Source organism: Pseudomonas sp. BN505, assembly GCF_029873175.1.
Lineage (GTDB): Bacteria > Pseudomonadota > Gammaproteobacteria > Pseudomonadales > Pseudomonadaceae > Aquipseudomonas > Aquipseudomonas putida.
The window spans coordinates 1-57,671 of record NZ_SSOI01000030.1 but is presented as its reverse complement, the minus strand read 5'-3'; the positions used below and the strand labels follow the sequence as shown (position 1 = coordinate 57,671).

35 protein-coding genes and 1 pseudogene (1 of these 36 running past the window's edge) are annotated in these 57,671 nt (G+C 65.0%); 14 read left to right on the top strand and 22 right to left on the bottom strand.

Translation table 11 applies throughout. The features are described 5' to 3' along the window. Both E8E78_RS07840 and E8E78_RS07835 read right to left on the bottom strand, forming a co-directional pair. A protein-coding gene (locus E8E78_RS07840; protein WP_016500406.1) for a DUF2784 domain-containing protein crosses the window boundary here: on the bottom strand, positions 1-58 show its 5' portion. Its footprint begins 314 nt before the window's first position; only the first 58 of its 372 coding nucleotides appear in the window; the start codon lies at positions 56-58; its stop codon lies beyond the left edge, outside the window. A 140-nt stretch (positions 59-198) separates the two neighbouring features. Next, positions 199-1,068, bottom strand: coding sequence for a LysR substrate-binding domain-containing protein (locus E8E78_RS07835; protein WP_016500405.1), 870 nt, complete (start codon positions 1,066-1,068; stop codon positions 199-201). A 244-nt stretch (positions 1,069-1,312) separates the two neighbouring features. Here E8E78_RS07835 and E8E78_RS07830 point away from each other — a divergent pair, with 244 nt between their 5' ends. The 5 genes from E8E78_RS07830 to E8E78_RS07810 all read left to right on the top strand — a co-directional run bounded on the left by E8E78_RS07830 (position 1,313) and on the right by E8E78_RS07810 (position 7,539). Beyond that, a complete protein-coding gene (locus E8E78_RS07830) occupies positions 1,313-2,629 on the top strand; it encodes an MFS transporter (RefSeq protein ID WP_016500404.1) in 1,317 nt (438 codons plus the stop codon). Between the two features lie 15 nt (positions 2,630-2,644). Continuing rightward, on the top strand, positions 2,645-4,036 hold the full coding sequence (locus tag E8E78_RS07825) for an FAD-dependent oxidoreductase (protein WP_280314005.1): 1,392 nt from the start codon (positions 2,645-2,647) through the stop codon (positions 4,034-4,036). Positions 4,037-4,133: 97 nt separating this feature from the next. Next, positions 4,134-4,844, top strand: a complete 711-nt coding sequence (locus tag E8E78_RS07820; protein WP_016500402.1) for a YebC/PmpR family DNA-binding transcriptional regulator — start codon at positions 4,134-4,136, stop codon at positions 4,842-4,844. A gap of 136 nt (positions 4,845-4,980) precedes the next feature. Continuing rightward, complete coding sequence (locus tag E8E78_RS07815) at positions 4,981-5,925, top strand: LysR family transcriptional regulator (protein WP_016500401.1); 945 nt, start codon at positions 4,981-4,983, stop codon at positions 5,923-5,925. A gap of 201 nt (positions 5,926-6,126) precedes the next feature. Then, entirely contained in the window at positions 6,127-7,539 is a 1,413-nt protein-coding gene (locus E8E78_RS07810; protein ID WP_016500400.1) for a DOPA decarboxylase, read from the top strand. 137 nt (positions 7,540-7,676) lie between these two features. Here E8E78_RS07810 and E8E78_RS07805 read toward each other — a convergent pair whose 3' ends face one another. Beyond that, positions 7,677-9,050 carry an MFS transporter gene (locus E8E78_RS07805; RefSeq protein ID WP_016500399.1) on the bottom strand — a complete coding sequence of 458 codons (1,374 nt, stop codon included), beginning with the start codon at positions 9,048-9,050 and terminating at the stop codon, positions 7,677-7,679. A 288-nt stretch (positions 9,051-9,338) separates the two neighbouring features. Between E8E78_RS07805 and quiC the strand changes: the two genes are divergently transcribed. Beyond that, positions 9,339-11,246: a 3-dehydroshikimate dehydratase QuiC gene (gene quiC / locus E8E78_RS07800; protein ID WP_280314000.1), complete on the top strand. Its 1,908-nt coding sequence runs from the start codon at positions 9,339-9,341 to the stop codon at positions 11,244-11,246. A 59-nt stretch (positions 11,247-11,305) separates the two neighbouring features. On the opposite strand, the gene E8E78_RS07795 is transcribed toward quiC, so the two are convergent. From E8E78_RS07795 to E8E78_RS07775, 5 genes are all read right to left on the bottom strand, one after another. Continuing rightward, a complete protein-coding gene (locus E8E78_RS07795; RefSeq protein ID WP_049275498.1) occupies positions 11,306-11,974 on the bottom strand; it encodes a class I SAM-dependent methyltransferase in 669 nt (222 codons plus the stop codon). A gap of 35 nt (positions 11,975-12,009) precedes the next feature. Continuing rightward, a complete protein-coding gene (locus E8E78_RS07790) occupies positions 12,010-12,873 on the bottom strand; it encodes a sensor domain-containing diguanylate cyclase (protein ID WP_049275497.1) in 864 nt (287 codons plus the stop codon). 133 nt (positions 12,874-13,006) lie between these two features. Continuing rightward, a complete protein-coding gene (locus tag E8E78_RS07785) occupies positions 13,007-14,335 on the bottom strand; it encodes a TolC family outer membrane protein (RefSeq protein WP_049275496.1) in 1,329 nt (442 codons plus the stop codon). 1 nt (position 14,336) lies between these two features. Further along, positions 14,337-15,677: an HlyD family type I secretion periplasmic adaptor subunit gene (locus tag E8E78_RS07780; protein ID WP_049275495.1), complete on the bottom strand. Its 1,341-nt coding sequence runs from the start codon at positions 15,675-15,677 to the stop codon at positions 14,337-14,339. Between the two features lie 6 nt (positions 15,678-15,683). Beyond that, positions 15,684-17,420: a type I secretion system permease/ATPase gene (locus tag E8E78_RS07775; protein ID WP_059395082.1), complete on the bottom strand. Its 1,737-nt coding sequence runs from the start codon at positions 17,418-17,420 to the stop codon at positions 15,684-15,686. A gap of 545 nt (positions 17,421-17,965) precedes the next feature. Between E8E78_RS07775 and E8E78_RS07770 the strand changes: the two genes are divergently transcribed. After that, a complete protein-coding gene (locus E8E78_RS07770; RefSeq protein WP_049275493.1) occupies positions 17,966-28,792 on the top strand; it encodes a peroxidase family protein in 10,827 nt (3,608 codons plus the stop codon). A 57-nt stretch (positions 28,793-28,849) separates the two neighbouring features. Here the strand turns inward: E8E78_RS07770 and E8E78_RS07765 are convergent. From E8E78_RS07765 to E8E78_RS07710, 12 genes and pseudogenes are all read right to left on the bottom strand, one after another. After that, positions 28,850-29,065 (bottom strand): annotated as a pseudogene (locus E8E78_RS07765) (chorismate mutase); the annotation flags it as partial. 8 nt (positions 29,066-29,073) lie between these two features. Next, the gene (locus E8E78_RS07760; protein ID WP_016500393.1) at positions 29,074-29,859 is read right to left on the bottom strand and encodes an ABC transporter ATP-binding protein; all 786 of its coding nucleotides are present in this window, start codon (positions 29,857-29,859) and stop codon (positions 29,074-29,076) included. 11 nt (positions 29,860-29,870) lie between these two features. Continuing rightward, entirely contained in the window at positions 29,871-30,626 is a 756-nt protein-coding gene (locus E8E78_RS07755; RefSeq protein ID WP_049275491.1) for an ABC transporter permease, read from the bottom strand. Between the two features lie 10 nt (positions 30,627-30,636). Further along, positions 30,637-31,389 carry an ABC transporter permease gene (locus tag E8E78_RS07750; RefSeq protein ID WP_156859561.1) on the bottom strand — a complete coding sequence of 251 codons (753 nt, stop codon included), beginning with the start codon at positions 31,387-31,389 and terminating at the stop codon, positions 30,637-30,639. Positions 31,390-31,647: 258 nt separating this feature from the next. Continuing rightward, on the bottom strand, positions 31,648-34,095 hold the full coding sequence (locus tag E8E78_RS07745; RefSeq protein ID WP_049275489.1) for a TonB-dependent receptor: 2,448 nt from the start codon (positions 34,093-34,095) through the stop codon (positions 31,648-31,650). 147 nt (positions 34,096-34,242) lie between these two features. Then, positions 34,243-36,486 carry a TonB-dependent receptor gene (locus E8E78_RS07740; RefSeq protein ID WP_028613525.1) on the bottom strand — a complete coding sequence of 748 codons (2,244 nt, stop codon included), beginning with the start codon at positions 36,484-36,486 and terminating at the stop codon, positions 34,243-34,245. Between the two features lie 298 nt (positions 36,487-36,784). Next, the gene (locus E8E78_RS07735) at positions 36,785-37,843 is read right to left on the bottom strand and encodes an ABC transporter substrate-binding protein (RefSeq protein ID WP_016486035.1); all 1,059 of its coding nucleotides are present in this window, start codon (positions 37,841-37,843) and stop codon (positions 36,785-36,787) included. After that, positions 37,840-38,904 carry an ABC transporter substrate-binding protein gene (locus tag E8E78_RS07730; protein WP_049275488.1) on the bottom strand — a complete coding sequence of 355 codons (1,065 nt, stop codon included), beginning with the start codon at positions 38,902-38,904 and terminating at the stop codon, positions 37,840-37,842. The genes E8E78_RS07735 and E8E78_RS07730 overlap by 4 nt, the downstream gene beginning before the upstream one ends. A gap of 18 nt (positions 38,905-38,922) precedes the next feature. Continuing rightward, positions 38,923-40,074, bottom strand: coding sequence for an LLM class flavin-dependent oxidoreductase (locus E8E78_RS07725; protein WP_049275486.1), 1,152 nt, complete (start codon positions 40,072-40,074; stop codon positions 38,923-38,925). Between the two features lie 271 nt (positions 40,075-40,345). Beyond that, a complete protein-coding gene (locus tag E8E78_RS07720; protein ID WP_049275485.1) occupies positions 40,346-42,196 on the bottom strand; it encodes an ABC transporter ATP-binding protein in 1,851 nt (616 codons plus the stop codon). Continuing rightward, the gene (locus E8E78_RS07715; protein ID WP_049275484.1) at positions 42,189-43,964 is read right to left on the bottom strand and encodes an ABC transporter ATP-binding protein; all 1,776 of its coding nucleotides are present in this window, start codon (positions 43,962-43,964) and stop codon (positions 42,189-42,191) included. The genes E8E78_RS07720 and E8E78_RS07715 overlap by 8 nt, the downstream gene beginning before the upstream one ends. A 91-nt stretch (positions 43,965-44,055) precedes the next feature. After that, positions 44,056-45,288 (bottom strand): acyl-CoA dehydrogenase family protein, encoded by a 1,233-nt coding sequence (locus E8E78_RS07710; protein WP_049275483.1) that lies wholly within the window; start codon positions 45,286-45,288, stop codon positions 44,056-44,058. A gap of 314 nt (positions 45,289-45,602) precedes the next feature. Between E8E78_RS07710 and E8E78_RS07705 the strand changes: the two genes are divergently transcribed. From E8E78_RS07705 to E8E78_RS07675, 7 genes are all read left to right on the top strand, one after another. After that, positions 45,603-46,664, top strand: a complete 1,062-nt coding sequence (locus E8E78_RS07705) for an ABC transporter substrate-binding protein (RefSeq protein WP_049275482.1) — start codon at positions 45,603-45,605, stop codon at positions 46,662-46,664. Between the two features lie 18 nt (positions 46,665-46,682). Then, on the top strand, positions 46,683-47,414 hold the full coding sequence (locus E8E78_RS07700) for a class II aldolase/adducin family protein (RefSeq protein ID WP_049275481.1): 732 nt from the start codon (positions 46,683-46,685) through the stop codon (positions 47,412-47,414). Positions 47,415-47,582: 168 nt separating this feature from the next. Next, on the top strand, positions 47,583-48,770 hold the full coding sequence (locus E8E78_RS07695) for an LLM class flavin-dependent oxidoreductase (RefSeq protein ID WP_049275480.1): 1,188 nt from the start codon (positions 47,583-47,585) through the stop codon (positions 48,768-48,770). Positions 48,771-48,780: 10 nt separating this feature from the next. Then, positions 48,781-50,355, top strand: a complete 1,575-nt coding sequence (locus tag E8E78_RS07690; protein ID WP_049275479.1) for an ABC transporter substrate-binding protein — start codon at positions 48,781-48,783, stop codon at positions 50,353-50,355. Further along, positions 50,348-51,424, top strand: a complete 1,077-nt coding sequence (locus tag E8E78_RS07685; RefSeq protein ID WP_049275478.1) for an ABC transporter permease — start codon at positions 50,348-50,350, stop codon at positions 51,422-51,424. Before E8E78_RS07690 ends, E8E78_RS07685 begins: the two co-directional genes overlap by 8 nt. Continuing rightward, positions 51,417-52,244 (top strand): ABC transporter permease, encoded by an 828-nt coding sequence (locus E8E78_RS07680; protein ID WP_049275477.1) that lies wholly within the window; start codon positions 51,417-51,419, stop codon positions 52,242-52,244. The genes E8E78_RS07685 and E8E78_RS07680 overlap by 8 nt, the downstream gene beginning before the upstream one ends. After that, a complete protein-coding gene (locus E8E78_RS07675) occupies positions 52,241-54,025 on the top strand; it encodes an ABC transporter ATP-binding protein (protein ID WP_049275476.1) in 1,785 nt (594 codons plus the stop codon). Before E8E78_RS07680 ends, E8E78_RS07675 begins: the two co-directional genes overlap by 4 nt. Before the next feature lie 131 nt (positions 54,026-54,156). On the opposite strand, the gene E8E78_RS07670 is transcribed toward E8E78_RS07675, so the two are convergent. Continuing rightward, on the bottom strand, positions 54,157-55,245 hold the full coding sequence (locus E8E78_RS07670) for an LLM class flavin-dependent oxidoreductase (RefSeq protein ID WP_016500375.1): 1,089 nt from the start codon (positions 55,243-55,245) through the stop codon (positions 54,157-54,159). Between the two features lie 27 nt (positions 55,246-55,272). Continuing rightward, on the bottom strand, positions 55,273-57,671 hold a 2,399-nt coding region (locus tag E8E78_RS07665; protein WP_280337100.1), incomplete at its 5' end, for a TonB-dependent receptor plug domain-containing protein.

Below are 57,671 nucleotides of genomic sequence, written 5' to 3'. Positions count from 1 at the left end.
GCAGGATGAAGGCCAGGTGCAGCAGGACCAGGGTGTCGGCGGCAAAGCGGTAGAGCATGGTTAGTGTGCCGGAGGTTGAAGTTAACCCAGCATAGTCGGGTGGCCTGCACTGGCCTCTTCGCAGCACAAGGCTGCTCCTACAGGTTATCGCATGCCTCTGTAGGAGCAGCCTTGTGCTGCGAAGAGGCCGGTACAGGCTTACAACCCTTCCTCGACCACCTGCAAAAAGGTTGCCACGACACGCCGCGTACGCTGCTCGCTCAGGCACACCAGCGTCTCGGTCAAATGCCGCTGACAATCCACGATCGGCAGCGCACATACCCGCGCATCGGCGCCAAACTCCGCCGCTGACACCACGCCCACTCCAATCCCCACCACCACCGCTTCCCGCGCCGCTTCGCGGCCTTCCACCTGGATCGCCGGGCGAATCCGCAAACCCGCCCGTTGCATCTCTTCTTCCAGCGTCTGTCGCGTCACCGAGCCGGGCTCGCGCAGCACCAGTGGCATGTCATCAAGGTCTGCCAGGCTGATCGAGCCACGGCTGGCCCAGGGATGATGGTGGGACACAAACGCCACCATCGGGTCGCGGCGCAGCGGCAGGCAATGCAGGCGTTCATCGTCGACATCCCGCCCGAGCAGGGCCAGGTCGGCCTGATAGCTGAACAGCCGCGCAAGCGATTCGTCGGTATTGCCCGTTTCGATCTTCACCTGAATGCCCGGGTAGCGCTGGCAGAAGCGGGCGACCTGCGGCAGCACGTGCACCGGGGCATCCACTGCCAGCACCAGGCTGCCGGTGTGCAGCGCGCGCGAATCGTGCAGCAGCTCCTGGGCCTCGGCTTCGCAGGCGAACAGGCGCTGGCTGATGCCCAGCAGGCGCTCGCCAAGGTCGGTGAGTTGCACCGAACGCTTGTTGCGGTGGAACAGCAATACGCCGAAGCGCTCCTCCAGTTTGCGCACCTGGTCCGACACTGCTGGCTGGGTCAGGAACAGCTTTTGCGCAGCGCGGGTAAAGCTGCCGTGCACGGCCACCGCATGGAAGGCTTTGAGTTGAGCGTGGGAAACCGACATGGCTGACCTCGGTAACAAGCTTGGCTTATGTGTGTAATACGATAAATCGATTTTATTTATCTTAGCGCAACTGTTTCCATAGATGTCAGCCCGGTGCCGGCATCACGAATGCCGCCAGGGCCCTGGTGCCCACACGGCGCCACCTGACCCGATGACGGCCTCGTCATCGCTGTGCGTAACACAAGAACAAGACAGGCGTTTCTTCACATTCTGCCGGCACACTTGAGCAAGAGGTCAGACACACATGAATCAATCCCTAGCCGCGTTCAAACGCTGGCGCATCCAGATTTTCGCCATCACCTGGCTGGCCTACGCCGCCTTCTACTTCACCCGCAAAGCCTTCTCGGTCGCCAAGCTGGGCATCGCTGAAGACCCAAGCTTCATGCTCGACAAGGCCGCCATGGCCAACCTCGACGCCATCTACCTGGCCGCCTACGCCGTGGGCCAGTTTACCTGGGGCATGCTCGCCGACCGCTTCGGCCCGCGGGTGGTGGTGCTTGGCGGGTTGCTGATTTCTGCTGTGGCAGCGGTGGTGATGGGCAGCTACGCCACCTTCCCGATCTTTGCCACCTGCATGCTGGTGCAGGGCCTGGCGCAGTCCACCGGCTGGGCCGGTTTGTGCAAGAACATCGGCAGCTTCTTCCCGGCCTCGCAGCGTGGGCGGGTACTGGGCCTGTGGAGTTCCTGCTATGCCTTCGGCGGCCTGGTGGCCTCACCGTTCGCGGGGTGGTGGGCCTATACCCTCGTGGGTACCTGGCACGCAGCGTTCTTCTCCAGTGCCGCCGTGGTGGCTTTGGTGGCCGTGCTGTTTTTCTTCCTGCAGCGCAACAAGCCTGAGGATGTCGGCCTGCCGGCGGTGGAACCCGAGCCGCAGAGCATGGCCCCGGCCGACAACCTGTGCAGCGTGTGGGCGCCGCTGAGGGAGATCCTGCGCAACCGCACGGTGCTGACTTTAGGGCTTGCGTACTTCCTGTTGAAGCCGGCGCGCTACGCCATCCTGCTGTGGGGGCCGGTGATCGTGTTCGAGCAGATGCCCTCAGTAGGCAAGGTCGGCGCGGCAATCATCCCGACCGCCTTCGAGCTGGCGGGGTTGCTTGGTCCGATCATGATCGGCCTGGCCTCCGACAAACTGTTTGGCGCCCGGCGCATGCCGGCCTGCGTGATCAGCCTGGTGCTGCTGACCATGACCCTGGCGGCGTTCATGGCGGCCATGCACACCGGTAGCGTGATGCTGGTGGTGGCCTTGCTGTTCGTCATGGGCCTGACCCTGTACGGGCCTGACTCAATGATCAGCGGCGCCGCTGCCATCGACTTCGGTACCGCCAAGGCCGGTGCCACTGCCGCCGGATTCGTCAATGGTTGCGGCTCGGTGGGGGCGGTGCTGGGTGGGCTGCTACCCGGGTATTTCGACGGCGTCACGGTGTTCATCGTGTTCGCTGGCTGCGCGCTGTTCTCGGCGCTGGTGCTGCTGCCGCACTGGAACAGCCGCCCGGCCAGCAGTGTGCAAAGCAACGACGTGGCACCGAATACCAGCATGGCAATCAAGCCACTGCGTACCTGAAAGGAAAGCGAGCGAATGAGACCCTTCTGGCTGCAACAGGCCCTGGATTCCACGCAGGAGGCGGTGTGCCCGCCGTTGCAAGGCGATGCCCGCTGCGATGTGTGCATTGTCGGCGGCGGCTACACCGGCCTGTGGACCGCATTGATGCTCAAGGAGGCGGTGCCGGCACTGGATGTGTTGCTGATCGAAGCCGACATCTGCGGCGCCGGTGCCAGTGGCCGCAATGGTGGCTGCGCGTTGTCCTGGTCAGCCAAGTACTTCACCCTGGAGCGCCTGTTCGGCATGGCCGAGGCGGTGCGCCTGGTGCGCGAGTCGGAGCGCAGCATCGGGGACATCGGGGCGTTTTGCGCGGCCAACTGCATTGACTGTGACTACCGCCTGGACGGCACGCTGTACACCGCCACCAACGGGGCACAGATCGGCGCCACGGACGGGGTGATCGCTGCGCTGGAGCAGAAGGGTATCAATTCGTTCCGCCGCCTGCCCTTGGAACAGGTGCAGCGTCTGGCGGGTTCGGCGCGGCATCTGGAGGGCTGGTTCTCCCCCGCGGCAGCCACGGTGCAGCCGGGCAAGCTGGTGCGCGGCCTGCGCCGGGTGGCCTTGCAGCGCGGTGTGCGCATTCATGAGGGTACCGCCATGACAGGCCTGGAGCACGGCGCCCCGGTGCAGGTGCGCACCGCTCATGGAACCGTACGTGCCGATCGCGTGGTGCTGGGCCTCAATGCCTGGATGGCGCGGGCTTTTCCGCAGTTCGAGCGCAGCGTGGCGATCGTTTCCAGCGACATGGTCATTACCGAACCGTGCCCCGAACTGCTAAGCCAGATCGGTCTGGACAGCGGCATCAGCGTGCTCGACTCGCGTATTTTCGTGCATTACTACCACAACACCTCTGATGGCCGGCTGATGCTCGGCAAGGGCGGCAACACGTTTGCCTATGGCGGGCGCATGCTGCCGGTATTCGACCAGCCGTCGCCGTACCGGCCATTACTGGGCGAAACCGTTGGCGAGTTTTTCCCGGCCTTGGCCGAGGTGCCCCTGGCGGCCAGCTGGAACGGGCCGTCGGACCGCTCGGTGACCGGCTTGCCGTTCTTTGGTCGCCTGGACGGGCAGGGCAACGTGTTCTATGGCTTTGGGTACTCCGGCAGCGGCGTTGGCCCGTGTCATATGGGTGGGCAGATTCTTTCGTCGCTGGCGCTGGGGCTGGATAACCCGTGGACCCGTTCGCCGCTGGTCAAGGGGCCGCTGGGGCTGTTCCCGCCCGAACCGATCCGCTACCTGGGCTCGCTGATGGTGCGCAATGCCATCCGCCGCAAGGAGCGTGCAGAGGACCACGGTTTGCGACCGCGTCGGCTGGACGTGCGCCTGGCACGGTTTGCGGCGGCGGCGGGCAAAGCCGATAAAGGCTGATGAGATTTCTTGTCGATCCCATGCCTGAGGGCGTATAAAATGCACCCACTTTTGGCCGGTCGCTTCCTGAACCGGCCGTTGAAACAAGAGAGTCGACATGGGCGCACAGTGGAAAGCCAAACATAGAGAAACAGCGGCCAATGCCAAAGGCAAGGTCATGGGCAAGCTGTCCAAGGAAATCCAGATCGCTGCCAAATCGGGCGCCGATCCCGACATGAACCCGCGCCTGCGCCTGGCGATCGTGCAGGCCAAGAAGGCTTCGATGACCCGTGAAACGTTGGAACGGGCGATTCGCAAGGGCGCTGGTCTGGACGGTGATACCGTGCAGTACTCGGCAGTCAGCTACGAAGGTTTCGCGCCGCATCAGGTACCGTTGATCGTCGAGTGCCTGACCGACAACGTCAACCGCACCGTCGCGCAAATCCGCGTGCTGTTCCGCAAGGGCCAGCTGGGCGCCAGCGGCTCGGTGGCCTGGGACTTCAACCACGTCGGCCTGATCGAAGCTACCCCGGAAGGTGACGCCGACCCGGAAATGGCCGCCATCGAAGCCGGCGCCCAGGACTTTGAAGAAGGTGAAGAAGAGGGCTCGACCCTGTTCATCACCGACACCACTGACCTGGATGCCGTGCAAAAGGCGTTGCCGGAGCATGGCTTTACCGTGACCTCGGCGAAGATCGGTTACACCCCGAAGAACCCGGTGAGCGCAGCCAGCCTGAGTGCTGAAGCACTGGCTGAGGTTGAAGCGTTCCTCGAAGCGATCGACGAGAACGATGACGTGCAGAACGTCTACGTCGGTCTGACCGCCTAAAAAAGCCGGGGCCGCGTTGCGGCCCATTCGCGACGCAAGGCCGCTCCCACAGGGGTTATGCACTCCTCTGTAGGAGCGGCCTTGTGCCGCGAAACGAGGGCAAAGCCCTCGCCTGCGGTCTGGAGCCGAACCCTTGATGAACCCCACCTTCGCCTCCCTCAGCCTCGCCCACCTGCGCACCCTCGACCACCTGCTGCAGCTGAAAAACCTCAGCCACGCCGCCGAGCGCCTGGGCGTCAGCCAGTCGGCCTTGAGCCGCCAGCTGGCACACCTGCGCGAAGCTTTCGACGACCCGTTGCTGGTTCGCCAGGGCCGCGGCTACGTACTCAGCGAATATGCCGAAGCGCTGGTCGAACCGCTACGCCAGGTTCTCGAAGAACTGCACGCCCTGCGCCAGCCCGCCGTATTCGACCCAGCCCGCTGTGAGCGCCGTTTCTGCCTGGCCGCTTCGGACTACGTGGCCGAGCACATGCTGCCGCTGCTGGTGGCCGCGCTGGAACATGAAGCCCCGGGCGTATCGCTGGAGTACCGTACCTGGCAGGCCGGCCAGTACGCGTTGCTGGCCAGCGGCGAAATCGACCTGGCAACCACCTTGTTCGACGAGTCGCCCCCCAACCTGCACGGGCGCTTGCTGGGTGAGGACCGTGCGGTGTGCCTGATGCGCCACGACCACCCGCTGGCCACCCACTCCGCGCTCAGCCAAGCCGATTACCTGGCGCACAAGCATGTGCGCATTTCCGGTGGTGGCGACAAGGACAGTTTCATCGACCGCCACCTGCGCGCTCAGGGCCTGCAGCGGCGGGTCAGCCTGGAAGTGCCGTTTTTTTCCGCCACCGTCAAGGTCATTGCCAACAGCCAGGCCGTGGCCACCGTACCCGAGCACATCGCCCGGCAATTGTGCCGCTTGCATGACCTGGCCTGGCGGCCGTTGGGCTTTATCGACCACAGCCAGCGCTACTGGGTGGTGTGGCACCAGCGGCTGCAGGCTTCAGCGGAGCACCGCTGGCTGCGCAACCGTGTGTTCGAGCTGTGGCGTCAGTCGCAGTTCGGCGTGCAGGGTGGGCATGCGGGTTCGCCATAGCAGGTATGCGCAAGGCGGGGTTATTCGCCGGGGGATAGGTGCCTAGACTGGGGGCATTGTGTTGTCTGTTCCGGCCTCTTCGCGGGTAAACCAGCTCCCACAGGTAATGCACCGTTCACGAACTTGGTGCAGTACTTGTGGGAGCTGGCTTGCCGGCGATAGGGCCGGAACAGGCAGTGGATTACCCACAGGAGAGCCCACGTGACCCCCGAACAATTCCGCCAGTACGGCCACCAACTGATCGACCTGATTGCCGACTACCGCCAGACCGTCGGCGAGCGCCCGGTCATGGCCCAGGTCGAGCCTGGCTACCTCAAGGCTGCCTTGCCCGACACCGCTCCCCAGCAAGGTGAGCCCTTCGAAGCCATCCTCGACGACGTCAACCAGCTGGTCATGCCCGGCCTGTCCCATTGGCAGCACCCGGACTTCTACGGTTACTTCCCCTCCAACGGTACGCTGTCCTCGGTACTTGGCGACTTCCTCAGCACCGGCCTGGGCGTGCTGGGCCTGTCGTGGCAGTCCAGCCCGGCCCTGAGCGAGCTGGAAGAAACCACCCTCGACTGGCTGCGCCAGTTGCTCGGCCTGTCGGGCCAATGGAGCGGGGTGATCCAGGACACGGCCTCTACCAGCACCCTGGTGGCACTGATCAGCGCCCGCGAGCGCGCCAGCGACTACGCACTGGTGCGCGGTGGCTTGCAAGCCCAGGCCAAACCCCTGATCGTCTATGTCAGCGCCCACGCCCACAGCTCGGTGGACAAGGCCGCGCTGCTGGCCGGCTTTGGCCGCGACAACATCCGCCTGATCCCGACCGACGAGCGCTACGCCCTGCGTCCGGAGGCGCTGCAGGCAGCCATCGAGCAGGACCTGGCAGCCGGCAACCAGCCATGCGCCGTGGTGGCCACCACCGGCACCACGACCACCACTGCGCTGGACCCGCTGCGCCCGATCGGCGAGATCGCCCAGGCCCATGGCCTGTGGCTGCATGTGGACTCAGCCATGGCCGGTTCGGCGATGATCCTGCCCGAGTGCCGCTGGATGTGGGACGGCATCGAGCTGGCCGATTCGGTAGTGGTCAATGCGCACAAGTGGCTGGGTGTGGCCTTCGACTGCTCGATCTACTACGTGCGGGATCCGCAGCACCTCATCCGGGTAATGAGCACCAACCCCAGCTACCTGCAATCGGCGGTGGATAGCGAGGTAAAGAACCTGCGTGACTGGGGCATACCGCTGGGCCGTCGGTTCCGCGCGTTGAAGCTGTGGTTCATGTTGCGCAGCGAGGGTGTAGAAGCGTTGCAGGCGCGGCTGCGGCGTGACCTGGACAATGCCCGGTGGCTGGCGGAGCAGGTAGGGGCGGCTGCGCAGTGGGAAGTGCTGGCACCGGTGCAATTGCAGACCTTGTGCATTCGCCATCGGCCGGCGGGGCTGGAAGGGGAGGCGCTGGATGCCCATACCAAGGGGTGGGCCGAGCGGCTGAATGCGTCCGGGGATGCGTATGTGACGCCAGCGACGCTGGACGGGCGATGGATGGTGCGGGTGTCGGTGGGTGCGCTGCCGACTGAGCGGGAGCATGTCGAGAAGCTTTGGGAGAGGTTGCAGGAAGTGGTTGCAGGCTGAGACTGCCGGGGCCGCGTTGCGGCCCATTCGCGGCACAAGGCCGCTCCAGGGAAACGCGCAAGCCTGGGCTCATGCGATCCACCTGTAGGAGCGGCCTTGTGCCGCGAAAGGGCTGCAAAGCAGCCCCCTGCAATCTATCAGTGGCTCACTGCCTGAAAGCTACCTTTACGGCTAGCTTCATACGCTGCCTTTTCCATCGGCTTGGCGTTCGGGTTACCCAGGTCTTCCATCGTCAGGCGATGGGTTTCCGGGGCGATGTAGGCGGCCAGGGCGCACACGCAGGTAATGAAGAACGCCAGGCTACCGACTACCAGCGGGATGTTGTCCGAGCCAGGTGGTGCAATCAGGGCGAACAGCGCCGGCAGCATGGCGGTCAGCATGGTGCCGATGTTCTGTGCGATGGCCATGGCCGAAACGCGGTAGCGGGTGTGGAACAGCTCTGGGTAGAAGCTTGGGAAAACCGCGTTGTAACCCTGGTAGACCATGCCCCACATCACGATCGAGGCGGCGAACGCCATTGGCACGTTCTGGATGCTGATTGCATACAGGTAGACGAAGGCCAGCAGGCCAGAGCCCAGGCAACCGGCGATCATGGTCGGTCGACGGCCAATCTTGTCCGACAGGTTGCCGACAAACGGGATCACCAGCACTGCGACGATGTTGCCGACCACCGGAATCCACAGGTACACGCTCTTGTCGAAGCCGATGCCATAGGCCGGCTGCACCGCGTAGGCCGCACCGAAGATGGTGGCTACCACCGGGATCACGTTCATCAGGGCCATGAACATCACCAGCACCATGTGCTTCCAGCTGTGACGGAAGGCTTCGCTGATGGGCGACTTGGCAACCTTGTCCTGCTTCTCTTCCTTCACGAATGCCGGGGTTTCATGCACTTCCTTGCGGATGATGAAGCCTGCGATCAGCACGATGGCGCTCATCAGGAACGGAATGCGCCAGCCCCATTCGGTGAAGGCTTCGCTAGGCATGAAGTAGGCCAGTGGCAGGAACACTGCCGCCGCCAGTACCTGGCCGGCCTGCACGCCTTGCAGGGTGAAACTGGCGTAGTAGCCTCTTCGACCGAACGGCGCGTGCTCCATGATCATGGAGCTGGCCCCGGAGATTTCCCCCGCCACGGCAAAGCCCTGGATCAGGCGCAGTACCACCAGCAAGGCCGGCGCGAGGTAGCCGATGTCGTGGTAGGTGGGCAGCAGGCCTACCGCCATGGTCGACAGGCCCATCAGGAACATGCACAGCAGCAGTACGTTCTTGCGACCGCGGGTGTCACCCCAGTGGCCCAGCACGAAAGCACCGACCGGACGCGCCAGGTAGCCCACGCCGTAGGTGGCCAATGAGGCGATGATGGCCATTTTCGGGTCGGTATTGGGGAAGAAGATCTGCGGGAAAATCAGGGCAGCGGCCTGGGCGTAGATGAAGAAGTCGTAGTACTCGAGTGCCGAGCCTATCCATCCACTGGCGGTCGCTTTTTTGGCTTGCGAGCTGGAGTGAGCCATCGTTGTCTCCGTTGTTATTGTTGTTTGCGCAGGTTCCGCCGTTGGTTCGCCAAGGCAGGAGGCAGTGGTCGGTGTGCCTGCGTCTGTGGTTCATGTTGACCACGGGCCAGCGGTCTAGCAATTCGTTAAAACGGGTTTTGTGCGATAATCGAACGCAAAACTAACCATTCCGTACAAAGAGATTGAAGCGACGACTTTACCTGCGAATAATCGATCGTGCCATAAACTGTGACAGTGGTTTTTTACCTGACTGGCACCGTCATTTTCTAACAACAAGGAACTCCCGTCATGCAGCGTTCGATCGCTACCGTGTCCTTGAGCGGCACCCTGCCGGAAAAGCTCGAAGCCATCGCCGCCGCCGGTTTTGACGGCGTCGAGATCTTTGAAAACGATCTGCTGTACTACGCCGGCAGCCCGCGCCAGGTGCGCCAGATGTGCGCCGACTTAGGGATAGCCATTACCCTGTTTCAGCCGTTCCGCGACTTCGAAGGCTGCCGCCGCGACCGCCTGCAGAAAAACCTCGACCGCGCCGAGCGCAAGTTCGACCTGATGCAAGAGCTGGGCACCGACCTGGTGCTGGTATGCAGCAACGTTCAGGCCGATGCCCTGGGCGATGAACAGCTGCTGGTCGACGACCTGCGCCTGTTGGGCGAGCATGCCGGCAAACGTGGCCTGCGCATTGGCTATGAAGCCCTGGCCTGGGGCCGTCACGTCAACACCTACCAGCAAGTCTGGAACCTGGTGCGCCAAGCCGACCACCCGGCCCTCGGGGTGATTCTCGATAGCTTCCACACCTTGTCGCTGAAGGGCAACCCAAGCGCGATCCGCGACATCCCCGGCGACAAGATCTTCTTCGTGCAGATGGCTGACGCGCCGATCCTGGCCATGGATGTGCTGGAGTGGAGCCGCCACTTCCGCTGCTTCCCGGGGCAGGGCGAAATGGACATGGCGGGTTTCCTGGCGCCGATTCTTGCCACTGGCTACCGTGGCCCGCTGTCGCTGGAAATCTTCAACGACGGCTTCCGCGCCGCGCCCACCCGGCAGAATGCCGCCGACGGCCTGCGTTCGCTGCTGTATCTCGAAGAACAGACCCGCTTGCGCCTGGAGCAGGAAAACACGCCGATCGAACCTGGCGTGCTGTTCACCCCGCCCGCGGCCAGCGCCTATGACGGCGTGGAGTTCCTTGAATTTGCGGTCGACGAAGCCGTCGGCGCGCGCCTGGGCAGCTGGCTGAAGCGCCTGGGCTTTGCCGAAGCTGGCAAGCACCGCAGCAAGGACGTACAACTGCTGCGCCAGGGCGATATCAACATTGTCCTGAACGCCGAACCGTACTCCTTCGGCCACAACTTCTTCGAGGCCCACGGCCCGTCGCTGTGCGCCACCGCACTGCGGGTCAAGGACCCGCAAGCCGCCCTGAAGCGTGCCACCGCCTTCCGTGGCCAGCCGTTCCGCGGCCTGGTCGGCCCTAACGAGTGCGAAGTACCGGCGGTACGCGCACCGGACGGCAGCTTGCTGTACCTGGTGGAGCAGGGCACCGCTGGCCACACGCTGTACGACACCGATTTCAGCCTGGACAAGAGCGCCACCGCCACTGGCGGCCTGCGTCGCATCGACCACATGGCCCTGGCCCTGCCAGCCGAGTCGCTGGACAGCTGGGTGCTGTTCTACAAGAGCCTGTTCGACTTCGCTGCCGACGACGAAGTGGTGCTGCCCGACCCGTATGGCCTGGTCAAGAGCCGCGCCCTGCGCAGCCAATGCGGCACTTTGCGCCTGCCGCTGAACATCTCGGAAAACCGCAACACCGCCATTGCCCATGCACTCTCCAGCTACCGCGGTTCGGGGGTGCATCACATTGCCTTCGATTGTGATGACATCTTCCGTGAAGTGGCGCGTGCCAAGCTGGCTGGAGTACCGCTGCTGGAAATTCCGCTGAACTATTACGACGACCTGGCGGCGCGCTTCGATTTCGACGACGAATTCCTCAGCGAACTGGCGTACTACAACGTGCTGTACGACCGCGACGCCCAGGGCGGCGAGCTGTTCCACGTGTACACCGAACCGTTTGAAGAGCGCTTCTTCTTCGAAATCATCCAGCGCAAGGGGGGCTATACCGGTTACGGCGCGGCCAACGTCGCGGTGCGCCTGGCAGCCATGGCCAAGGCCCGCAGCGGCGCGGCGCGCAAGCCCGTCCTCTGACCCCGACGCGGTCGGTGTAGGAGCGGCGCAAGGCCGCTCCTACACCGAGGGTGTATGACTCAGGGGCGCTCAGCCACCATCAACAGCGACTGCGGCACCGCACTTTGCGGGTGCTGTGGTTCCTGCAAACTGAGCAGGCGCAACCCGGCCATGTCCAGTGCATTCAGCCAGCTGGCCAACGTACGGAAGTACCACGGCATCGGTTGCCAGTCCCCGGCAAACCCGGCAAAAGACTCCTCTCGCCAGTCATCCTGATAGTCCCCGCCCGCCACGCTCCATGGGTGCAGGGTCTGGATCACCAGCGCCCCACCTGGCACCAGCAATTTATTCATCGCCGCCAACAGTGGAATGATGTCCTGGTGCAACAGCGCAAAGTTGGCACAGACCAGGTCATACCCTGTGCCCACATAAACCTGCGCATCGGCCAACTGCGCATAGCTGGCCTGGTGCACCTCGGCCGAGCCCGCCGCGCGCGCAGCCTCTACCAGCGTCCGGTCACCATCCACGCCCACGGCCTCGATACCGCGGTCCTCCAGTGCACGCAGCAACCAGCCCTCACCACAGCCCAGGTCCAGCACTCGCCCGGGCTGGCGGCCGAGGATGGCGAGCAGGATGGCCTGGTCAGTGACCTGGCGACGGCTCTCGATGGCGCCGCTGCGCACGGCGTCGATCCAGGCGTGGGCGTTGTGCTGCCAACTGTCGAGCAAAGTGCTTTCAGGGTCAGGCATGGTGGTATCCCGGTGGTTGAACGTGTGCTGTATCGTTACCCGGTCGCCGTGTGTTTTCGCTTGACCCGGTACATATCCCCATCGGCATGACGCAGCAGCATGTCGGCATCGTTGCCATCCTCAGGGAAGCGCGCCACGCCGATGCTGCAGGACGGCGTGTCGATGCCGGACAACTCCATACCGAGTGGCTCGGCCATGACCGCCAAAATGCGGGCTACCTGCTCGGCAATGGCCACTGGCGAGGGGCAATCGTTCAACAGCACGGTGAACTCGTCACCGCCCATGCGCGCCACCGTGTCGGTTGCGCGTACGCAGCCTTCCAGCCGCCGCGCAAGCGTGCACAGCACCCGGTCACCCACAGCATGCCCGTGCACATCGTTGATTTCCTTGAAGTCATTGATATCCAGAAACAGCAACCCCAGCGTGCCATCGTGCTGCCGCGCTGTGGCAAGGGCACTGTCCAGCCGTTCATTGAACATGGCCCGGTTGGCCAGCCGGGTCAGCGGGTCGTGATGGGCAAGGAAGCGCAGTTCCTCTTCAGCCTGGCGCAGGGCCGTCACATCCCGCGCCACACCGATACGCGCTTGAGCCTCTTCGGACCAGCTGGCTGCCCACAGGATGTGCACGATACCGCCATCCTTGCGCACATAGCGGTTACGGAAATCGTAATGGGGGTGGCCGTTCATCACCCGCACAATCGACGCGCGCGTGGCCGCCAGGTCGTCGGGGTGCATGTAGTCGGTGATCGGCGTGCCGATCATTTCGCAGGGCTTGTAACCCAGCAGGGCCTCGCAGGCATCGCTGACGAAGGCGATCTGGTTGTCCCTGTCTACCACGAACACGGTGTCCAGCATCAGGTGGATCAACCTGGGGTACAAGGCTTGAAGGTCTACGGGCATGGGCAGGACGTCCGTGGCAAGGTGACCGATCATAGCGCGAAGAAATGCGTCGCATCTATCGTAGACTTGTGGTCCTGACACTGATGATCGCGCCCACCTCGGTACTCTGCAGGAGCATGCATTCAGGTATTCATCAGTTGCTCACCATCAGCTCCGGCCCCAGGTAATCGTTGACCTGCTGGATATCATCATCCCCCAGGCTACCCACTGACGAGGCCAGGCGCAGCCGCGACATCAGGTAGTTCAGCTTCGCCTCGAACAGGTCGTGGCGGGCGTCGTACAGCAGTTCCTCGGCATTGAGCACGTCCGAGTTGGTGCTGGTGCCGCCTTCCTTGAAGCCTTTGCGGGTCGAGATCAGCGAACGCTCGTTGGAGGCCACGGCCTTTTCCAGCGCTTGAATGCGCAAGGCGCCGCTCTGCACGCCGCGGTACTCGCGGGTGGTGCCGGAAATTACCTCCTGACGGGTAGCATCCAGCTCATCCAGGGCCTTGGAACTGTTGGCGCTGGCCTGGCGGGTCAGGGCGCTTGTGCTGCCACCGCTGTACAGCGGAATGTTCAGCTCCAGGCCGATCGAGCTGTAGTGGTTGCGCTGGTTGAGCTCGGAAATCGACTGGCTGCTGCCGGCGTTATAGCCCGCCACGAAATCCAGGGTGGGGTAGTGCCCGGCGCGGGCACGTTTCACTTCTTCTTCGGCCAGCTCGTAGCTGTGCCGGCGCGCGTGAATCAGCGGGCTGTCGGCCTGGGCTTTGACCAGCCAGTCCTGCAGGTTGCCCGGCATCAGCGGTGGCGTACTGAAGCCCGGCTGCAAGGTGGTCAGCGACTCTGGGGTTTCACCGATGTATTCCTCCAGCTTGCGGCGGGCGTTGACCAGGTTGTCCTGGGCCTCGATCAGGTCGGCCTCGGCCAGGTCGCGCCGGGCCACCGACTCATCGACGTCGGTGATGGTACCGGCGCCCAGCTCCTTGCGCCGTTTCGCCGAAGCCTGCTGCTCTTCGAAGGCGTTCAGCTTGGCCTTGGCCAAGGTGATGGTTTCGCTGGCCAGCAGCACGTCGAAGTAGGCGTCAGCCAGGCGTACCGCAGCGTCCTGGCTCTTGGCGTCGAATACCGCCACGCTGTAGTCGGCCCGCTGCTGACCCTGGCGGTACTCGGCCATCTTCTGTTTGTTGAACAGCGGTTGGCGCAGGCGCACATTGGCGCCCTTGGAGTCATAGTCCAGATCGTTGTCCAGGCCGTTCTGCCGCTGGCTGCCATTGACCCTGTTGAAGTAGGCCGACGCGTTGATCTGCGGCAGTAGGCCGGCCTCGCCGATGGCGCGGTTTTCGCTGCCGGCTTCTTTTTCGTGCACCGCTGCGCGGTAGATCGGGCCTTGGTATTGCAGCAAGTCCCAGGCTTGCTTCAGGTCCATGGCACTTGCCTGTACGGCCACCCCCAGCAGGCACAACATCAGGCACGAGCGTTTCATGTCATTGCTCCTTGAACGCGGCGTCGACGCGTTCGAGCATGGGCTTGAGCAGGTAGCTGAGCAGGTTGCGCTCGCCGGTCTTGATGGTGACGGTGGCGGGCATGCCGGGGCGGATGTGGTTGCTGCCCAGCAGGCCCATGCCGGCCGGCGTCACTTCCACCTGGGCCAGGTAGAAAGGCTGTTTGCTTTCTTCGTCGAGCAGGCGGTCGGCGGAAATGGTTTTCACCCGCCCCGGAATGTTTGGCGTCTGGGCGTGGTTGAAGGCCGGGAAGGCGATGTCCACGGCCAGGTCCGGGACCATCTTGTCGATGGCCTGCACCGGGATCATCGCGTCCACCTGCAGCGGTTGGTCGAGCGGCACCACCTCCATGATCTTGGCGCCCGGCTGGATGATGCCGCCGACCGTGGCGATGCTCAGGCCCTGGACCATGCCGTCGATCGGCGAGCGGATCACCGTGTGGGTCACTTCGTAGTCCAGCGCACGCAAACGGTCGGCCAGGGTGGTGTTTTCCTTGGCGGTGTCGGTCAGTTGAGATTCCACTTCCTTCAGGTAGTCGTGCTGGCGCTGCAGCATGCGCAGCTTGATTTCGGTAGCCTGGCTGCGTGCCCGGGCAATGTTGTTGAGGTTTTCGGCCTGGCCGGCGGACAGGTCGGCATTGCTGCGCTCCAGTTCCAGCAAGCGGTTGCGCGGTACATAGCCCTCTGCGGCCAGCACCCGGGTGCCTTGCAGCTCCTGGCTGAGGAAGCCGATCTGCGAGGCGCGGGCGCCGTACACCTGCTGCAGGCCCTTGAGCTGCACTGCCGAGGCCGCGAGGTTTTCTTCAAGGATGCTCAATTCACCGGCAAGGCCGGCGCGGCGGGTGTCGAGCAGGCGCTGTTGCAGGTCCATGGCCGCCAGCAGCCGTGGGTCATTGTCGTAGTGCTTGAGCAGGGCAGGGTCGAAGGTGACCGTATCGCGGCCATCGCGTTCGGCTTCCAGGCGGTTTTCCACGGTCTTGCTGACGATGTACTGGGCACTGAGTGCACCTTGCTCGGCCGCGGCGCGCAATGCGTCCAGGCGTACCACCTCCTGGCCTTTTTTAACCACATCGCCTTCGCGCACCAGGATCGCCTCGACCGTGCCGCCGCTCAGATGCTGCACCGCCTTGCGGTTGCTGGTGACCTTGACCGTGCCGGTGGCAACCACACCCGCGTCCAGTGGCGCCAGGCAAGACCACAGCAGGAAACCACCAAAACCGGCGATCACCATCCATACACCCCAGCGTGCCGGCCGGCCGGCGTCCAGGTCGATCAGGTCTTTGGCTTCGGCGGCAATCAGTTCGGAGTTTTGAGCCATTTGCATGATGGGTTACTCCCGTACTTTTACCGAAGCCAGCGGGGCCGTATTGGCCGCTGGAATCACGCTGGCCTTGCGCAGCGCCGCGAACACTTCGTCACGGCTGCCGAGCATGTGCACGGTGCCGTCGCGCAGCATCAGTATCTTGTCTACGGCGCACAGCACATTGGGCCGGTGGGAAATCAGGATCACCGTGGCACCGCGCGTTTTCAACTCGGCCAGCGCATCGACCAAAGCCTTCTCGCCGACGTCATCGAGGTTGGCGTTGGGCTCGTCCAGCACCACCAGGTTGGGCTCGCCGTACAGCGCGCGGGCCAGGGCGATGCGTTGCTTCTGGCCGCCGGACAGCGGGGTGCCGTCGGCTGCCAGCCGGGTGTCGTAGCCCTGCGGGAAGTGCAGGATCATGTCGTGCACGCCGCTGCTGCGGGCGGCGCGGATCACTGCATCGCTGTCCACTTCGGCAAAGCGCGCGATGTTTTCGGCGATGGTGCCCTCGAACAGCTCCACGTCCTGCGGCAGGTAGCCCAGCCACGGGCCCAGTTCGGCCTTGTTCCAGGTGAAGATGTCGGCCCCGTCCAGGCGCACCTTGCCGGCCTGGGCCGGCCACACACCCACCAGCAGGCGGGCGAGGGTGGACTTGCCCGAGGCCGAAGGGCCGATGATGCCCAGGCTCTCACCCGGGACCAGGCTGAAGCTCACCCCGCGCACGATGCTGGTATTGGTGCCGGGTGCGCCGGCAATCACGTTTTCCACCGCCAGCATGCCCATCGGCCGTTGCAGCGACATGCTCGGTGGCCGTTGCGGGTAGTCCTGCAGCAGGTCGTTGAGCCGGCCCCAGGCCAGACGGCAGCCCAGCAGCTGTTTCCATGAGGCGATCACCTGTTCCACCGGGCCCAGGGCCCGGCCGGTCAGGATCGAGCAGGCGATCATCATGCCAGGGGTGATCTTGCCTTCGATTGCCAGCAGTGCGCCGGTCCCCAGGATCACCGACTGCAAGGTGATGCGCACGAAGCGCCCGGTGCTGCTGATCAGCGCCGCGCGGTCGGAGGCCAGGGTCTGCATCTGCAGAATACGCAAGTGGCCCTGGTACCAGCGCTTGCCGATTGACGGCAGCATGCCCATGGCCTCGATCACTTCGGCGTTGCGCAGGTTGTTGTTGGCGTAGCTGGCCGACGACATCGACGCCTGGTTGGCTTCGGCCAGTGGCTTTTGCGTGGCCTTTTCAGTGAGGTAGGCCAGGCCCACCAGGGTCAACGAGCCGATTGTCGTGACCAGCCCGAGCCAGGGGTGGATCAGGTAGCAGACCACCAGATAGATGGGTGTCCAGGGGGCATCGAAGAAGGCGAACAGGCCGTTGCCGGTCAGAAACTGCCGCACCTGCGCCAGGTCTTGCAGGGCCTGGGCCGGGTTACCGCCGGCGCGGCTCAGGTTGCGCTCGAAGGCGGCGCTGAAGATGCGTCGGTTGAGCGCCATGTCCAGGCAGTTGCCGACCCGGATCAGCACGCGGGTACGGGTCATTTCCAGCGCCGACATCAGCAGGAACAACCCGACCACCAGCAAGGTGAGCATTCCCAACGTCGTGACGTTGCGGCTGACCAGGGCGCGGTCGTACACCTGCAACATATAGATGGCTGGCGTCAACATCATGACGTTTATCACGCAGCTGAAGGCGGCTAGGGCGTAGAAGCTGCGGTGCAAGCGAAATAGCACGTCGGCCAGCTCGGAGCGGGTGCGTGGTGGCTTAGCCATCGGGGCCTCCCTTCATTCACAAAGCGGGAAGCCCTTGCGGCGCCCCGTAAAACGGTAGTTGTGGCTTCTTGGTCGGCTCGCAGGCGGGTCGCTCTGATGGCGATATTGGCCAAAACGCTGCGTTGCTCCCATATGCAGCAGCGTAGGTTGCAACGAAACATTCGGTAATATCATTTTGCTCTATAAATACTTTGAACTTTTTATAAGTCACATGAAAACAGTGAGTTGCATCGCATTATCATCGGAGGAGATTTTTTTGACGAAATATTGACAAGCTTTTGGCCTACGACTTTAGTCTGAAGTATTCGGGCCCTGTGCGAGCTGGGATCGATGCAAGTGCGTTACACCTGTTGCGCACGGTTTACAGGGCCCCTCCCGCAACGGGGGTGCCAGCTTGCCAAGAAGAGGCCAGAGGTTTCAGCACACGACTGCTGGGCTACTGAGCCCGGTACACCCAACCAGTTTCTGCGCACGTCAACACTGACTGGGCGCGGGAAGGACCCTGTTGCCCTGTGTCATCTCCGGACAGATCGAGGGCAACTGCAATGGCCAATTTCAGCAAGTCGGACCTGGAATTCATTCTCAAACAAATCTTCATCGCCGAAGCCCATGCTGACGGCGCCAGCCTGAGTGACCTGCTGCCCAACAGCCAGGTCCCGTTCGGCCTGCGCACCGTCGATGGCAGCTTCAACAACCTGGTGGCCGGGCAAAGCGAGTTCGGCGCTGCCGACAATTCGTTCCTGCGCCTGCTCGATGCCTCCTACCGTGCCAACTACGTGGGCACCGGCAACGTCGTCGATTCGCAACCGCGCACCATCAGCAACCTGATCGTCGACCAGACCGCCAACAACCCGGCGGCGGTCGAAGCCAATGGTGGCGCAGCCCCGGTGATAAGCCCCGGTATCGACGGGGTGTTCGGCACCGCCGACGACAAGCCGGTGTTCTTGATCCCCAACGTCTCGCCGGACGCTGGCCTGACGGCGGGCTTCAACGCCTGGATGACCTTCTTCGGACAGTTCTTCGACCACGGGCTGGACCTGGTCAGCAAGAGCAGTACCGACATCGTGTTCATACCGCTGCGCCCGGATGACCCGCTGTACGTGGCCGGCAGCCCGACCAACTTCATGGTGCTGTCACGCGCCGTACGCACCGCCGGCGCCGATGGCGTGGTGGGCACCGCCGACGATAGTCAGCCCAACACCACCTCGCCGTTCGTTGACCAGAGCCAGACCTACAGCTCGCACCCCTCGCACCAGGTATTTTTGCGCGAGTACATGCTCGATGGCGCCGGTGACCCGGTGGCCACAGGCCGGCTGATCACCAACCGCGACCTTGGCGCGGATGGCAAATTCGGCACCGCCGACGATGGCGACAGCGGAAACGGCGGCATGGCCACCTGGGCGGTGGTCAAGGCCCAGGCCCGTGACCTGCTGGGTATCAACCTGACCGATGCCGACGTGCACAGCGTGCCGTTGCTGGCCACCGATGCCTACGGCAACTTCCTGCGCGGACCCAACGGCATGCCGCAGGTGGTCATGCGCGTGAACAACGGCGCCGATGGCATCGCTGGCACCGCCGATGACGTCACCCAGCTGGTCGAGGGCGACCGCAATGCGCCGATCAGCCTGGCCAATGCCGTGAGCACCGGGCATGGCTTCCTTGACGACATCGCCCACAATGCCGCGCCCGTGGTGGTTGGGGGTGTGCTGCAGGCTGACGCCGACACCCTGGTGGGCAACGCACAGCCGGTCGGGCAGGGTGGCAACAACCTGACCTACGACAACGAATTGCTCGATGCGCACTACATCGCCGGTGACGGCCGGGTGAACGAGAACATCGGCCTGACTGCCGTGCACCATGTGTTCCACTCCGAGCACAACCGCCTGGTGCAGCAGACCAAGGACACCCTGCTGGCCGCGGGCGACCTGGCGTTCCTCAATGAGTGGTTGATCGACGACGTCACTGCCATCCCCACCACGCCTGCCGGCATCGCCGCGCTGGTGTGGGATGGCGAGCGGCTGTTCCAGGCTGCCAAGTTCGGCACCGAGATGCAGTACCAGCACCTGGTGTTCGAAGAGTTCGCTCGCACCATCCAGCCGCAGATCGACGAGTTCCTCGCCCCTAATGGCTACGACACCTCGATCAACCCGGCCATCCTCGCCGAGTTCGCCCATGTGGTGTACCGCTTCGGCCACTCGATGCTGACCGAAACCGTCGACCGCTTCGACCCGTCGTTCAACCCGGTGTCTGCCGACCCCGACAACCCTGACCAGCAACTGGGCCTGATTGCCGCCTTCCTCAACCCGCTGGCGTTCGCTGGCAGCGGTGCCACCGCCGACGAAGCGGCCGGTGCGATCATCCGCGGTGTTACCCGCCAGCTGGGCAACGAAATCGACGAGTTCGTCACCGAAGCTCTGCGCAACAACCTGCTCGGCCTGCCGCTGGACCTGCCCGCGCTGAACATAGCCCGTGGTCGTGATACCGGCATCCCCAGCCTGAACGAGGCGCGTCGCGAGTTCTATGCGGCAACAGGCGACAGCCAGCTCAAGCCCTACATCAGCTGGGCCGACTTTGCCGACCACCTCAAGCACCCGGCATCGCTGATCAACTTCATCGCTGCCTACGGCACTCACGCCACCATCACCGGGGCCACCACCGAAGCGGACAAGCGCGCCGCCGCAGTGGCGCTGGTGCTTGGCGGTAGCGGCTCACCACTCGACCGCCTGGACTTCCTCAACGGCACCGGCGCCTATGCCAACGTGACGCTGGCGGGCAAAGACGGCATCGCCGGCACGGCCGACGACATTACCGGCGTGACCGTAACCGGGGTGGATGCCATCGACTTCTGGGTCGGTGGCCTGGCCGAGAAGAAAATGCCCTTCGGCGGCATGCTCGGGTCCAGCTTCAACTTCGTCTTCGAGACCCAGCTGGAAGCGCTGCAGAACGGCGACCGTTTCTACTACCTCTCGCGTACGGCGGGCATGAACTTCGGTACGGAACTGGAGAACAACTCCTTTGCCAAGCTGATCATGCTCAACTCCGACGTCACCCACCTGTCCAACACCGTGTTCCTCACGCCTACCTTCACCCTGGAAGTGAACCAGGCCAACCAGTTCACCGGGCTGGGTGCCGACGGCAAGGCCGACCCGACCGGGGGCATCGAGATAAACGGGGTTGAAATCCTCCCGCTGGTGATTCGCGACAACCCCGACACCGTGGGCCCTGACGCCAACTACCTGCACTACACCGGTGAAGACCATGTGGTGCTGGGCGGCACGGCCGGCAACGACATCATCATCTCGGGCGAAGGCGACGATACCGTTTACGGCGATGCCGGCGACGACGTGCTCGAAGGTGGCGCCGGCAACGACGCAGTGCTGGGTGGGGCAGGCGACGACATCATCACCGACTCGTTCGGCGACAACCGCCTGGAGGGTAACGCCGGTAACGACGTGATCGTCGCCGGCAGCATGCTGGTGGCCGGGAACCTGATCCTGGGGGGCGACGGCCAGGACTTCATCATCACCACCGAGGACATTTCCACCACCTTCGGTGGCCAGGGCGATGACTTCATCCTCGGCGCCAAGACCAACCTGCCACCCACCGGCAACGAGGGCGATGACTGGATCGAGAAGGGTACCCAGGACGGTGCGCCTGGTGACAACTTTGCGCCGCTGCTGGGTGACGAAGTGGTTGGCAACGACATCTTCGTCGGTGGCGGTGGCTTTGACGAAATGATCGGCGAGGGCGGTGACGACATCTTTGTCGGCAGCGATGCCCAAGACAAGATGGACGGCATGTCCGGCTTCGACTGGATCACCAACAAGAACGACAAGGTCGGCGTCACCGTTGACCTGAGCCTGGCAGCGCTGGCCCAGCCCCACGGCAATGCGCCAAACCAGAACGCCGGGGTATTCAACCCGGTCGGCGCCTCGCCGGCCAGCATCCTCGACCGCTTTGCCGAGGTCGAAGGGGTGTCCGGTTCGGACTACGCCGATGTGCTCAAAGGCGATGACGTCGATGCAGTGACCATCCTCAACCATGGCGGCGCCACTGGCAGTGCGCTTACCAACGTGGCGCTGATCCGTGGGCTGCAGCAGTTCCTGGCGGATGCCGGGTTGCCGACCACGGGCTTTGCCACCGGCAACATCATGCTCGGCGGCAATGGCAGCGACCTGATCGAGGGCCGTGGCGGCGATGACCTGATCGACGGCGACAAATGGCTGAACGTGCGCATCGCCGTGTACGCCCCTGGCGACGTCGACCACACCGGGCCCGAGATCGCCAGCTTCGACAGCATGGTCGACATGATCCCGTTCATGCTCGACCGCACCTACAACCCTGGCCAGCTGAAAGCCGTGCGCGAAATCCTGCCGGGTACCTCCACTGGCGGCGCGGCCTTTGACACGGCCGTGTATGCGGGGGTGCAGAGCGAGTACGTGGTAACCCAGAACACCAAAGGCACGGCCGATGTCGCGGATGATGTGTGGACGGTGACTGATACCGTGGCTGGCCGCGATGGCGTCGATACGCTGTTGCACATCGAACGCCTGCAGTTCTCCGACAGCCAACGCGTGCTGGTGACAGGCGTGAACGCGCAGCCCACGGGCAGCCCGACCGTCACCGATGGCAACGGCGGTGCTATCACGGTGGGCGATATGCTGACGGTGAGCGTGGCGGGCGTGCTCGATGCCGACAATATCAGTGCGGGCAACCCGGCAGGCACGCTTGCCGACCGCTCAGTGTCGTACTACTGGCAATTCGAGGCCGACCCGGGCAGTGGTGTGTTCGAGGACATCATCCTGCTACCGGCCGGTGACCTGGCGTTCCAGAGCGCCGATGGCACCGCGTTCAAGGTGTCGCCAGACCTGGCCGGGCTGAGCCTGCGGGTCAAGGCGATCTACCAGGACGCCCATGGCACAACCGAGGTGTTGTATTCCGCACCCACGGCGGTGGTGCAGCCGGGCGCACCGGTGGTGCCAACGCCGGTCACTCCGGTCGTGGATGCCACGGCAGGGGGCGAGGGGCTGCACATGGTGCGCTCTGACCTCAACTTCATCCTCGACCAGATCAAGATCGCCGAGGCCGATGCCGCCGGGCAGGACATCCTCTCGCTGATCCCCAACATCCGCGCGCCCTTGGGCCTGCGTGCAGTCGATGGCTCGAACAACAACCTGATGAACCTCAACGGCAACAACAACACCCAGTTCGGTGCTGCCGACAATGTCTTCCCGCGCCTGACCGACCCGGTGTTCAACCCGGCAGAAGGTGCACCGGCCGGCTTCTTCGGCCCTGGCTCCCCGGCCATTCCGGGCTCGTCGTACCAGCAGACCAGCGGCCCGGTGTTCGACTCGCAGCCGCGCACCATCAGTAACCTGATCGTCGACCAGACCTCCAACAACCCGGCAGCCTATGCCACCGCGTATGACCCAGGTGCCGATGGCGTACTCAACTTCGGCACGCCCGGTAACGACGACGTGCTCAAGGACGGCGTGCGCATCGTCGCCAGCCCGGGCATGGATGGCCAGTTCGGCACCACGGACGACCACGATGTGTACCTGTTCGAAAACACGGCTGCCGATGCCGGCCTGTCTGCGCCGTTCAACGCCTGGATGACGTTCTTCGGGCAGTTCTTCGACCATGGCCTGGACCTGGTCACCAAGGGTGGTTCGGGGACTATCTACATCCCGCTGCAACCCGATGACCCGCTCTACGTGGAGGGTGGTTTCACCAACTTCATGGTGGTGACCCGTGCCACCAACCTGCCAGGGCCGGATGGCATCCTCGGCAACGCCGATGACGTTCACGAACACACCAACACCACCACGCCGTTCGTGGACCAGAACCAGACCTACAGCTCGCACCCGTCGCACCAGGTGTTCCTGCGTGCCTACATGTTGACCGACGACGGCCCTGTTGCCACTGGCCGGCTGATCACCAACCGTGACCTGGGCGCCGATGGCAAGTTTGGCACTGCCGACGACACCGAGATCGGTGGCATGGCCACCTGGAAAGTACTCAAGGCCCAGGCCCGCGACGTGCTTGGCATCAACCTGACCGATGCCGACGTCGACAACGTGCCGTTGCTGGCAACCGACGCCTACGGCAACTTCATCAAGGGGCCGAACGGCTACCCGATGGTGGTGATGAAGGGCCTCGACGGCATTGCCGGCACTGCCGATGACCAACAGGTCGAAGGCAACCCGCTGGCGCCGCTCGACCTGACCAACGCCGTGCGCACGGGGCACCAGTTCCTCGCCGACATTGCCCATAACGCGGTACCCGTGTTCAGTGGCGGCGTGTTGGCGCCGGATGCCGACAACGTTGCCGGCAACGCTGTGCCGGTCAACCCACAGACCGGGGCCAACCTGGCCTACGACAATGAACTGCTGGACGCGCATTACGTCGCCGGCGACGGTCGGGTCAACGAGAACATCGGCCTGACAGCCGTGCATGCGATCTTCCACTCCGAGCACAACCGGCTGGTGGCGCAGACCATGGACACCGTGCTCGACTCGCACGACCTGGCCTTCCTCAACGAATGGCTGCTCAACCCGGTAACCGCATTGCCGGTTACCCCGGCCGAGATCGGCGCGTTGCTATGGAACGGCGAGCGGTTGTTCCAGGCGGCCAAGTTCGGTACCGAGATGCAGTACCAGCACCTGGTGTTCGAGGAGTTCGCCCGTACCGTGCAACCACGGGTCGACCTGTTCTTTGCCCCGACCCAGGTGTACGACGTCGACCTCGATGCGTCGATCGTGGCCGAGTTCGCCCACACCGTGTACCGCTTCGGCCACTCGATGCTGACCGAGACTGTTGATCGTTACGACATCGACTTCAACGTCATCAAGGACCCCGCCAGCGCCAACCCTGACCAGCAACTGGGCCTGATCGCGGCATTCCTCAACCCGTTGGCCTATGCCGCCAGTGGCGTTACCCCCGAGGATGCCACCAGCGCCATCGTCCGCGGGGTCACCCGTCAGGGTGGCAACGAAATCGACGAGTTCGTCACCGAGGCGTTGCGCAACAATTTGCTCGGCCTGCCGCTGGACTTGCCGGCGATCAACATTGCCCGTGGCCGCGACGTTGGCATCCCTTCACTGAACGCCGTGCGCCGCGACATCTACGGGCAAACCGGTGATACCCAGCTCAAGCCGTACACCAGCTGGGTCGACCTGGTGCAGCACCTGAAGCACCCCGAGTCGCTGATCAACTTCATTGCGGCCTATGGCACCCACAGCACCATCACCGGGGCCACCACACTGCTGGAAAAACGCGACGCAGCCATGGCCCTGGTGTTCGGTGGCGATGGCGCGCCGGCCGACCGCCTGGACTTCCTCAACAGCAGCGGTACCTGGGCGAATGTAACCCTGCCCGGCAAGGATGGTGTGCTGGGCACCGCCGATGACCTGAAGGCGGTGACCATCACCGGTGTCGATGCCATTGATCTGTGGATCGGCGGCCTGGCTGAAGAGAAGACCCCGTTCGGCGGCATGCTCGGCAGTACCTTCAACTTCGTGTTCGAAAACCAGATGGAGAAATTGCAGGACGGCGACCGCTTCTACTATCTGGAGCGCACTTCCGGCCTGTCGATGAACGCCGAGCTGGAAAGCAACTCCTTCGCCAAGCTGATCATGGCCAACACCTCCGCCACCCACCTGCCGGGCCTGGTGTTCTCCGACCCGGGCTTCTACCTTGAAGTCGACCAGAGCAAGCAGTTCAACGCAGGCCTGGGCAACGTCGACCCACTGGGCGAAAACGGCGAGCAGGTGGTGTTCCGCGACAGCCCGCTGACGGCTGGCCCGGACACCAACTACATCCGCTATGCCGGTGCCGAGCACATCGTGCTGGGCGGCACCAACGGTGACGATATCCTGGTGTCCAGCGAGGGTGACGACACGGTCTGGGGCGATGGCGGCAACGACCGCATCGAGGGGGGTGACGGCAACGACCAGCTGCGTGGTGGTGCCGGCGACGACATCATCAGCGACATGGGCGGTGACGACAACATCCAGGGCGGCGACGGCAACGACGTGCTGCACGGCGGCAATGGCGTCAACCTGATCATCGGCGGTTTCGGCAACGACTTCATCGTCACCGGTGAAGATGCCTCCGAGGCCATAGGCGGCCAGGGCAACGACTTTATCCTGGGCAGCAAGGCCAACGAGCAGGACATGGGTAACGAAGGTGACGACTGGATCGAGAAGGGCACCTCGGACGGTGCGCCTGGCGACAACTTCGACCCGCTCGGCAACGACCCCATCATCGGCCACGACGTGTTCATCGGCGGCAATGAGAACGACAAGTTCAACGGTGAAGGCGGCGACGACATCATGGTCGGCAGCCTGGGCTTTGGCGACCGCTACATCGGTGGTTCGGGCTACGACTGGGCAACCTTCAAGGGCCTGGCCCAGGGGGTGACCATCGACTACAGCGACCGCTTCTTCGACGTGCCGCCAGTGCCGGGCTCTGGCGCTTCGGCGCTGGTCCGCTTCGACATCATGGAAGGCCTGTCGGGCTCGGCCCATGGCGACTTCCTGCGCGGCGACAATGAAGACGCCGCGAGCTTGCCGACCAATGGCGCCACTGGCAGTGTGCTCACCAACATCAGCCTGATCAACGGCCTGTCCAGCCTGCTGGCCGCCGGTGCAACGTTCTACGATGGCGGCAACATCATCCTCGGCGGCAGTGGCAGCGACCTGATCGAAGGCCGTGGCGGCGACGACATCCTCGACGGTGACAAGTGGCTGAACGTGCGCATCAGCGTGCGCGCCAACCACGATGGCACCGGCCCGGAAATCGCCAGCTACGACAGCATGGAGCCGATGGTGCCGCTGATGCTCAACGGCACCTACAACCCAGGCCAGCTGGTGATCGTGCGGGAGATCCTCAACGGCACCGACAACTACGACACGGCGGTGTTCTCGGGGGTGGCCACCGATTACAGCGTGGTGGTCGATGGCAATGCGGTGATCGTCACCGACCTGGTGGCCGGGCGCGATGGTGTCGACCACCTGACCGGCATCGAGCGGCTGCAGTTCTCTGATAGCTCGCAAGCCTCTGGCGTGGGAACCGCCGTCAACGCTGGCCCCACGGGTCACCTGGTGATTCTCGACGCTGCCACCGGGGTGCGTGACGATACACCGGTGAGCGGCCAACTGCTGCGCGTGACACCCCTCGCGGTACATGATGCGGACAACGTCAGCGCGGCCAACACGACCGGTGCGGTCAACAGCCCTGTGGCCTATTACTGGCAAGTCGAGACCCTGCCGGGTTCGGGTGTCTATGAAGACATCACCTTTGTCGCCGCAGGCGAGGTCCAGCGGGCGACGGGCGCCACCTACCGGGTCACGGACGATGTGGCTGGCCTGAGCATCCGCGTACGTGCGGTGTACCAGGACGCCAAGGGCACGCTGGAAATCGTCGATTCGTCGGTGAACAGCGCACCGAGTGCCGGGCCGACCGTGACCGGGCTGCTGGTGCAGAACCAGACGCTCACTGCCAACCCGGCAACCATCGTCGATGCCGACGGCCTGAGCAACCCGCAGTTCACCTTCCAGTGGCAGTCCAACCGGGGTGTGGGCTGGGTCAACATTGTTGGCGCCATCAGCAGCACCTTTGTCCTGACCCAGGCGCAAGTGGGGCAGAACATGCGGGTTGTGGTCAGCTATGTGGATGACTTTGGCGTGCAAGAAAGCGTCGCCTCCGACATCCTCGACCCGGTGGCCAACGTCAACGATGCACCGACCGGTGCAGTGTCGATCAGCGACACCACGCCAGACCAGGGCCAGACGCTGACCGCGCTGACGGGCGGCATCGCCGACCTGGACGGGCTCGGTGCCTTCAGCTTCCAGTGGCAGCAGGGCACGGGCGGCATCTTCAGCAACATTGTCGGGGCTACGGCCGCCACCTTCACTCCGGGCTTTGCCCAGGGCAACCAGCAGTTGCGGGTGATCGTGCGTTACACCGACGGCTTCGGCACCCTGGAGTCGCTGACCTCCGCCGCGACGGCCGCAGTGGTGGTGCCGCCAGGCGTGACACTGGTGGGCACCAACGCGGCCAACACCCTGACCGGCACGGCGGGCAATGATGTGATCTCGGGCTTGGGCGGCAACGACACGCTCAATGGCCTGGGCGGCGCTGACCAGTTGTTCGGCGGGCTTGGCAACGACATCCTCAACGGCGGGGACGACCCTGACATCCTCAATGGCGACGATGGCAACGATACCCTCAACGGCGGGCTTGGCGCGGATGCCATGAATGGCGGTGCCGGCAACGATACCTTCGTGGTCGACAACGCCGGTGACACGGTGACAGAGGCGCTGAACGGTGGCACCGATCTGGTGCAGACCAGCCTGGCCACCTACACCCTGGGTGCCAACGTCGAAAACCTGACCTACACCGGCAGCAGCAGCTTTACCGGTACGGGTAACGCGTTGGCCAACACCATCACCGGCGGCGCCGGCAACGACCTGCTAAGCGGCGGTGCGGGTGCCGACCGCCTGGTGGGGGGCGTGGGCAACGACACCTATGTGGTGGATGATGCCGGGGACACTGTGGTCGAGGCCACTGGCGCAGGAACTGATCTGGTGAGTACCACGCTGGCCAGCTACACCATGGCCGCCAACGTCGAGAACCTGACGTATACCGGTGTAGGCAACTTCACCGGCACCGGTAATGGCCTGGCCAACATCATCAACGGCGCGGCGGGCAATGACACGCTTGCCGGTGACGGCGGCAACGACATCCTCAACGGCAACGCCGGCAACGACACCCTCAATGGCGACGCCGGTAACGACCAGTTGTTCGGCGGCCTGGGTGCCGATCGCCTGAACGGTGGGGGTGGCGATGACAGCCTCGATGGCGGCGACGGCAATGACACGCTGTTGGGGGATGCCGGCAACGACACCCTGCTGGGCGGCATTGGTGATGACAGCCTGGACGGCGGCAACGGCAACGACACACTGCAAGGTGGCGATGGCAACGACACGCTGTTTGGTGACGTCGGCACCGACACCTTGATTGGGGGCGCTGGCAACGACTTCCTCAACGGTGCGGCGGGCAACGATACGGTGGTGGGTGGTGCCGGCAACGACACGATGATGGCCACTGACGGCAATGACGTGTTCCAGTTCGCGGCCGGTTTCGGCAACGACCTGATCATCAACTTCGATGCCATTGCGGCGGGTGGCCAGGACCGGCTGGATATCACCGCCCTGAACATTACCGCAGCGACCTTCGCCGCCAGTGTCACCATCGCCGATGTTGGGGCTGATACGCTGGTTCACATCGGCGCTGCCGACTCCATCCGCCTGGCGGGGGTGGCGGATGCGACCACGGTGACTATAGCGGACTTCATCCTGGCAGGTTGAGCAGCTGAGGAACAGGCCGTTGCCTTGAAATACAGGGGCTGCGCAGCAGCCCCTGGTTTACTTGCCGGCCAACCCCGCATGCACCTGCAACTCTTCATCGATAAACGCCGCAATCATTGCCCTGTAAACCCGCTCCACCACCTCCGGTGAGGCGCCCGTCTCCACGGCGATACCCCGCACTTTGGCAATCACCTGCTCGACTGGCGCGGGCGCGCGAACGCCGTCGCTGGTTTTCTTGAAGGCGGCCGCCTGGGCCACCAGATGCCCGCGTTCACCGCCTCTCAATGCCCCACCAGCTCCCCCAGCAACCGCTGCTTGTACCCCTGCAACACCTGGCTGTCCCGCTGGCGCGGGTGCGGCAGGTCAATGCGCAAATCCTCGCGAATCCGCCCAGGGTGCGCGTCCATCACGATCACCCGGTCCCCCAGGTACAGCGCTTCCTCGATGTCATGGGTCACCATGATTACCGTGCAACGCTCCTGCACCCATATGCGCTGCAACTCCTGCTGCAACCGTACCCGGGTCAGGGCGTCCAGTGCGCCGAGCGGTTCGTCCAGCAACAACACCTTGGGTTTGTTCACCAGCGCCCGGGCAATTGCCGCGCGCTGGGCCATGCCGCCGGACAGCTGGTGCGGGTAGGCCTGCTCGTAACCACTCAGGCCTACCAGTTCGATGTGCTCGGCCACCAACCTGTTTTTCTCGGCTGCGGGTAACGCATGGTTTTTCAAGGCCAAGGCAATGTTCTGCTGCAGGGTCATCCACGGGAACAGACGATGGTCCTGGAACACGATACCGCGCTCCAGGCCGGGCCCGCGCACGGGTTGCCGGTCCAGCAGGATCTGGCCCTGGTAGTCCTGGTCGAGGCCGACGATCAGCCGCAGCAGGGTAGACTTGCCACAGCCGCTGGCGCCGAGAATGCTGACGAATTCGCCCGGGCGGATATCCAGGTCGATGCCTTCGAGCACTGGCACATGCTTGCCCTTGAGCGGGTACGCCTTGTTCAGGCCGCGAATGGTCAGCGCGCCGGTGCTGGCGGTGGTGGGTAAAACGTGGGCGATGGCGTTCATGGTCGGGCCTTTCAATGGTTGGTGCGCCAGCGCAGCAGGCGGCGGGTGAGCAGGGTGCACAGCCAGGACATCAGGTAGCCACTCAGGCCGATGCACAGCACGCAGACCACGATGATCTCCATGCGCGCCGCAGCTTCGGCGTTCATCATCAGGCTGCCAAGGCCGGCCCCGGCAGACAGGAACAGCTCGCTGCCCACCGAGGTCACCCAGGCGAAGGCCAAGGCTTGCAGTACCCCGGCGGCAATGCCGGGCAGTGCGGCGGGCAACAGGATCAGCCAAAGCTGCTGCCAGCGGCCGAGCATCAGCACCCGTGCCGCTTCGCGGTGCTGGCCGGCGACCTGGCGCAGGCTCTCGAAGGTGTTGAGCACCATCGGGTACAACGCTGCCAGGCTGACGATCAGCAGCTTGGCGCCTTCGCCGTTACCCAGCCACAAGGCGATCAGCGGGATCCAGCCCAGCATCGGCACCTGGCGCAAGGCATGGAACAGCGGCGCGATCAGGCGGTTGGCGGGGGAGGACAGGGCCATTAACGCACCCAGCCCGACACCGCCGACAATGCCGATGGCAAGGCCGCTGCAGGTACGTAACAGGCTCGCCCACAGGTTGACCAGCAGTTCGCCGCTGCCCAGCAGTTCGGCCAATGCTGTGCCCACCTGCGCCAGCGGCACGAAGGCGTAGGCCCCGGCTGCACCTTGGCGCGAGGCGTACTCCCAGGCGCCGAGCAGCAACAGCGGCAGTACCAGGCCACGCAAATCAAGTCGTTTCATCACAGCCTCCTCAGTGGCTTTGCCAGGCGGACAGGCGTCGTTCCACGCGGCGCAGGGTGAAGTCCAAGCTGAAGCCGATAAGCCCGGTCAATACAACGCCGACCATCACTACATCGATGCGCAGCATCTGCCGGCCCATCTCGATCATCTGCCCCAGGCCGCTGTCGGCCGCCAGCAGCTCGCAAGCCACCAGCACTACCCAGGCGCGGGTCAGGGCCACGCGGATACCGGTGACGATCGCCGGCACCGCGGCGGGCAGGGCAATCCGCCCCACCAGCGTGGGCCAGCGCAGGCGGTAAACCGCCGCCACTTCGAAATGGCTGGGAGGGATCGCGCGGATACCTTCGCAGGTGGCCAGTGCCACCGGGAAAAACGCAGTCTTGGCGACGATGATCACCTTGAAGGTTTCATCCACCCCAAACAGCAGCACGAACATCGGGATCAACGCGATGCTGGGCACCTGGCGCAGGGTGTGGAACAGCGGGGCGCAGTAGGCCTCCACGGTCTTCGACAAGGCCAGCGCCGCGCCGAAACCAAGGCCGGCCAGTGCGCCGCCGGTAAAGCCCAAGGCCAGTCGCGACAGGCTGCCGGCCAAGTGCTCTTGCAACTCGCCGGTGGCCAGCAGGTCGGTGAGGCTGTGCCACACCTCCAGCGGCGGGATAAGCAGGTTGGCCGGAAACAGCCCGACATAGGCCACCACGGCCCAGCAGATAAGCAGGGCCAGGGGGGAGATGAACCAGGAAAGACGAGAAAGCACGCGCATGGCTGGCCTTGGGAAAGCAGAGGGTAGTGGTGTATCGCAAGAGCTGTGCCAGGGGGCGCAAGCCCCGGATTGCGGGGCTGGAGGGTGAGGGTGATGCTTGAGCAGCAGCGAGGTGCTGCTAGAGCAGCAGTCAGTCAGCAGCATCGGTGCTGGATTCTTCGCGGGCATGCCCGCTCCCACAGGATGGCACCCGTCTGCGAACCTGTGCAGGACCTGTGGGAGCGGGCAAGCCCGCGAAGAAGCCAACCCGGTTTCAGCTTAGAAGTCGTAACTCACGCTGGTGTAGTAGAACGCCCCTTGCGCCCCTTCCGGGCTGGTGATGGAGTACTTGGGCACGCCATACAGCTGTGCACCCTTCGCTTTGTCTGGGTGGCTGTCGAACAGGTTGATCGCGCCCGCCGACAAGGTCAGGCCCAGGTCGAAACGGTACGACACGTCCAGGTCGGTCACCCATTGCGGGCTGAAGGTCTGGTCCAGCGTCGGGTTGGCGGCGTTGCGGTTCTTCCATTCCCCATACCGGCGCTGGGCGACGGTGACGCTCCAGCCGTCATACAGCCAGTTGGCACTGAGGGTCAGCTTGTCCTCGGGGGTGCCGTCTTCGATCAGCCCCTGGGTGTTGCGGCCGATGATCTGGCTGCCAGGGATGCCGCCCACATCATCCAGCCCGGTTATACGGGTGTTGTTGCGCGCGTAGCCACCGTTGAAGTCCACGCGCCCCCAGCGGCCTGCATCCAGCTGGTAATGGCCGGCCAATTCGAAGCCATCGGTGCGTGTGTCGGCAATGTTGGTGTAGAACGCCGCGCTCTGGATGTTGGCGTAAGGGGTACCGGCGAAGATCGGCCCCACCACCGATGCAGGCAATTGGTCGGACAGGGTGATGCGGTTGTCGATGTCGATACGATAGGCGTCGAGTGTGACCGAGGCGTTGGGCAATGGGCGCCAGACCAGGCCCACGGAGAAGTTGGTCGATTCTTCAGGTTTCAGCGCCTTGCCGCCAAGCAGGGCCGCTTCCGGGCTATCGGCACGCAGGGTGCGCTGCTGCACCTCGACCCAGTTGCCACTGCCTGGGGGCTGTTCCACCACCTGTACGCTAAACGACGACAACCCGCTCTGCACCAGCGAAGGCGCACGGTAGCCGGTACTGGCGCTGGCTCGCGCGGCAATCTGCGGGGTGAAGTCGTAGCGCATCGACAACTTGCCATTGGTGGTGTCGCCGAAGTCCGAATAGTGCTCGCTGCGCACGGCCACGCCGGCCTGCAACTTTTCGCTCAGCTGGGCTTCGACATCAAAGTAGGCACCGATCACGCGGCGGTCCAGCGACACGGCATCGACCTGGGTGATGCCCGAGTAGTAGCCGGGTATGCGCCTGCCGGAGACAGGGTCGATGGTGTTGAACAGCGGCCCGTTTGACCAGCCGGCGGCGTCACCTTCGCTGAGGTCGTAGTTTTCCTGGCGCCAAGCCAGCCCGGCGGAAACGGTCAGCGGCTTGAACAGCCAGTCGTTGGCGAAGTCGCGGGTCCAGTCCAGGGTCAGGCTGGTCTGGTCGGCTTCGCGGCGACCAGTGTAGATGGTCGACGGGCTGGCGGTGCCCCAGCTGGGGTTGATGGCGTCGCGGTCGGTGGAGTCGACGCGGTTATTGCCGTAGTTCAGCGCCAGGTCGAATTTGCCCAGGGCCTGGTCCTCGAAGCGCAGGCCACCGGTGACGGCAAAGTCTTCCAGGCCGTAGCGGGTGACCGGTAGGCGGCCGTCCGGGTAGCGCGCCAGGGCTACGCTGCCGTAGTTGTTGCGCAACGTGGTGGGCGGGTCGAAGAAGTTCTCGGCATCCGTGTTCTTGTGCGCATAGGTGGCAAAACCGTAGGCACTCAGCCCCTCGCTCAAACCCATTTCGGCATTGGCGGTAAAGTTGTACTGGTCCGAGACATTGCCCGAACCCCAGCGCCAGTTGCGGTAACGGTTGTTCTGCTCACGCGCGGTGTCGATGCTGGTGGAGCCGGGGTAGAACAGGCGGTTGTCGTCGCGGGTGTCGCTGGCGGGGTCTTGGCTGCCGGCGTCGAAGGCCAGTGTCAGGAAGCCGTCGTTGGGCAAGGCAAAGCCCTTCCAGCCGCTGAGCTTGCGCTGCAGGCCGTCGCCTTTCTTGTAGCCGCCGAAGCGGTAGCCGGCGTTACCACCCTCGTCGCGCTCCTTGAGCACGATGTTGATCACCCCGGCGATGGCGTCCGAGCCGTACTGGGCAGCCGCACCATCGCGCAGGATTTCCACCCGTTCGATGGCCGACAGCGGGATCAGGCTGAGGTCCACGGCCGCCGCGCCACGGGCGTTGACCAGGCCCTGGCGGGTGACGTTGGCGCTGGTGTGGCGGCGCTTGCCGTTGACCAGCACCAGCACCTGGTCGGAGGCCAGGCCGCGCAGCGAGGCGCCCTGGGCAATCGAACCGGCAAAGGCGCCCTGGGGCGACTGCGGGAAGCTGAACGAAGGCGAAAGCGCAGTGAGTGCCGCGGACAGGTCGCTGGCGCCGGTTTCCTGGAGTTTTTCACCGCTCAGCACATCGACCGGGGCGGCGCTTTGCAGGGCAGTGACGTCGCTGCGGTGGGTGCCGACCACGACCACGGTGTCGAGGCGGTCGGCGGTTTCGGCGGCGAATGCGGGCACGGCGAGGCCGGCGATGGCCAGGGCGATGGCGCTGGCCAAGGGGTTGTGGTGGGGCATGGAGTAATCCTTATATACAGCGTGATGCTGTGGGGCTGCTGCGCAACCCATCGCGACACAAGGCCGCTCCCACAGAAGGAACGCGGTCTCCTTGTGGGAGCGGCCTTGTGTCGCGATGGGCCGCGCAGCGGCCCCAATGGTTTTCAATCAGAACCGGCTGGTAACGCTGAGCCCGACGGTGCGCGGGTCGCCGTAGGTGATCACGTACTGCCCGGCGGTACCGTTGGGCCGGCCGTGCACCTGGTAGCGGCGGTCGGTGAGGTTGTTGACGAAACCGGTCACGCTCAGCTTGTCGTCGTGGCTGAACCAGCTCAGGCGGGCGTTGGCCAACGTGTAGTGGGGCTGGCTGAGGGTTTCGTCGGCGCTGCTCTGGCGGTCGGCCAGGAAGTACTCCTTGTCACGGAAGCTCACGTCGCCCCCTGCCACCAGCTTGCCGCCCACTTCCAGCGGAATGGTGTAGTCGGCACCCAGCGACACCACGTTGCGCGGCGAACGCACGAAGCTGTTGCCGCTGTAATCGCCGGTTACCGCGCCAGTGGTGGGGTTGGTGTTCTTGAAGTCGGTGTATTCGGTGTCAAGGAACGACACCGCCGCGCGCAGGTGCAGGCGCTCGGTCGGCTGGCCTTCGATCTCCAGCTCCGCACCCTTGACCTTGCCCTTGGCGCCGTTGGTCAGTGCGGTGGTGAGCACGCCATTGTTCACCGTCAGCAGGTTCACCTGGATGTCGGAGTAGTCGTAATAGAAGAGGTTGGCGTTGACGGTCAGGCGGCGGTCGAACCACTCCGACTTCAGCCCCAGCTCATAGGCATCCAGCTCTTCCGGGTCGACCGTGGTCAGCTGCGCCAGGCTGGTCGACAGCCCGGTGTTGAAACCGCCCGAGCGGAAACCGTGGGCGTAGCGGAAGAACACCCGCAGGTTGTCGTTGATGCGGTACTCGGGCGTCAGGTCGTAGGTCCAGGCTTCCCAGGTCTTGTCTTCCTGGCGATTGCCGTTGGTGCCCACGCCACCCAGCGGGACCAGCGGGCCGTTGGCGGTGGCGCGGGTCAGTTGCACCAGGTCCAGGTCGATGTCCTTTTTCTCCTGCGTCCAGCGCAGGCCGCCAGTGACGCTGAAGTCGTCGGTGAAGTCGTAGGTCAGGTTGCCAAACAGCGCGTAGCTGTCGGTGCGGTGGTCGAAGCCCATGTCGCGGAACGCCGTGGTACCCACCTGGTTCGAGCCGGTGCCGTTGGGCGTCGGCCCGGGGGTGACCACCCGCTGTGCCGAGCTGTCGAGGTCTTCGTGGAAGTAGTGCGCACCCAGCAGCCAGTGCAGCGGGCGGTCTTCCGGCGAGGCCAGGCGCAGCTCCTGCGACCATTGGCGGTAGCTGTTGTCGGTGATCGACGCGCCGTTGACCTCGTAGGGGGTGTAGTCGGCGTCGCTGGTGGAGCGGTTGCGGATGTAGTCGTAGGCGCTGATCGAGGTCAGTGTGTAGTCGCCCAGGTAGTAGTTGAACGTCAGCGAGGCGCCGTCGTGGTCCAGGCGGTAGTCTTCGTTGACGTTCAGCGAGATGTCGCGGCCATGCGGGCGTTCGTAGCCGACGTTGTAGTAGCGGCCCACGGGCAGCGAACCATTGCTGCCGTCGCCCTTGAACTGGCGGCTGTGGACCTTGAGCAGGGCGTCCAGGTCGGGGTTGAGCTGGGCCAGGAACTGCAGGCGGATGGCTTTCTTGTTCACATCGCCATAGGTGTTGCCGTCGAAGTCGTTGTTCTGGAAACCGTCACGCTCCTCGGAATACAGCGCCACTCGCCCGGCCAGCTTTTCGTCCACCAGCGCGCCGCCGATGGCGCCGGTGACGATGCGTTCGTTCTTGCTGCCGAAGCCGACGGTGCCATAACCGTCGGTGTCGAAGGTGGGCTTCTTCGAGATCACGTTCACTGCACCGGCAGTGGTGTTCTTGCCATACAGGGTGCCTTGGGGCCCACGCAGTATTTCGATGCGCTCCAGGTCGAACAGCGGCCCACCGCCTGCGATGGGGGCGTTGAGGTAGACGTCATCGGCGTAGATGCCCACCGGGAAGACCGTTGCCGCGCCGGTGTCGCCGGTGCCCAGGCCGCGGATGTACCAACGCGGGCGGCCGTCGCCGTCGGGGTTCTTGGCCGAGGCGTTGGGCACGAAGGTGGTGATGTCGCCCATCGAGCGCACGCCATCGGCGGTGATGCTGGTGCCTTTGATGGCCGATACGGCTACCGGTACTTCCTGCAAGGTCTGTTCGCGGTGTTGGGCCGTGACGGTGACGGTTTCCAGGGCCGGTTCGTTTTTAGTGTCTTCGTTGGCGGCGATGGCCTGGCTGCCGGTGCCGGCCAGCAGCAGCGCCAGGCTGATCTGGCGGGCCAGTGGATTGAGCTGGTGCATGGTGGATCTCCCCGTATGTAAAGCGTTCTTGGGGAGAGCTAGAGCAGGGACTGTGCCATGTTGTTAAGCTATTGAAATGTAACGTGTTTATTAGAGTTTTGAGAGGGTGTTGCAGATTGGGCAGCAGTGGGGTGCTGGGCGGGTGCTGCTGGGGCAGCAGTGGTGGGGCTGAGATTGTTGGGGCCGCTTTGCGGCCCTTTCGCGGCACAAGGCCGCTCCTACAATTGTTCAGCGTAAGCCAGGCCCTTGTAGGAGCGGCCTTGTGCCGCGAAAGGGCTGCGCAGCAGCCCCAAAAATCTCAAACCGCCAACCGCGAAGTCGAACCGATCACACTCTCCAGCACGCGAAAATCAATCCACTCCCGCACATCGAAACGCCGTGGAATGAACCCCCACCTGAACAGGAACTCGGTAAAGTCCTGCAGCGCCTCGATCGAGCGGCTGTCCAAGGTAGTACGCAAGCGCCGGTGCGCATCATCGCCATAGGCCGCTGCCACCCAGTACTCGCTGGTGTTCAGTTCGCGCGCCAAAAAGCGCCGCGTCTCCTCCGGATTGGCCCAGGCCCATTGCTCGGTGCGCAGCACCGTGTCGACCAGCGTACGGCTGGCATCGAAGTGGTTTTCCAGCAAATGCCGGTCCACGGTCAGCGTGCGCGGGGTGCCATTGTTGCTGCGGATCAGCGGGTCGGGGTGGCTGCCGGTATCGACCACCACGCGCAGGCCGAACTCATGGGCCAGGTGCACCGCGTGCGCACCCTTCAGGAAGATGGCGTCGATATCGCCCCGCAGCAGGCCGATCAGCTCATTGTTGCGGCGGCTGAAGCGGCTGGTGTCCAGGCTCACTTCAGCGCCGTACAGGTGCTGCTTGGCATCATCGCTGTAGGTGCCGCCGTAGGGGTAGTCGACCAGCTCCACATCGGCCACCGCCAGGCCTTCGAGCTTCAGGGCGTTTTCCAGCCCGCGCAGGGCCTGGGCACGGGTGAAGTCGATCTGTACGTTGGCCCACTTGGGTATGCCGAAACGGCGGTTCTTCAGGTCGCGAATGCTGCGTACGCCGCTTTCTTCGGTGGTGAGGATCAACTGCACCTCATCACTCCACGACAGCCCCAGCACGCGGGTCTCGACGCCGCTGGCGTAGGCCCAGATGGCCGGGATGTTACCGCCGTGGCGCACCGAGTTCTGCAGGTGATGGTCGTAGTGGGCTTCGCGCACCTCGCGTTCGCTGGACTCGCGCAGCGACTGGATATTGGTGCCAAACGGCGTAAAGGCCTCGGCCAGCCGCCCCGACTGCACGGCGATGCCGAGGCCGGTGGGCACGGGGCTGTGGGTGTACCAGAGCGTTTCCAGGGGCTTGGTCATGGGGTAACGGGTTTCCTGTCCATTTGGAGGGGGGCCAGCAGTTGGTCCAGTGGTTGGCGAGTGATCCAGTCGCGCACCTCGAAGCGCGCCGGGATGAAGCGCCAGCGCTTGAGGAACTCGACAAAGTCCTGCAAGGCATCGACGGCCTGTTCGTCCAGGCGCGTGCTCAGGCGCAGGTGGGCGTCGGTGCCGTAAGCCACTTGCACCCAGTACTCGCTGCTGTTGGTTTCCCGCGCCAGGTAGCGGCGGGTTTCGTCGGGGTGCTGGTGGGCCCAGCGTTCGGCGCGCAGCACCGAGCCGAGCAGGGTGCGCACCACCTGCGGGTGCTGCGCCAGCAGGTGGCTGTCTACCGCCAGGGTGCGTGGCGTGCCGTTGTTGCTGCGGATCAGCGGGTCGGGGTGGCTGCCGGTGTCGATCACCGTGTGCAGGGCAAAGGCGTGGGCCAGTTGCACGGCGCTGGCGCCCTTGAGGAAGATTGCATCGACCTCGCCGCGCAGCAGGCCGGCCAGCTCCAGGTTGCGGCCTTCGCTCTGGGTGCTGGACACCGGCGTGCCGGCCACGTTGCGCACCGGGCGGTCGCTGAAGGTGCCGTCGTAGCGGTAGTTGACCAAGTCCACGTCGCCCACTTGCAAGCCTGCCAGCTTGAGGGCGTTTTCCAGCCCGCGCAGGGCTTGCGCGCGGGTGAAGTCGATCTGTGCGGCGGCCCAGTCGGGCAGGCCGAAGCGGCGGCCCTTGAGGTCTTTCACGGTGTGAATGCCGCTGTCTGGCCGGGTCAGGATCAACTGCGCCTCATCGGCCCACGACAGGCCGATCACGCGGGTGTCACGGCCCTGGGCGCGGGCCCAGATGGCCGGGATGCTGCCGCCGTGGCGTACCGAATTGAGCAGGCTGTGGTCGAAGTGCGATTCGCGCACGGCCTGCTGGTCGGCTTCACGCAGGGACTGCACCTCGGTGCCGAGGCCGGCCAGGTCTTCCTGCAGCCAGCCTTGCTGCACGGCGATGCCCAGGCCGGTGGGCACCGGACAGCGGGTGTACCACAGGGTATCGAGGGGTTGGCTCATGTTCAGCTCCGGTCGGGTTCAGGCGCTGGCCTGCAAAGGGGTTGTGTTGGCAGCCTGGTGCACCAGCGGCAACACTTCCTGGCCGATGCGCAGGGCCTCTTCCAGGTGCGGGTTGGCGGCGAGGATGAAGGTGCTGAAACCGGCATCGCGGTATTCAGCCAGGCGTTCGGCGATCTTTTGATGGCTGCCCACCAGGCCCACGGTGGGGCCGGGCTTGGCCTTGGCGAAGCCGGCCCACAGGTTGCGCGCCAGGATCAGTTCGTCGAAGCCCTGCAAGCCTTGGTGATAGGCCGCCTGGCGTGCACCGCCGACAGAGTCCGAGCCGGTCACGAAGCCCTTGGCGCTGGCGCTGGCCTTGCCTTCCAGGCGCTCGAACTGCTGGCGCAGCTCGCGCCAGGCTTGTTCTTCGGTCTCGCGGGCGAACAGGTCGACACGCAGGCCGAAACGCACGGTGCGCCCCTGCTTGTCGGCCAACTCGCGCACGCGTTCGATATGCGGCTTGAGCTTATCGATGGGCTCGGCCCAGTTCAGGTACACATCGGCGTGGCGCGCGGCCACGTCCAGTGCGGCATCGGAAAACCCGGAGAAGTACACGCCCGGTTTGCGTTCGTGTTGCAGGCCCGGCGGCAGGCTGCCGTTCTCCAGGCGGTAGATATCGCCTTCGTAGGAGAACTTTTCCTGTGTCCACAGGCCCTGGATCACGTCGAGGAATTCGCCGGTGCGCTTGTAGCGCAAGTCATGCTCCAGGAAGTCGCCATTGGCCCGTTGGCTGGTCGGGTTGCCGCCGGTGATGATGTTCCAGTCCAGCCGGCCGCCGCTGAGGTTCTGCAGGATTGCCGCCTGCTGGGCGGCGTAGGCGGGCAGGGTCCAGGTGGCCTGGAAGGCGATCAGGAAGCGGATGCGCCGGGTTTCGCGGGCCAGCGCGGCGGCGGCTATCCACGGCTCCGGGCCGGTGGGCAGCAGCGCGCCTTCGAACCCGGCCAGCTCGGCGGCCTTGGCCACTTGGGCGATGTAGTCGATGTAGGTGAAACCATCGGCCTGGCCATCGGGCAGGCGGCCGGGGGCGATGTTGCCGGGGCGGTGCGCGGGGTTGCCGCGGTTGTGGCGGTCGGTGGACAGCTGTGGGCCATCGGTGCCCAAGGGCAGGCGCCAGAAGAATTCGGTGGTCATGGGGGCTCCTGAAGGGGGAGGTTGTGCGGATGGGGACGGTGGTGCAACGGCTGTGCCATGCGTGGCGCGTGGCCTGTAGGGCGGGGGTTTGAGGAGTAGACGGGGAGAGGGCTGCTGCTGTGGCAGCAGTGCGGCAGCAATGGATGCTGGGGTAGCAGCATGAACAGGCCCGGCCTCTTCGCGGGTGAACCCGCTCCCGCAGGTACCTCACAGGTATTGAATGCTGTGGTGATCCTGTGGGAGCGGGTTTACCCGCGAAGAGGCCGGCAAGTCAGACTTCGATCCCCTCGGCTACAACCTCTCCCGCACTGCGCAGGTACGCGTCGTACAGCGCCGCATAGGCGCCATTACGCTCGATCAGATCGGCATGCGCCCCTTGCTCCACCACCCGCCCATGCTTCACCACGGCAATCCGGTCGGCATCGCGAATGGTCGCCAGGCGGTGGGCGATGATGATCGCAGTCCGCCCCTGGCACAGCCTGCGCAGCGCGCGCTGGATACGTCGCTCGGTGTGCACGTCCACTGCCGAGGTGGCTTCGTCCAGCACCAGCACCGCCGGGTCGGCCAGGTAGGCCCGCACCAGGCACACCAGCTGGCGCTGGCCATGGCTCAGGTGCGCGCCCAGTGGGCCGACTTCGGTTTCGTAGCGCTGCGGCAGGCGCTCCAGCACCTCGTCGGCACCCAGCTCACGGGCGGCGGCCACCAGTTGTGCATCGTCGGCAGATGGCGCGGCCAGGCGCAGGTTGTCGAGGATACTGCCGCTGAACAGCACGTTGTCCTGCAGCACCACGCCCACGTTGCGCCGCAAGTCATGCTGGGCCAGCGCACGCAGGTCGATGCCGTCCAGCTTCACGGCGCCGTGCTGCACTTCGTAGAAGCGCGTCAGCAACTGCACCAGGGTGCTCTTGCCGTGCCCGGAAGGGCCGACGATGGCCAGCACTTCACCAGCGCGAATATGCAGGTCGAGCCCGTCGATCACCGGGCGCGAGCTGTTCGGGGTATAGGCAAAGCCGACCGCGTCGAAGTCCACCTGGCCGCGCGCCCTGGTCAGGACGTGTAGCGCTGGCGGGTCGAGCACTTGTGGGCGGGTGTCGAGCAGCAGGAAAATGCGCTGGGCTGAAGCGCTGCCGGTGGCGTAGCGCTCGAACAGGTCCGACAGCTCTTGCAGCGGCCCAAGGAACAGGAACACGTAGAACAGGCTCTCGGCCACCTGGCCCACGCTGACCTTGCCCTCGGCCAGGCCATGAGCACCCACCAGCAACAGTACGGCCATGCCGGCGGTGCTGAGCAATGCGGTAAACGGGGCGAACCAGCCGGCGCGCAGGCTGCCGCGGATCAGCGCCTGGTTGAAGTCTTCCAGGAGGCGTCGGTAACGTGCCTGGTTGGTCTGCTCTTGCCCGCACTGTTGGATCAGCCGCACTCCGCTCACACTTTCCACCAGGTGTGCGGTGAAGCGGCTGCGCTGCTCGGCCACCTTGGCCCAATTGCGCTGCGAAACCCGTTTGAAGCGCCAGGTGGCCACGACCAGCAACGGTACCGTGGCAGCCAGGCTGTAGAAGAAGCTGGGGTCGATGCGCCACAGCATTACCGCTGCCAGGCCGCAGCGCAGCAAGGCGCCGAGCAGCTCGGGCGGGCCCTGCACCAGCAAGGGCTCCAGCGCATCCACGTCCCGGTCGGCACGGGAAATGATGCGCCCGGCACGGGTCTGGTCGAAGTAGCTCACCGACAGCGCCTGCACATGGGCGAACACTTTCACCCGTAAGGCGTTGAGCACGCCGATCGCTGCGCGCCCGGCGATGAACTGCGACACCCCGGCCAGCAGAAAGCGCCCCAGCCAGCTCGCGGCCAGCCCCAGGCCCAGCCACAGTACCAGGCGCTCGTCGAGCAGCCAGTGGTCGGCGCTGGGCACCAGGCCCTTGTCCAGCAGTTCCCGCACGAACCACGGGCGCAGGAACACGGTAAATACCAGCAGCAGCTCGATGCCGATCACGGCAAGGATCTGCCCGCGAATGGGCTGCAACAGCGGCAGCAAGCGGTGGAACATGCCCCGGTCCAGCGCCTGGCGGGCCAGGCGTTGTTCGATGTCGATATCGCTGGCGGGGATGTGCTGCGCATCAGTCATGGTCGATCCCCAGCAAGTCGCGGTAATGGGCGTTGTTCGTGCACAGCTCGGCATGGCTGCCGTTGGCAGTGATGCGGCCGTTTTCCAGCATCAGCACGCGGTCGGCCAGCAGCAGGGTGGAGAGGCGACTGGTGATCAGCAGCAAGGTCGGGCCTTGGCCGCTGGCGCTGTGCAGGCGGCGGATGTTGTGCAGCACCTGGCGTTCGCCCAGGGCATCCAGGGCGCTGGTGGCGTCGTCGAGGCACAGGATGTCGGGTGCGCCGAGCAGCGCCCGGGCCAGGCACAGGCGCTGGCGCTGGCCGCCGGACAGGGTCACGCCGCGGTCGCCCAGCGGCGTGTCGAGGCCGTGGGGCAGGCGTTCCAGCACGTCCTCTGCAGCGGCCAGGCGCATACCTTCACGCAACTGGGCGTCACTGGCCTGCGGTGCGGCCAGGCGCAGGTTGGCGGCCAGGCTGTCGGAGAACAGAAAGCTCTCCTGGGGCAGCACTTGCACGCGGCGGCGCAGGTCGGCCAGGTCGAGGTCACGCACGTCGTGCCAACCTGCAGTATCGCTGCCGACCTGGACGCTGCCGTGCTGTACATCGGCCAAACGTGGCAGCAGGCTGGCCAGCAGGCTTTTACCCGTGCCGGTGGCGCCGACCAGCGCCACCACCTCACCGGGCAGCAGGGTCAGAGAGCAATATTGCAGGATAGGCCGGCCAGCTTCTGCTGCACTGACTTGCACCTGGTTCAGCCTCAGCCCCAACGGCCCTTCGGGCAGGGTCGCATGGCCGCCGACGATGGCCGGGCGTTCGTCCAGCAGTTGCCAGATGCGTTCGGCACTGGCGCGGGCATCGGCGAAAGTCTGCATCACCCGGCCAATGCCTTCGATGCGGAACACCAGCGTGGTGGCCACCAGCAGCGAAGTGACCAGCTCACCGATGCCCAGCGCGCCGGCCGCCACGCGATGGGCGCCGTACACCAGGATCCACACATGCCCCAGCGCCACCACCGCCTGCGGCAGCGGAATGCGCGAACTGGCGTAGGCCAGGGCGGCGCGGGCATGGCCGGTGAACACCTCCACCTGCCGGGCGAAGCGGGCAATGCGCTGCTGTTCCAGGCCAAATGCCTTGATCACCCGCACGCCACCGATGCCTTCGGCGAGGTCCTGGCTGACCTGGTCATAGGCAGCGGCAACGGCACGGTCGAGTGTGACCAGGCGATCGGTCTGCACCACGAACAGCCATAGCCCGGCGCCGGTCAGCAGCAGTGGCACCAGCCCCAGCAGCGGGTCGTACCAACTCAACAGGCCCACCGCGACGATTACCACCAGCGGGGTTTCGATGATCTGCCGCCAGAAGGTGATCAGCGCGTCGCGCACTTTGTCGGCATCGCGGGTGGTGCGGGTGACCAATTCGCCCATGCCGTGCTGCCAGTGATATCCCAGGTGCAGGCGCTGCACCTGGCTGAGGATGCGTTCCCGCAGGCGCGTGAGCAGGGCCTGGCTAAGCACCAGCGACAGCACGGCGGCGGCGTATTGCAGCAGGCCGCGGCCCAGGGCGACGGCCAGCAGCAGCCACAACCAGTGCCAGGCCACGCTGGCGTCCAGGCTGCCGTCGGCCAGGCGCAGCACGGCGCGGCCGGCGCTGACATCATCGACCGCATGGCCGATCAGCCACTGCTGCCAGGCCAGGCCGAGGTTGCCGGCAATGTACAAGGCAGCGACCAGAGCAAAGCGCCAAGGCATTTCGCGGTAGATGGCCAATGCCCGAAGAAGCGGGTGGTTCATGTTGATGCTCGATCAGAATGCGACGCCGCCCTTGTAGGAGCGGCCTTGTGCCGCGAATGGGGCGCGACACGCCCCCCGGCCCCAAATGGATTCAACGGCGGGTAGCGCCCTGGCTCTCCTTGGCATTGAGCACCGCCGTGTACTCCCCCGGGTCGGCCCCGTTCAGGTAGTAGTTGCCCACGTTGTGCAGCCGCCAGCGGATCGGGTCGTGGGTGGTGTGTACCCGGGCATTGCGCCAGAAGCGGTCGAGGTTCCACTTGCTCAGCGAAGCGCTGGCCCCCAGCAACGAGAACAGGTCGCTGGAAATCTTCAGCGATGCCGCATCGGAATGCGCACGGGCGGTAGCTACCGACAAGATCAGCTCATCCTGCAACGCCTTGTTCTCCGGGTCGCGCTCGTGTTCGTCGAACACCCGCGCCGCCTCGCGCAACACCGACTCGGCGCCGCGCAGCGCCACGGCATACTCACCGATCTGGCGAATGACATGCGGCTCGTCACTGGCGCGCTCGACGCCGCTCTCCACCCAGGCCCGGGCATGCTCGCGCAGGTACTCGACAGCGGCCTGCAAGGCGCCAGCGGCGATGCCTGTGTCGATGGCGGCGTGGAGGATCTGCGGGAAGGTCAGGCCAGTGCGCTTCATCGGCCCGCTACGGCGGGTGAGGTAGCGCTCGTCGAGCACGATGTTGTCGAAATTTACCGTACCGCTTACCGAGTTCTGCTGGCCGAAGGCTTGCCAGTCATCGATCAGGGTCAGCCCGGGAGTGTCGCGATGCAGCAGCACCCCGACGCCGCCGTCTTCGCTGGCGGCGGTCAGCGAGATCCACTCGGCCAGGTAGGAACCGGTGGAGTAGAACTTGCTGCCGTTGAGTACCCACTGGCCATCGGCGCGGCGCTCGACGCGGGTCTTGAGGGCGAATTTGTTCTTGCCGCCGACTTCGGCCAGGGCGTTGCCGAAGCGCTTGCCAGCGAGCACGTCGGCAATCAGCCGGTCGCGTACTTCATCGGGGTAGCCGGTAAAGATGCCGCGCAGCATCACGTTGTGAATTTGCAGCAACTGGCCGACGCCGCCGTCGGCGGTGGAGATCAGGCGCACGGTTTCGACCACGGTCTGCACCGAGGCACCGAGGCCGCCGAACTCGGCCGGTACGGCGATGGCGGTCAGGCCGCTGCTGGACAACAACTCGGCCTGGCGGTGGGGGAGCTGGCCATTATTGCGCGGATCGGCGGCCAGTTTGGCGATTTGCGCGGCGACCTGGCGGGCGGTTTCGATGGCTTCGGTTTCGCTGGTGAGGCGGCGGGCAGGGGAAGGTTCTATGGCACTCATGGAGGGGTCTCGAATTGTCTGAAGGGCCAGTGCGCCTGTTTCGCGGGCTTGCCCGCTCCCACAGAGGCTGCGGTCCCAAACTCCTGAGCAATATCTTTGCCACCCCTCCCCAGACCGCATCCTGCGCGGCTTTCACAGCATTTTGCTGCCTGCGCAGCAGTCATGTTGCTGATCTGGCAGCACCCCGCCCGCAATCCTGCTCCCAGCCAAGCACCCAACCACCTGGCGAAACAACCAATCCCAGGTAAATCAAGGCCTCCAGCGGTTGGCACGCACACTGCAATGGTGCTTGCACGACGCCCAAGGAGCCCCCCATGACCTTCGCAACCCCCACAGCAAAACGCCTGGCAGACGACCCCTCCGCCCTGGAACGCATCTGGTTCACCCGCTGCCCTGTGCCCACCGCCTCAGGCCTCGCCTACAAGCTCGGCTGGCTTGAGCAAGAGTTCGCCGCCGATGGCTTGCCTGTCTCGACCCTGCAGGAGGCCCGTCAGCTTGGCCATCACCACTACGATCACCAGCTGCCCGGGCTGTTTCGCGAAGGCGGGAATGTGCCGGCGCTGGCAGCACGTGCGGCTGGCTCGCCCAGCCGGCTGATCGGCCTGACCTGGATCGAGGAATGGCAAACCATCCTGGTCCGCCCGGATTCCGGCATCCGCAGCGCCGCAGACTTGCGCGGCAAACGCCTGGCGCTGCCGGCCTGGGGCGACAGCCGGCCTGGCAGCATTGCCCGGGCCATGAGCCTTCACGGTTACAAAGGCGCCCTGGCCTCGGCAGGCCTGCACCTGGATGACGTGCAACTGGTGGAAGTGGCCCTGCTCGACCAGGCCAGTGCCGCCACCCCGGAGCTGGGCTTGCAGCGGCTATGGTCGGGGCTGGAATACCTGGCGCGCGGGGAAGTCGATGCCGTGTACGTGAAAGGCGCGGCCGCCGCCGATGCCGCACGCCGGCTGGGCCTGGTGGTCGGCGTTGACCTCGATCTGCTGCCCGACCCACGCCACCGCATCAACAACGGCACCCCGCGGCCGATCACCGTGCATCAACGCCTGCTCGACAACCATTTCGACCTGGTGGTGCGCTTCCTTGCCCAGACCTTGCGTGCCGCCGAGTGGGCAGCCGGCAACCGCGACGCGCTCAACCGCATTCTCGAAGAAGAAACCCGTGCGGGCAGCCAGGGCGTGGCCGAGGCCTACCGCGGTGACTTCCACACCACCCTGGCGCCGGACCTGTCCGCACAGCGACTGGCCTTCCTCGGCACACAAAAAGACTTCTTGTACCTGCACGGTTTCCTCGAAGCCGATTTCGACATCGCCGACTGGGTCGACCCGCGGCCTCTGCAAGCTGCCCATGAACTGCTGGCCCAGCGCCGCGCCTGACCTGACTGGAGATTGAACATGACCGTACTGATCAACGAACGCCCCGTCACTGCCGAACTGCAAGCCTTCATCGACCAGGTAGTGGCCGAAGCCGAAGCGGCCTTCACCGTATTTCGCGAAACCAACACCATCACCGCCAATGGCACGGTCGGCTTCATCGAGCGTGTGCCGGGTGAAGAGCTGCTGGTGTCGGTGAACTACGGCGGGCCATGGAACCACCGCAAGCCGCTGCAGGCCACCGTCATCGACTTTGCCGGCAACGTCATCGTCGGCAAGGGTAAAGGCGGTTTGGGCCGTTACACCAAGCTGTTCCAGACCCACCCCGACGTCACCACCGTGTCCCACGTGCACAGCCCGTACCTGGGCGCCTGGGCACAAACCCACCGCACCTTGCCGTTCCACTACGTGCCGGTGCAGCGCTACCAGCTGGCCCGCGAGCTGCCGGTGTACATCGACCGGCGCCAGGCCGAGGTGGATTTCATCCTCGACAAGATCGCCGAGAACCCGTTCAACCTGGCAATCCTGGAAGCCAACGGCGGCGCCACGGTGTGGGGCAAGCAGGGGCTGCGGGCCACGGCGGAGTTCATCCTGTTGCTGGAGGAGGGGGCGCAGATCCAGTTGCTGGCCGATGCCTTGGGCGGGTCGCGGCCTTACGGGCCGGGGGTGCTGACCCAGCAGTGGAAGATGAGCGGGTTGTACGACCGTGCAACCGAACTGGGCCTGGTGCCTGGCATCGATCGGCGTAACTGACCCCGTTTCAGCCCGCCCACGCACTCTGTAGGAGCAGCCTTGTGCTGCGAAAGGGCCAGTCCAGGCACTGCATCTGCATCGGTAGTACCGGCCTCTTCGCAGCACAAGGCTGCTCCTACAGGACCGCGTTGGCAGCCTGATCCACCATTCCAAGCAAGGACCCGCCCCATGGCAGTAAAAATCCTCTGGTACCTCACCACCCCCGACGGCCCCTATCCCTGGGAGCCCGAAGGCCGCTGGCACACCGATTTCGAACACCTCAAGCAACTGGCTATCGCCGCCGACCACCTGGGCTACTACGGTTCGCTGCTCGGCTCCAGCCCCAACGAAAGCCTGGCCGTGTCGGCAGCGCTGATCGACGCCACCAAGCGCCTGCGCTTTCTGGTCGCCCAGCACCCAGGCGAGTTGTCGCCAGCGGTGTTGGCCAAATGGGCGCTCACCTTCGACCAGTTCTCCAACGGCCGCCTGCTGTTCAACGTGGTCAACGGCAATGACGCAGGCTTGGCCACATTGGGCGTGCATTACCCGCACGACGAACGCTACGATTTCAGCCTGGAATACTGGCGCGCCTTCCAAAGCTTCTACGCAGGCGAAACGGCGGGTTACGACGGCCGATACGTCAAGCTGTCACCCCGTTCGCCCGCCGCAGCCCATCACCCGCTAGGTGGTTGGCACCCACCCAGGCAAAAGCCCGGCATCCCGCTGTGGGGCGCCGGTACGTCGGCACCGGGCGTGGCCCATTCGGTGCAACTGCTCGATGTCTACCTGAGCTTCGCCGACACCCCGCAAAAGCTCGGCGACAAGTTCCGCCGGGTGGCAGCCGAGGCGGCGAAGATCGGCCGCGAACTGACCTACGGCACCCGCCTGCAAGTGATCGTGCGCGAGACCGAGGAAGAAGCCTGGGCCCACGCAGAGCGCCTGTTGCAGCGCACCTCGCTCGCCACCGCGCGCGCGGCCATCGAACGCCAGTTGCCTGCCGGGCAAACCTTCGACAGCTACGTCAGCGACGACCCGCGCATCCAGCGTAACCTCGACAGCATCCGCGCCGGGCGCCTGCCCACGGCCCGCGAGCTGGAGATCTACCCCAACGTCTGGCTGGGCCCCAGCTTGTTCGGCTTCAACATCCTCGGCCCTGCCGCCGGCACTTACCTGGTCGGCAGCGCCGAACAGGTCGCCGAGCGCATCCGTGAGTACGAGGCCCAAGGCACGTCGGCATTCATCCTGTCGGGCTTCCCGTTGATCGATGAGGCGCACCGGGTGGCAGACCTGCTATTCCCGCTGCTTGACCTGGACCATGGCTTCGAGGTGCCGCGCCTGGGCGCAGTCAGCAAGCCCGGCGTGGCGCAACCGGCGTAAGGAGAGGGTGATGAGCGAGCTGTTTTCGCGCCGGGTGTTTCTCGGCAACAGCCTGGCCGTTGGCGGCAGCCTGCTGCTCGGCGGCGGGCTGCTCAGTGGCTGCGACAGCGGCGCGCCGGCAGCCGCCAGTGCGGCGCTGCCGGGCACGCCGGTGCGCGGTGGGCGCTTGCGGGTGGGCATTATCGATGGCGACCAGGCCGGCAACCTTGATGCGCACAAACCGGTGGGCGGTGGCATCATCCGGGGCTGGGCGCTGTACGCCAAGTTCTGGGAATGGAACGCCGACGTCAGCACGCGCCTGGCGCTGGCCGAGTTCGCCGAGCCGAATGCCGATGCCAGCGCCTGGACCATCCGCCTGAAGCCTGGGCTGGAGTTTCACCACGGCAAAAGCATCACCGCCGACGACATGCTGTTCTCGATCCTGCGCCTGACCGACCCGCAGCTGGCCTCGCCATTTGCCGGGCTGGTCGGCGCTATCGATCGGCAGGCCCTGCGCAAGCTGGACGAGCGCACTGTCGAAATACGTTTCAAGCAGGGGCAAAGCTTCTACCCGCTGGATGAAACGCTGATCAGCTTCGGCGGCATCGTCCCCACCGACTACCACCCGGTGACCAACCCGGTCGGTGCCGGGCCGTATCGGCTGAAAAGTTTCATACCTGGCCAGCGCTCGCTCTACACCCGTTTTGAAAACTACTACAAGCCCAACCGCCCCTATGCGGACGAGCTGGAAATCATCGAATTCAAGGACCAGGTGTCGCGGGCCGCAGCGCTGCGCGCCGGTCAGATCGACGTGGCCAGTGGCGTGCAGGCCGAGCACAGCGCGTTGCTCAAGGCCGACCCACGGCTGCGCCTGTATGCCTCACCGAGCACCTCGTTCACCGGCTTCAACCTGAACCTGGCCAAGGCGCCGTTCCAGGACGTACGGGTACGCCTGGCATTTCGCTTGCTGGCCGACCGCCAGGAACTGGTGGCACGTGGGCTCAATGGCTTTGGACGGGTGGCCAACGACCTGTATTCGCCCCACGATCCCACCTACAACCACGCCATTGCCCAGCGCCCATACGACCTGGACCAGGCGCGCTCGCTGCTGCGCCAGGCGGGGCAGGACGATTTGCGTGTGGAACTGACCACCACGCCAGGGCCTGGCGTCAACGCCGCGCTGGTGTTTGCCCAGCAGGCCCTGAAGGCCGGGGTGCAGGTGAAGGTCAATCAGGTGGACGGGTCCGTCTTCAACGGCCCGCAACGTGAGCAATGGCAGCTGTCGCCGGGCTCGACCCCGGCGCGCGGCTTTCTGGCCTCGGCGCTGCACAACGATGCACCGCAGGCCATCTACAACCGCAGCAACTTCCACGACCCGCGCTTCACCGAACTGTTCCAGCAGGCCCTGGCCCAACCCGACCTGGCGCGGCGCACGGCCTTGGTCCACGAAGCCCAGGCCATCCAGCACGAACGTGGCGGGTTGCTGATCTGGGGCTTTTCCGACGTGCTCGATGCGGCGTCGGCCAAGGTTGGCGGGCTTGCCCCGGAACAGACCACCTTCGCCTCCTGGCGCTTTGACGAACTCTGGTTGAACCCCAATGCCTGATCCTCGACACACGCTCCGCACGCCGGCCTGGCTGGCCTGGTTCATCGGCCGCCTCGGTTACGGGCTGCTGACCGCCTGGGTGATCAGCCTGGTGGTGTTCATCGCCACCCAGGCGCTGCCTTCGGACCCGGCACGGGTGATCCTCGGCCCGGATGCGCCACTGGAAAGCATCCTCACCCTGCAACGGCAACTGGGCCTCGACCAGCCAATCCTGGTGCAGTACCTGCGCTGGCTGGGCGCAGCGTTGCGCGGGGACCTGGGCATTTCGCTGGACTCACAGGTACCGGTGGCGCAGCTGCTGTTCGGCCGCTTGGGCCATACCTTGGCCCTGCTGATCGGGGTGTTGGCGCTGGTGGTGCCGGTGGCCCTGCTGCTGGGGGTGAGCCTGGCCCTGCGGCGTGACAGCCGGCTGGACCGCTGGGGGCTGTCGGCGCTGATTCTGCTCAAGGCCACGCCGGGCTTTTTGCTGGCCATCGGCCTGGTGCTGCTGTTTTCCATGCCGGGCATGGGCTGGCTGCCGGCGGTGTCGATCCTCGACCCGCAGTTGCCGTTGTGGCGGCAGTGGCCGTCGCTGGTGCTGCCGGTGCTGGCCCTGAGCCTGACGGCGCTGCCGTACCTCACGCGCATGGTGCGGGCCTCGATGATCGAGGCGCTGGAGTCCGAGTATGTGATCGCCGCGCGCCTGCGGGGTGTCCCCGAGCGACGCATCGTCTGGCGTCACACGTTGCCCAATGCCCTGACCCCGGCGATCCAGGGCGTGGCGCTGACCCTGCGAACGTTGGTTGGCGGTGCGCTGCTGGCCGAGGTGATCTTCAGCTACCCGGGTATCGGCACTGCATTGAACGCGGCGATACAGATGCGCGACCTGCCGATGATCCAGGGCGTGGTGCTGGTCATTACCCTGGCGGTGGTGTTGATCAACCTGCTGGCCGACCTGTTGACGGTATTGCTCACCCCCAAGCTGCGCACGGCGCGCCGGGTGCGGATGATCCGCCGTATCCGGCGCGGCATTCGGCCCTGGTGGCGACGCGGGCGCAGCACCCCTGCCCAGGAGGCGACCCATGATTGAATCCCGTTGGCTGGCCGACCCACAGGTGCGCCGTGGCGCCGTGATCACCTTGCTGGTGGCGCTGCTGGCCGCTTTCGGCCCCTGGCTGGCACCCCATGCGCCCACGGCGATGGTCGGGCCGGTGTACGGCCCACCGGCTGACGGGGCACCGTTGGGGCACGACTTTCTGGGCCATGACCTGCTCTCGCGGTTGCTCAGCGGCGGCCTGTCGGTGCTGTGGATGTCGGTGGCAGCAGCCACCCTCGCATTGCTGGTTGGCGGCAGCCTGGGCCTGTTGGCCGGGTTCTCGCGCAGGCGCCTGGACCAGGCGATCAGCTGGGCGGCGGACGTATCGCTGGCGTTTCCGGACCTGATCCTGGTGCTGCTGATCGTGTCCATGCTTGGCCGTGCACCTTGGCTGATCGTGCTGACCGTGGCCATCGCCTTTACCCCAGGGGTGGTCCGTCTGGCCCGTGGCAGTGCCGTGGCGGTGGCCGGGCAGGAGTACGTGGAGGCGGCGCAGATGATGGGTTACCCGCGGTGGCGCATCCTCTTTCATGAAATCCTGCCGAACATCCTCACGCCCCTGCTGGTGCACTTCGGCAACATGCTGACCTGGGCGGTGGGCATGCTGTCCGGCTTGAGTTTTCTGGGCTACGGGGTGGCACCGCCGGCGGCGGACTGGGGCCTGATGATCAACGAAAACCAGGCCGGGCTGCTGGTGCAGCCCTGGGCCGTACTGGCACCTGCATTGCTGATCGGGATGTTTGCCTATGGCACCAACATCCTGGCCGAAGGGATTGGCCGGGCCAGTGCAAGGATTGGGGAGAAGCAGCCATGAGCGCGCTGTTGAATGTGGCAAGTGAAGTGTTGCAAGTCAGCGACCTGCGGGTAGAGCTGGCCGGGCAGGTCGATGTGCTGGCCGAGGTGTCGTTCAGCGTTGCGGCAGGCGAAATTGTTGGCCTGGTGGGCGAGTCCGGCTCGGGCAAGACCACCTTGGCCACGGCGTTGCTGCGCCATGCCCGGCAGGGCGCGCGCATTGTGGGCGGGCAAGTGGTGGTGGCCGGGCAATCGCTGCTCGAACTCGAAGGCGAGGCCTTGCGCCTGGCCCGTGGCGGGCTGGTCGGCTACGTGGCCCAGGACCCGGCCACGGCGCTGAACCCTGCGCTGCGCCTGCGGGCTTTGCTGCGTGAAACCTTGTTGGCGCACCAGCCTGCGTTGTCGCGTGAAGCGGTGCGCCAGCGCATCGGCCAAACCCTGCTGGATGTGGGGCTGCCCGATGACGACGCCTTCCTGCGGCGGTTCCCGCATCAACTGTCTGGCGGGCAGCAGCAGCGGGTAATGCTGGCGCTGGCGTTCGTCTTGCGGCCAAAGCTGATCGTACTCGACGAGCCCACCACGGCGCTGGACGTGACTACCCAGGCCCATGTGCTGCAGACCCTCAAGCGCCTGTGCCGTGACCAAGATGTGGCGGCGCTGTACGTCACCCATGATCTGGCGGTGGTGCGCGACCTGGTCGACCGGGTGATGGTGATGTACGCCGGGCGCCTGGTGGAAGTGGCCGGGCGCGAAGGGTTGTTCCGCGCACCGCTGCATCCCTACACCCGCGCGTTGCTTGCGGCCATTCCCGACATTGCCCGGCGCCAGCCGTTGCAGGCGATTGCCGGGCATGCGCCGGCACCAGGGCAGCGCCCGGACGGCTGTGCGTTTGCGCCGCGCTGCGGCAGGCGTCGTGCAGAGTGTTCAGTGATCGAGCCGTCTTTGCTGGCGCATGACGGCGGGCATCGGGTGGCCTGCCTGGTGCCGCACCGAGAGCCGCTGCCCATGGGTGAGGTGGCTGCCGAGGCCGCTGCTGCGCCGGGCAAAGCGGTGTTGCTGGAGGTCTGCGGGCTGGATGTCGCTTACGATCGGCAGGTGCTGTTCGATGTTTCCCTGCGGGTGGGCCAAGGAGAGTGCCTGGCGCTGGTGGGCGAGTCGGGTTCGGGCAAGACCAGCCTGGCCAGGGCCATTGCCGGGCTGGGCGAAAACGTTCAGGGGCAAATGAGCTACGCCGGCGAGCCTTTGGCGTTTGCCGCGCGCGAACGCGATGCCCGGCTGCGTCACCAGATCCAGTATGTGTTCCAGAACCCCTATCGTGCGTTGAACCCAAGGCAGACCATCGGGCAAACGCTCACCGCGCCGTTGGCGCACTTTTTCGGGATACGCGGTGGTGAAGCGCGCGAGCGGGTCGAGGCCGTGCTGGCGCGGGTGTCGCTACCGGCGCGTGTTGCCGACTTGTATCCGCATAGCTTGTCCGGTGGCGAGCGCCAGCGCGTGGCGATTGCCCGGGCGTTGATCTGCGAGCCGAAGCTGCTGGTGTGTGACGAGATCACTTCCGCGCTGGATGTGTCGGTGCAGGCGTCGATACTGGCCTTGCTGCAGCGATTGCAGGGGGAGGGGCTGACCTTGTTGTTCGTCACCCATGACCTTGGGGTGGTGCGGGCGATTGCCGACCGCGTGCTGGTGTTGCGCCGGGGGCGGGTGGTGGAGCAGGGTATTGCCGATCAGGTGCTGGGGCGACCGGTTGATGCTTATACCCGCACGCTGGTGGAGCATTCGCCGAGGTTGCGGGTTGGCCTCTAGGTGCTTGCCTTGGGGGATGCAGCGCCTGTGAGATCGAGCGCCGCGCGGGCGGCGCTCGATCTCACAGGCGCCAAACAACCCAAGGCATGCACCCGGCAACCCAGATGCACCCCAAAGCCATACCCCCACCTTCACCCCACAAACCGGGCCTGGCGCCGCCGAACTTCCTCGCGCACCGCTGGAATCACCCAGCGCCCGTAATCCACCGTGTCATATAGCGGGTCGTAGCCCCGGTTGAGAAAGGTGGTCACCCCAAGATCGACATAATCGAGCAGCGCCTGGGCCACGGTCTCCGGCGTGCCCACCAGCGCGGTGGTATCGCCATAGGCGCCCACCGCAGTCGCCGTCGGCATCCACAACGCCCGGTCATGCCGGTCGGCGCGGGCGGCAGCGGCGAGCAGGCGTTCGGAGCCGGTGCCCTTGATGCGCTTCTGCCAAGGGCTGTCCGCCGCAAACTGTGGGTTGGCCTTGATCTGCGCGAGGATCTGCTCGGCACGCTGCCAGGCTTGCTCCTCGGTGGCACCCAGGATCAGCCGTACCGACAAGCTGACCCTCGGCGCCGCTACGCCTGCGGCGTTGGCGGCAGCCTTGAGTTTGCCGATCTGTTCGGCGACGCCGCTCAGCGGCTCACCCCACAGGGCATACAGATCCGCATGCTTGACGGCGATCTGGTAGGCGATGTCGGACGAGCCTCCGAAGGAAATCGGGATATGCGGCTGCTGCAGCGGCTTCACCGGTGAAAAGGCACCCTTGATATTGAAGTAGCGGCCCTCGAAGTCGAACGGCTCCTCGGCCGTCCAGGTGCGACGGACTATCTCCAGGTATTCGTCGGCACGCCGGTAGCGCTCGGTCTTGTCCAGCAGCGTGTCCCCCTCTTGCGGCTCGGCGGTGATACCGGTGATCGCATGCAGGCGGATGCGCCCGCCGCCGGTGGTGTGGTCGAGGGTGGCGAATGCCCGTGCGGCCACCGTCGGCGCGGTCAGGGCCGGGCGATGGGCAATCATGAAACCCAGGCGTTCGGTGTGCGCGGCAGCATAGGCGGCTATCTGCAGGCTGTCGGCGCTGCCCGGGCCGCTGGCGATCAGCACCCGGTCGAACCCGGCATGCTCATGGGCGCGGGCGTGGTGACGGATGAATGGCAGGTCGAAGTCGGGTGTGCGTACGCCACGGGTCTCGGACCACTGGCGGGGGAAGATCATGCCGACAAATTCAATGGACATGGTTGAGGCCTTTCAGGTTGAGGATGATCAGAACTGGTAATCGACCTGGGCCAGCAGCGTACGGCCCGGCATCGGTTGCAGGAAGGTGTTGGTGGAGCCAGCCAGGCCACTGACGAAATTCAGCTCGTCGGTGACGTTGAGCATGCGCACCGTCACGCCCCACTGCGGCTGGCGGTAGTACACGGCAAGGTCGAGGTTGTATTCGTCCGGCACTTTCACCGTCTTGCTCAGGTTCAAGTACCAGCTGCTGGTCCACCAGCCGGAAAGCTCGACGCCAAACCCTGAGTCGAAGCGGTAGTCGACATACCCGCCGGCGTTGTATTCAGGGATCTGCACCGCATCGAACTTGCCGGACGGGCGCTGGTTGAGGCTGTTGTTGTCGCCGAATACGGTGCCGTTGTCGGGGATGAAGCCGGCCGAGGCGAACCCGGCCTGGCTGGTGAACTCGTTGTAGGCGCTGATGCGGCTGAGGTTGAGGCCGCCGCGCAGGTGCAGGTCCTGGTAGCGCAGGGTCGCTTCCCAGCCTTTGACGATCAGCCGGGCGATATTGTTGTTGCTGTCCGGTGACTGGTCGCGGGCCTGCTTGTAGGCAGCCAGGGTGAAGAACAGCTGGTCGGGCAGAGCCTCCACTTTCAAACCCACCTCATGCAACACGCTCAGGCTCTCGAAGGCCAGTGGGTTGAGCTGGTTGGCCCCCGTGCCGCTGCCCCAGCCCAGGCCATTGGTGAAGAAGCCGGTATTAACCGCGAGGGAACGGTCGAACGTGTAGTACAGCGTGCTGTTTTCCGTGGGTTTGAAATAGGGACTGACCTGCACCGAGAACAGCCGGTAGTTGTCCGAGTCCTTGCGCGGGTTGCCGCCGGGCAGCACGAAGGGGTTTTCGATACGTGCGTCGATCCAGCTGCGGCTGGCACCCACGTTCAGGCCCACGCGCTCGCCCAGGCGCAGGTTGTGCTGGCTGAACAGGGTCTTGGTGGTCCAGGTGCTGTCGGCGGTGTAGGGCGCTACCGACTCGGCATACAGGCCATGCCCGGCCGGGTACATGGCGGGCAGGTTGAGCCAGCCGTAGTAGCTGGAAAACTGCGGCACACCGGGTTGGCCGATCCAGGCAGCGTTGCCACCGGCGGGGTTGCGGCCGCTCAGGCCGAGCAGGTCGCCGGGGTTCTTCAAGGTAGGGTCGAGGGTCAGGTCATAGGCGTTGATGGTGCTGCCGAAGCTGTTGTTGGCGGCGATCGACTCGTTGCGCTCGCGGCGATAGACCAGCCCGGTGTTGCTGTCGTCGATCAGGGTCAGGTCGCCCAGCTGAAGGTGGCCACGGGCGCGGAACTCGAAGCGGTTGTCGAAGATGTCGTCCTTGCCCTGCACCTGGAACGCCCCGACGGCATCTGTGGTGTCGGTGGAGTGCTGGTAGAAGGTGCTGTTGGCCAAGGTGATCGACGGGGTCAGGTCGCCTTCGACGCGCAGTTGCGTGGTAAAGCGCCGCGAACGGTTTTCGTCCTGCGCGCGCTGGCCGGTTTGTGACGATAGCGAGGTCAGGCCGTTGCCCGCCAGCGCCGGGTCATAGACCCAGCCACGCAGGCTGCCGGGGTTGGCCTGGGTGTTGGGCGATGCGCCCTGGAAGCTGCCGTTGACCACCGGGTACTGGCCCTGGGCATTGCGCTGGCGCTGCACCCAGCCGAGCACCTGGGCGTCGGCTGCACCGGATGACAGCACCGGTGACCACAGGGTGTTGCCGTTCTGGATGATTGGGGTGGCGCGGCCGGCGTAGTACTTGCCGTGGTCGACCAGGTCCTGGGTGGCGCGGTTCCAGCCGTGGGTGATGTTGTAGTCGTAGTAGTCATCGTAGGCGGCGTTCCAGTCGACCCGAAGGTTGTCGTTGCGCCAGGCGAGGGCACCGTAGAAGGCGTCGAAGTTGTTCTCGACGTTGTCGTAGAAGTCTTCCTGGCGCTGGCGGGTGATGCTCATCCGGTAAGCCAGGTTGTCCGTCAGCGGGCCGGTGTTGTCGATGCTGAACCTGGTGGCATCGCGTGATTCGCCATCGGGGATCCAGCTGCCGATTTCGCCGCTGAGCCTGGTGCGGAAACGGTTGAAATCGGGTTTCTTGCTCAGGTAGTTGACGTAGCCGCCACTGCCGCTGACCGAACCGTAGGTCACTGACGACGGCCCGGCGACGATGTCGGCGCCTTCGTAGGCGTTGAAGTTGGCCGGGTGACGCACGCCGTAGGCGCGCTGGCCATCCTGGAACACCTCGGTGTTCTGCCCGCGCATCTGCGGGGCGATGCCGGCGTTCTGGCCACCGCCGCGGGTGATGCCGGGGGCGTACTTGACCAGGTCGTCGGAGCTGCGGATCGGGTCGTTGGCCAATTGTTCGGCGTTTATCTGGGTGACCGAACGCGGGGCGTCCAGCACTTTGGCTTCCAGGCCGC

Coding starts and splice junctions, on each gene's coding strand:
- E8E78_RS07740 (WP_028613525.1), bottom strand. CDS start 36,486: ATGCACCAGCTCAATCCACTGGCCCGCCAGATCAGCCTGGCGCTGCTG.
- E8E78_RS07720 (WP_049275485.1), bottom strand. CDS start 42,196: ATGACTGATGCGCAGCACATCCCCGCCAGCGATATCGACATCGAACAA.
- E8E78_RS07710 (WP_049275483.1), bottom strand. CDS start 45,288: ATGAGTGCCATAGAACCTTCCCCTGCCCGCCGCCTCACCAGCGAAACC.
- E8E78_RS07820 (WP_016500402.1), top strand. CDS start 4,134: ATGGGCGCACAGTGGAAAGCCAAACATAGAGAAACAGCGGCCAATGCC.
- E8E78_RS07690 (WP_049275479.1), top strand. CDS start 48,781: ATGAGCGAGCTGTTTTCGCGCCGGGTGTTTCTCGGCAACAGCCTGGCC.
- E8E78_RS07730 (WP_049275488.1), bottom strand. CDS start 38,904: ATGAGCCAACCCCTCGATACCCTGTGGTACACCCGCTGTCCGGTGCCC.
- E8E78_RS07725 (WP_049275486.1), bottom strand. CDS start 40,074: ATGACCACCGAATTCTTCTGGCGCCTGCCCTTGGGCACCGATGGCCCA.
- E8E78_RS07780 (WP_049275495.1), bottom strand. CDS start 15,677: ATGCAAATGGCTCAAAACTCCGAACTGATTGCCGCCGAAGCCAAAGAC.
- E8E78_RS07760 (WP_016500393.1), bottom strand. CDS start 29,859: ATGAACGCCATCGCCCACGTTTTACCCACCACCGCCAGCACCGGCGCG.
- E8E78_RS07785 (WP_049275496.1), bottom strand. CDS start 14,335: ATGAAACGCTCGTGCCTGATGTTGTGCCTGCTGGGGGTGGCCGTACAG.
- E8E78_RS07830 (WP_016500404.1), top strand. CDS start 1,313: ATGAATCAATCCCTAGCCGCGTTCAAACGCTGGCGCATCCAGATTTTC.
- E8E78_RS07755 (WP_049275491.1), bottom strand. CDS start 30,626: ATGAAACGACTTGATTTGCGTGGCCTGGTACTGCCGCTGTTGCTGCTC.
- E8E78_RS07825 (WP_280314005.1), top strand. CDS start 2,645: ATGAGACCCTTCTGGCTGCAACAGGCCCTGGATTCCACGCAGGAGGCG.
- quiC (WP_280314000.1), top strand. CDS start 9,339: ATGCAGCGTTCGATCGCTACCGTGTCCTTGAGCGGCACCCTGCCGGAA.
- E8E78_RS07670 (WP_016500375.1), bottom strand. CDS start 55,245: ATGTCCATTGAATTTGTCGGCATGATCTTCCCCCGCCAGTGGTCCGAG.
- E8E78_RS07735 (WP_016486035.1), bottom strand. CDS start 37,843: ATGACCAAGCCCCTGGAAACGCTCTGGTACACCCACAGCCCCGTGCCC.
- E8E78_RS07700 (WP_049275481.1), top strand. CDS start 46,683: ATGACCGTACTGATCAACGAACGCCCCGTCACTGCCGAACTGCAAGCC.
- E8E78_RS07835 (WP_016500405.1), bottom strand. CDS start 1,068: ATGTCGGTTTCCCACGCTCAACTCAAAGCCTTCCATGCGGTGGCCGTG.
- E8E78_RS07705 (WP_049275482.1), top strand. CDS start 45,603: ATGACCTTCGCAACCCCCACAGCAAAACGCCTGGCAGACGACCCCTCC.
- E8E78_RS07770 (WP_049275493.1), top strand. CDS start 17,966: ATGGCCAATTTCAGCAAGTCGGACCTGGAATTCATTCTCAAACAAATC.
- E8E78_RS07805 (WP_016500399.1), bottom strand. CDS start 9,050: ATGGCTCACTCCAGCTCGCAAGCCAAAAAAGCGACCGCCAGTGGATGG.
- E8E78_RS07815 (WP_016500401.1), top strand. CDS start 4,981: ATGAACCCCACCTTCGCCTCCCTCAGCCTCGCCCACCTGCGCACCCTC.
- E8E78_RS07675 (WP_049275476.1), top strand. CDS start 52,241: ATGAGCGCGCTGTTGAATGTGGCAAGTGAAGTGTTGCAAGTCAGCGAC.
- E8E78_RS07685 (WP_049275478.1), top strand. CDS start 50,348: ATGCCTGATCCTCGACACACGCTCCGCACGCCGGCCTGGCTGGCCTGG.
- E8E78_RS07680 (WP_049275477.1), top strand. CDS start 51,417: ATGATTGAATCCCGTTGGCTGGCCGACCCACAGGTGCGCCGTGGCGCC.
- E8E78_RS07745 (WP_049275489.1), bottom strand. CDS start 34,095: ATGCCCCACCACAACCCCTTGGCCAGCGCCATCGCCCTGGCCATCGCC.
- E8E78_RS07790 (WP_049275497.1), bottom strand. CDS start 12,873: ATGCCCGTAGACCTTCAAGCCTTGTACCCCAGGTTGATCCACCTGATG.
- E8E78_RS07695 (WP_049275480.1), top strand. CDS start 47,583: ATGGCAGTAAAAATCCTCTGGTACCTCACCACCCCCGACGGCCCCTAT.
- E8E78_RS07715 (WP_049275484.1), bottom strand. CDS start 43,964: ATGAACCACCCGCTTCTTCGGGCATTGGCCATCTACCGCGAAATGCCT.
- E8E78_RS07750 (WP_156859561.1), bottom strand. CDS start 31,389: ATGCGCGTGCTTTCTCGTCTTTCCTGGTTCATCTCCCCCCTGGCCCTG.
- E8E78_RS07775 (WP_059395082.1), bottom strand. CDS start 17,420: ATGGCTAAGCCACCACGCACCCGCTCCGAGCTGGCCGACGTGCTATTT.
- E8E78_RS07795 (WP_049275498.1), bottom strand. CDS start 11,974: ATGCCTGACCCTGAAAGCACTTTGCTCGACAGTTGGCAGCACAACGCC.